The organism is Cytobacillus sp. Hm23 (genome assembly GCF_051842895.1).
In the GTDB taxonomy this organism is placed as follows: Bacteria; Bacillota; Bacilli; order Bacillales; family SM2101; genus Nanhaiella.
Genome location: NZ_JBPXRQ010000028.1, coordinates 1 through 57,671, shown reverse-complemented (window position 1 = coordinate 57,671; position 57,671 = coordinate 1). Strand labels below are relative to the sequence as shown.

Below are 57,671 nucleotides of genomic sequence, written 5' to 3'. Positions count from 1 at the left end.
TTTACCATTATTAATTGGCTTATTGACCTATTTTGTTGTTTCCCTTTTATGTGTTTTCAGTCCTTCTATTTGGACATTAATTGTTTTGCGCTTTATTCAAGGGTTGGCAGGTTCAGCGGGTATTGTTATATCAAGGGCAGTTGTTCGGGATTTGTATTCCGGCACAGAACTTACCAAGTTCTATGCATTGCTTGCATTAATCAATGGAATTGCTCCTATTATGGCTCCAGTATTAGGAGCACAGTTATTAAAAATAGTCCCATGGCAAGGTGTATTTATTTTATTAAGTATTATAGGTTTAGTGATGTTTTTTGTCGTCCTATTAGGTTTACCGGAAACCCTTCATGACGATAAGCGGTCAGTTGGGGGAATAAAAAATACCTTTATGACTTTCCGAAATCTTATTTTGGATCGAACCTTCATAGGATTTGCATTAGCTCAAGGGTTTGTCTTCGCTGCTATGTTTGCTTATATATCTGGTTCTCCCTTTGTCGTGCAGAATATTTATGGAGAATCACCACAAATGTTCAGTCTCATCTTTGCAATAAATGGATTGGGTATCATGATTGCTAGTCAGACCACAGGGAAGTTGGCAGGACGAATACATGAGTCAAAGCTTTTTCTTTTTGGGTTAGCTACATCACTATTTGGGGGGATATTGTTATTTGTGTTGATTCTCCTACATGCTAAGTTAATTTTCCTACTAATCCCACTATTTTTTGTTGTATCAAGTGTCGGGATTGTAAGTACATCTGGATTTTCACTAGCTATGCAAAAACAAGGAAAGAATGCAGGAAGTGCAGCAGCTCTATTAGGGGTGATGTCACTAGCTTTAGGTGCATTTGTAGCACCATTAGTTGGGATAGGAGGGGAACACACAGCTATACCAATGGGGATGGTTATCGTAGGTGCAGGTGCAAGCGCGGCACTTTCCTATTTATGTCTTGTCCCTCGAGAGGAAAGGTAATTAAATGCTGATCATGCTGGGTAATCTCCACAAACATGTGACTACGACCAAAATAATCTCTTTTATATGATATTCATTGTAAAAGCCAAATACCTTAAAGTACATGCATGGTTTATTAATAGATACAAAACGTTGATCAAGGTATACTTTGCTATATTCCTTGATCTCGCATCAAATCCTTCAAGTAAAATAAATGCTACATCTAGCAATTAAAAGAATAAAATGGAATTTTCCAGTAAGAGAAAATACTAACAATGCATTTGAATAACTACCAAGAAAAACAGCCCTACACCAATTTGTAGGGCTGTTAACTTATTTGAATATTGATGATACTTTCGAAATCAACTCCACAGATATCTTCTTATTTTTCCTTTATTCTAATATGTTTGTTCAGTGTATATTCTAGAAATGGCTTACTGGGCAATGTGAAAGTAAGTCATGGATACTTGGGGGGCTGGTTCTAACACTTCAACATTTGTGTTATTCGTTACCCCTAATTTCTGTTGATCCAAATCAATTTAACGATATTATCAAGGCTTTAAAAAAATCTTTTTAACTTCAAATATTTATTCTTTAATGATATAGATTTAGCTATCTCTTATTCTTTCAGTCCTATTTTTAGCTTGCAAATCAATCGATTTTTAATTTCTTTTATCTTAATCTAATATCTCTCCGATATTTTCCAATTCTAAAATTGCGTTTAGTCAATTAATCAATAACCTTAAACTCTTTTTTTAAAAAGAATAATAAAAATTGTTTAAAAATGTTAGTAATCTAATGTTAGCTCAAATTATTCATTCTATTCCTTCACAAATTCCTCTTGATTATGGACAAAGACCACCGATGCCTTATTCTTTTATTGATGTACCCTAACGTTTATGGAGGAAGTCAATCAGTTGGTCAAGTTCTTACTTGTGGTTTTATACATACCTCTACTAGACACCACCCAATAAAATAATTAAATGATTTATATAGAACCCTCTTGAAACTGTATTCTTTAATTCGGTTGCTTAATATAGTCATATATTTGGGTAAAACAAAATTCTCAACTTTTCTTTTGGAAAGGCTGAGTGTTTTGTTGTTAGTGAGTTTTCTGTGAGGGTTTATTGTTAGTATATATCAATAGTGCAGTAATAGGTTTGTATAATCAATAAAAGAGCGAAGGGTGAGGAAAAATGATTTCAACATTTATTAAGGTAATATCAATATTTTTGGCAGTTATATTACTTTATCAACCTTTTTTTTCAACATATGTATACGCTGATATACATAATGCAACAGCAAAAGTCGAAGAGCTAGAAAGTATAGTGGCTGAAGATTTAACAGATGAAGAAAAAATAGTGGCAGCAGAATTAGCCCTAGAGGAAGCTGAAATAGAGGTGTCGGCACTGGCTGATGGTATAGAAAAAGCTGACTTAGAACAAAGAGTTGGAGAGGCGCAAGAAACAATTGAAACAGCAAGAACAGCATTTGAAGAAGCTAATGCTGGGGAAGACGAATTATTAGATGCAACAGCAAAAGTCGAAGAGCTAGAAAGTATAGTGGCTGAAGATTTAACAGATGAAGAAAAAATAGTGGCAGCAGAATTAGCCCTAGAGGAAGCTGAAATAGAGGTGTCGGCACTGGCTGATGGTATAGAAAAAGCTGACTTAGAACAAAGAGTTGGAGAGGCGCAAGAAACAATTGAAACAGCAAGAACAGCATTTGAAGAAGCTAATGCTGGGGAAGACGAATTATCAGATGCAACAGCAAAAGTCGAAGAGCTAGAAAGTATAGTGGCTGAAGATTTAACAGATGAAGAAAAAATAGTGGCAGCAGAATTAGCCCTAGAGGAAGCTGAAATAGAGGTGTCGGCACTGGCTGATGGTATAGAAAAAGCTGACTTAGAACAAAGAGTTGGAGAGGCGCAAGAAACAATTGAAACAGCAAGAACAGTATTTGAAGAAGCAAATGCTGAGGGAGACGAATTATCAGATGCAACTGCCAAAGTCGAAGAGTTAGAAAGTGCAGTGGCTGAAGGTTTAACAAATGAAGAAAAAATAGCAGCAGCAGAATTAGCCTTAGAGGAAGCTGAAATAGAGGTGTCGGCACTGGCTGATGGTATAGAAAAAACTGACTTAGAACAAAGAGTTGGAGAGGCGCAAGAAACAATTGAAACAGCAAGAACAGCTTTTGGTGAAGCAACATTTGCCCCAATTATTAAAGATCCAAATTTAGAAAAAGCTATTAAGCGTGAACTAGAATTATCGGAAGATGATGTGTTAACAATTGATAACTTACAATCATTATATTATTTAGATGCCGAAGAGGAAGATATTAATAGTATTGAAGGTCTCGAACATGCTATTAATCTTTGGTATCTTGGATTATCTGAAAACAACATAGAAGATATAGCAGCCCTAGAAAATCTAACGAATCTAATGGAACTAGATTTAGAAAGCAATAACATAGAAGATATATCAGTCCTAGCAAATCTTATAAATCTAGAATACCTCTTATTAGAAAGCAATAACATAGAAGATATAACAGCTCTAGCAAATCTTATAAATCTAGAATACCTTGAATTACAAAACAATAACATAGAAGATATAACAGCCCTAGCAAATTTAACAAATCTATTTAGTCTTCGTTTATATAGCAATAACATAGAAGATATTTCTGCCTTAGCGAAATTGACAAATCTAACGTCCCTTCGTTTATTTAGTAACAACATAGAAGATATAACAGCTCTAACAAATCTAACGAATCTAAGGGTACTAAAATTAGAAAGCAATAACATAGAAGATATAACAGCTCTAACAAATCTAACGAATCTAATTGATCTAGATTTAGAAAGCAATAGCATAGAAGATATAACAGTCCTAGCAAACCTTATAAATCTAGAATACCTCTTATTAGAAAGCAATAACATAGAAGATATAACAGCCCTAGCAAATCTTATAAATCTAGAATACCTTGAATTAGATTACAATAAAGTAGAAGACATAACAGCTCTAACAAATCTAACGAATCTAAAAGAACTAGATTTAAATAACAATAACATAGGAGACATAACAGCTCTAACAAGTCTTATAAATCTAGAATACCTTGAATTAGATAATAATAACATAGAAGACATAACAGCTCTAACAAATCTAACGAATCTAAAAGAACTAGATTTAGATAGCAATAACATAGGAGACATAACAGCGCTATCAAATTTAGCGAATCTAACTTACCTTTGTATATATAGCAACAACATAAAAGACATATCATCCTTAGCGAATTTAACGAATCTAACGAAACTTCGTTTATTTAGTAACAACATAGAAAATATAACAGCCCTTTCGAATCTAATAAGTCTAAAACACCTTGAATTAGCTCAAAATAACATAGAAGACATAACAGCTATAACAAGCCTTATGAATCTAGAATATATTGATATAAGTAACAATTACTTCATCAGGGATAGAGAGGGTATTCTATATAATTTGAAAAATAATCCACCTCGTGAGATCTATGTCCAATATACACCAAATGCATATTTAGATGGTCTGGAAGTAAGTTCCGGTGATATTATTTTCGATTCTAAAACATATAATTACAACCTTATTGTAGATCATTTAGTTGAAACTATTGATTTGAAAACTACTCCTAGAATGAATAATTCATCAATAACTATAAATGAAGATGAAAGCACAACGAAGACGATTGAACTACCAGTAGGGGAAACAATAGTTTCTATCGTCGTCATAGCTGAAGGAGACATTATAAGAAAAGATTACAAACTTACTATCACGAGACAACAGGAATCGGGTACGACAACTCTAGGTCCAACACCAGAACCAACACCAGAACCAACACCAGAACCAACACCAGAACCAACACCAGAACCAACACCAGAACCAACACCAGAACCAACACTAGAACCAACACCAGAACCAACACCAGTCCAACATCCTAAGCCTAAACCAATATCACAAACTGAAAAAATGGTTGTGAATGTGGAAACAGGGGAAACGGGATATGGCGAGATTATTTCGACGACACCGATTATACGTACAACTGAAACGGACGGTACGGTGAAGGATGATGTCACATTAACTATAGAAAGCGCAAAAGTAACCGTAGAGCAGTTAGGTGATAAGGAAGATAAAACAGCACGTATTGTTATTCCAGATGAAAAAGATACTGTGTCAGAAGTGAATGTAGCCGTTCCAGTTGAGGCTGTATCAATCCTTCAAGAAGGAGAAACAAGCCTGGAAATTTATACGGATAATATTCGAATTCTCATTCCAAACCATTCGTTAATAAACTTTAAAAACGATTTATACTTCCATGTCATACCAATTAAAAAGGAAAATGAGCGTAAGAAAGTGGAAGAGCGCGCAAAAAAGGAAGAGGTTGTACAGGCTATTGCAAAGGGTGAATCTGTTAAAGTGCTAGGTAGACCGATGAAGATTGAAACGAATATGCAAAGCCGTCCAGTAACACTAACCCTTCCTCTTGAGGAGAACCTACCTACAAATGAGAGAGAACGTCAAGCTATATTAGACAACCTTGTCATATTTATTGAGCATAGTGACGGAACGAAAGAGCTTGTGCGAGGAGAGTTCGTAATCTATGAAAATGCCGATGAACTAGGTGTTCAATTCAATATTAATAAATTCAGTACATTTACGATGGTATATATGGAAGGCTGGAAAGAGCATATCGAAAATGGAGACCCTCAAAGTGGAACCCATACACCTTATATTTATGGATATGAAGATGGAACGTTCCGACCGAATGCATTTGTCACACGTGCGCAAATGGCAGTGATGCTATCAAGAAATCTAGGAATTGATTATAAAGAAGAACGTTCCCCATCTTATTCAGATGTTACAGAAACACATTGGGCTTTCAAAGAAATTGAAGTTGCAAAGCAAGAAGGTATTTTAATAGGTTATGATAATGGGCAATTTGGGGCAAACGACCATATTACACGAGCACAAATGGCAGCTGTTGTTGATCGTTGGTTACAAAAACAATGTCGAAATAATGCACAAGCATATGACTTCTGTGGAAAATCTGTTGAACGCACTGATTACACAGACGTAACTTTAAATCACTGGGCGTATGAAGAAATGAAACGTGTTAAATCATATGGTATCATGTCTGGATATGAAGATCATACTTTTAAGCCAGATGAAGAGCTTACCCGGGCCCAAGCAGTGAAAGTACTTAATCGACTATTTAAACGTGGTCCGTTAAGTGGTGTTGAGACACCAACATTTACAGATGTATCAGTTGATCATTGGGCATTCCATGAAATTGAAGAGGCAGCACAGGAGCATCGATGGATTTTGAGTGAAGAAGGAAACGAAGAATTACAAATATATAATTAATTGAAGATAAAGCACATCAGATATACTGATCCATCTATTGATAGATAATATTTTACAGTAGGCCCTCTTGGTTCAAGAGGGCCTCATGAAGGAGGGTATGAATTGTAAAAAATAGTTCGAATGTATTTACTACTTTTAATATTTTTTCTAAAAAATTAGAAGTAAAGGGAAGATCCGAATTGTTAGAAAACACATGTATTTTTGAGGTGAAGTATTTTGAAAATGAGCTTGAAGCAATTGAAAAGCTACGGGAATGGAAATTGATAAAAAAACACCATAGACGATGGATACGGTTCTATTATAAGGAAGGTACAGTTGAAGCATTATGTACAATTATTGGCCATACGAGAATTATAGGGGAAGAATTCATAATTATCCAATTAATGAATCTTGAAAAAAGATTTGTAGCGGTTAAAAATATGCAGGAAGACCAAATAATCTATAACAAGAAATTCATAAAAAAAATCTAGAATAGCTAGGAGAACAAAATGGTAATCTACTATTGAAATAAAGGGGTTATTGTATAAATGGCTAGTTGTAAATTCGCTTTACTTATTATGTAAGATCTTTTTCTTCAACTTAATAAAGGAAATAATTAAATGGTGTTTTTGTGAGAATATAGTGAGATCATTGTAGTATAGTGCAATATTGACGAAAAAATAATTGAAATAAATCGGGGACAAGGTGAACTAATTGGCAAATTTAACGAAGTCTAAATGGATTTTAATAGTATCTGGGATTATGACTATAGCCATAGTAGTCATGTATTATTCATCCCCTTTCATAGATAAATCTTCTCCACTGTCAGAGGATGGTGTGTTAAATTTATCCTTATGGGATTTTGAAAAAGATGGTTTGGTTAGGCTAAACGGAGAGTGGGAGCTTTACCCTAATCAATTGTTACTTCATGAGGATATCAATAATACTCTTGAATTTACATCTACACCTCAATACGTTCAAGTACCTGAAAACTGGATAAACTATGACTTGAACAACTATTCAATTGGTCCTTACGGAAAAGCTACTTTCCGATTAATTATTAATATTGACGGCGGAGATCACATCTTTGGAATTAAAACTGCTTCTATCCGTATGTCCAATCGCATTTTCATCAATGGAAAAGAAATTGGTTTTAGCGGAGATCCGAATAGAAAAAGTGAATATACACCAGCAAACACCCCATATGTTAAATATTTCACTTTAGAAAATGGTTTAAATGAAGTGATCGTCCATGTAGCAAATTACGATTTCTTATCGAGTGGGGGAATTGTTAATTCGATCTATTTTGGATACCAAGAAGATATTTCTAGCTTAAGAGACAAAGCATTAATGCATGATTGGGTTCAAAGTAGTTTATTTATTGTTGTTGGTCTTTTTTTTATTGGATTGTATTCTCAAAGGAAGAATGATTCATTTTTATTGTTCTTCTCAATCCATTGTTTATTTGCTGGATTATTTGTAGCTGTTCATGGCGAAAAGATTTGGTACCTACTGTTTCCAAACACTCCATACAATATCATATTAAGAATTCAGTTAATATCATTGCCTATTGCGAGCATTTTCTTATATTTATTTTTGTATAGTGCACTAAGAGAGGTAGTGTCAAAGAGAATCGTCTATGTTATGTGTACTTTTGGGGCTCTTGTTACTGTATATGTTATTCTTTTTCCTAATTACATATCTATAATATTTCATATATCATTAACCATTTTTTATATTTATACACAATTATATGCTACGTATGTTATGTTAAAAGCTGCTTTATTGAGTAAAGAGGGCGCAATCTATATGGTTTTTGCAGCGCTTGCGATGATTGTATACGTGGTTAAGTATTTGATGTCATTTTATTCAATCGGTTCTGAAAACAGTTGGTTATTTAAGTTTCCCGTGGACCCATTTGTTTTTCTGTTAATGTTTTCCTTATTAATATCCTTACAATTTTCAAATGCGTTCAAAAAAAATGAACAATTGTCAAAAGAGCTAATTAAAATGGATAAGGTAAAGGATGAGTTTTTAGCGAGAACCTCACATGAATTAAAAACACCGCTACATGGGATCATGAATATATCATCCTTTTTACTAGATACAAAAGAACCGAATCTTTCCACAAAACAACGTGAAAATCTTTCCTTAATTCATGACACAGCTATCAAACTATCTACTTTAGTAAATGATTTGGTTGATGTGACACGTTTGAAAAATGGAGAACTACATTTAATCATAAATAAATTAGATCTTCAAGTAACTACACAAATGGTTTTTAACGTACTGAATTTTGAAATCCAAGGTAAACAGTTACAATTAGTCAATAACATTCATAAATCAACATTTGTACACGCAGATGAAAACAGACTAAGGCAAGTTCTATATAATTTGATTCATAATGCCATCAAACACACTGAAAAAGGGAAAATTATCGTTTCTGCTAAATTAGTAGATCAAACTATATTTGTATATGTAGAAGATACAGGGGTTGGAATTCCAAAGGCAAAATATGAAGAAATCTTTGGTTATTTTGAACAGTTAGATAAGCTGTCTCTACAAGATGGTTATCAAAGTATGGGATTAGGTTTATATATTTGTAAACAACTCATCGAAAAAATGAGTGGTGATATATGGGTTGACTGGTCTGAAATTGGAATAGGGACGAGAATGGCTTTTACTTTGCCAGTAGCGCCTTGTACGGAGAAAGAGAAGGTGGAAAATTCTATTCAACAATCAAGCATACCTTCCAATTCTATCTTATTTTCACAAGGTGATTTTGATAGCGTAAAAGAACATGAAAATACAATTCTTATTGTAGATGATGAACGATCCAACATACAAATTTTATTTAATCTATTAACCAAACACAATTTTAATGTCATTAGTGCATTTTCTGCAAGGGATGCATTGAGAAAAATAGAGAAATATAAAACAATTGATTTAGCAATTATAGATGTGATGATGCCAGTCATGTCAGGTATTGAATTATGTAACAAAATTAGAAGAACGTATTCGTTACTGGAATTGCCTATTTTATTTGCAACAGTAAAGGATTTGCCAGAAGATATTGAATTAGGCTTTAAGGCTGGGGCAAATGATTATATAACGAAACCTTTTGATGGGAACACGATTTTGGCTAGAATACAGACGTTAATTTCGATGAAAAAATCAATGGAAGAAGCATTCAATAATGAACTAGCATTTTTACAAGCTCAGATTAAACCGCACTTCTTATATAATGCCATTAGTAATATCATCTCGTTTTGCTATACAGATGGACAAAAGGCAGCACATTTGTTAACGATGTTAAGTCAATATTTACGTATTATTTATAGTTCTGACCATAAAACAATGTTTGTTCCACTTCAACAGGAATTGGATTTAATAAATGCATATGTTGAGATTGAAAAAGCTAGATTTGAAAGGTTTGAATTCATTTGTGAAATTGACCGAGAATTAGACTCTTTTTACATTCCTTCATTATGTATTCAACCATTTGTGGAAAATGCGATACGACACGGACTTTTCGCAAAAGAAGGACAGGGTTATGTTTCATTAACCATAAAAGAAAACGGAAAATATATTTTAGTACAAATAGTAGATGATGGAGTTGGTATGACTAATGAAGTTCTTCAACAGTTTCATGCCGGAAAAATAAAGAGTGCAGGAATTGGCATGACTAACATTAAGAAGAGACTAGAAACAGTAAACGAAAGTAATCTTGAGGTTTATTCAAAAAAACATGAAGGAACAAGGATTAATTTTCAGTTGCCAAAATATTTAAGTGATGGGTTTAGGGCGGATGAAGTTTTCAGGAAAGAGGGGGACGATAATGCTTAAGGTTATGATAGTAGAGGATGAAAAACCTATTTTAGATTTGATGAATATAGTTATAAATCAAATTACTCATTTATCAATTGTTGGTAGTTTCACAAAACCTCATGAAGCTCTGAAACAGTTTCCTATTTTAAAGCCAGATGTTGTATTTCTTGATGTAGAGATGCCTAAAATGACAGGTATAGAGTTAGCTAAAAAAATGATCGACATAAATGAGGATATCCAAATAGTATGTACTACAGCACATGAACAATATGCCTTAGACGCTTTCAAAGTGTATGCAGTTGACTATTTGTTAAAACCAGTGACAGTACAAGATATTGAAAAAGTTATTTTTAGATTAAGAAAAATTAGGGGATACTTGACGAATCCTTCAAATAAAAAAATCTCAGGAAATGAAGAGCAGAAGCGATCAATGTTATGCTTAGGGACATTTGAAGTAAGAAATAATTCAGGAGATATAGTTAAATGGCCAACCAAAAAAACAGAAGAGCTGTTTGCTTACTTCCTTGTTAAACCAAATCAAATTATAGACAAATGGATTTTTACAGAGTTGTTATGGGGAGATATGGAGAATGACCGTGCAGTACACAATTTATATACAACGGTTTATCGACTAAAAAAAGTTCTCAAAGAAAAAAATATTTCCCTAAATGTTAAGCAAATGAATGAAGGCTACATGTTAAACATATCAACAGTTAACAGTGACTTAGATGATTTCCTTCATTATCATAGAGTTCATTCGCAAATTTCAGAACAAAATCTTATGGAAAGTGAACGAGCATTTAATCTATACAAAGGTCCTTTATTTGGAAGTAGAGATTATTTATGGAGCATTGGTCACCAAGAAGAATTGGTGCAGATGTATTGTTCTTTAACTTATCAATTGGCTGTTTATTATAATAATAATGGGAAGTTTAATGAAGCTGAGGAACGACTAAAAACATTTCTAGCCTTCCATCCTTTACATGAAAAAATAAATCTATTACTGTTAAATCTATATGCAAAGAATGACCACAATCGTTTGATTAAATATTTTGATCACTATGCTAGCTTATTAAAGCAGGAAATGGCAGTGGATCCACCATTAGAAGCTCAACTGATCATAGAAAAATTAAATAAAGATTATATAGCAAGATAATATCCATCATTATGTTACCTTTTTTGGTTTGTTAAATAACATTAAAAACTGTGAGTATTTTATTCAAATTTCAGTAATTACAAATACTAATTGTGATTACACACAAGTACTTACTATTATAATATTCTTCCAAATAGATCAAGAAGTATTTAAATGAAACATAATAGAAAGTAGGATGAATAAGAGCATGCCATTATTTGACATGCTCTAGTCCTATGTATAACTAAGGCTGAATACAAGGACCATTCGGACCAGCACAAATTGGTGGATTATGGTCAGCACTTGCAACTGATAAACCAGATCCAATTAAAGTTAAAGTTAATGCTGTACATACTAAAACTTTTTTAATTTTCATACCCAGAACACCTCCTGTTAATAATTACCTAAAATACATATTCTTCATAAAAAATGTAAATCCTTCTAGAATTTTGTATATTTTTCGGAAAAATTAAATTATTTTTATAGAACTCATTGATTATTGAGGTTACCATGACTGAAGAAATTCAGTCTTTTTTCGTTCTGATTAAAGGAGAAAAGGTCCACGAACTCTAGTTGTACATTCACATTAAACTTCGCCAATAAGGGGAACTATCGTATAATTGGAATTCAAAAGCAAATTTTAATTTGGAGCCTTAATAGTGATAATATAGTTCTGATATTCAGTAATACTTGTAAGTAGTAATTATCAATTTTTGATTATTCAAAAAATATAATCGTAAAAACAACTCTGACAAGTATATGTCAGAGTTCATTTGTTATGATCTATGTTAGTTAATCAATCCTTTTGAATTAACAAATTAGTCTTTTCGGGAAGTAATAGTCACCCGGTATTTAAAATGAAATTAATTTCATAAAATAGTTTATTGCTGTCCTAAATTAGTTTCAATAAGTGCTACAAACGTTAGCTACAATTAAATCAAAAACAGACTAGGTAAAAAACATTTATACTAATTTCTTATATATCATCATGATATTGAAGCACTTATAATTGAAAAACAGGGTGAAGAGGCTATGATTTTAGAATTAGTAAAGGTTGATTTTTCTAATTATAAATCGTTAGTTAAACAGGGACAGGCAGAGGCTTGACTGATGCAATATATTTTATATACGACTACAGTCATGCTGAAGCAAAAGGTCGAAATAGATAAAAACCTTTTGTGGGAGGATGGAAAAATTTTGATATAATTCTAAAAGCTATTGTCAAGATTAATGCTTAGAGCTTTGACAACACCAAAATAGATTAGGGGATATTATAATGAATATTAATGAAAAAACATATCTAAGTATAGAAGAGATTATTTCATTACCAACCTTATCAGGTATAAACTTAAGTGATGATGGTAAAAACGTAGCATTGGTTAAGAAGACAACTAACTGGAAAGACAATAATTATAGGAATCATATATGGATATATGAAAAAGATAAGGGGCAGTGTTATCCATTAACAACTAGTGATATAGATAGTACATCTCCATTGTGGTCTCCAGATTCTAGTTATATCGCATACCTTAGCCTCGTAGGAGAAGGGAATAATAAGAAAAACCAGATATTTGTTAAGTCAATAGATGGTAATAGTGAACTTCAAATTACTGATGAGAAAGAAGGGGTTAGTAAATTCAAATGGGAGCCTACTGGCGAGGGTTTTTATTACGTTGCACATTCAGAAGAATGTGATTCTATCAAGAAACGTAAGGAACTATATGGAGATTTCCATCATATAGGTAAGGAATACCAGAATAATTGTTTATATTACATTGAAATAGAAAAAGAGATTCAAAATGATAAAGATGAACTCAACAATCGTGTTGTTTATCAACTAACTGATGGTAAGGATTTTCATATCCATGAGTTTGATATTTCAAATGATGGGAAAAAGGCAGTTTTAATGACTACACCAAGCCCAAATTTGGGAGATTTTATAGATGGAGATCTATACATACTAGATATTAAACCTAGAGAGCTACAAAAGATGAATATAGATAAGTTATTGGGAGGGAGTGTTTGCTTTTCTCCTGATGGCAGCAAAATTTGTTACTCAGCAAGCATAAGAGAAAAGGATTACTATAAGACCCATATAAAAGATAGTACAATAGAGATATATGATATTAATAATGGGGAGCTAATTCAACCTTTAACTGATAATGATAGTACTGTTATTCCATTACGGTGGACTGCTAAAGGAATTTTAATTAGATGGCAAGATAGAACTAATTATCTTATTGGGTTGTTATCTGAGAATGGCACTGTGGAAATGTTAAGCGAAAAAATAGATAGTTTTATAATGGAAGCTTCTATAACAAGAGATGGAAATCATATATCCTATAATAAGGCTATTACAAATGAAAACTTTGAAATTTATTTAGACGATAAAAAAATAACGAATGAAAATAGCTTTTTCATAGGAAAGCTTAAAAGTAACAGGGAAATAATCTCATGGCAAAGTAGTGATGGTCTGGAGATAGAGGGAGTTTTATCAACCCCAGTAGAGTTTGACGTAAATAAAAAATATCCCTTGTTAGTGGTAATCCATGGAGGTCCGGCTTGGGCATCATTTCCAATATTTTCAGACTGTTTTAATGAGAAATATCCTATTGAACAGTTTATCGAAAAAGGTTTTATAGTTTTAGAACCGAACTACAGGGGAAGTTCTGGTTATGGTAATGAATTCTTAAAAGCAAACTATAGAAAATTGGGAATTGGTGACTACGATGATGTTATATCTGGGGTGGATACACTTATTGACAAAGGGATTGTAGATAAAGATAAAGTAGGAGTTATGGGATGGAGCAACGGGGGATATATATCAGCTTTCTGTTCCACATTTAGTAGTAGATTTAAAGCTATTTCAGTTGGAGGTGGAATTACTAACTGGAATACTCAATATGTAAATACAGATATACCTTATTTTTGTAGGATGTATTTAGGAAGTAATCCATGGAATGATCCAGAGATTTATACTAAAGCATCACCAATGACATATACTAAATCAGCCTGTACTCCCACTTTGATCCAACATGGAGAATTGGATGAAAGAGTTCCAACTCCAAATGCATATGAATTATATCAAGGGCTAAGGGAGATGGAAGTTGATACAGAGTTAATTATTTTTAAAGGAATGGCATATAGTTCTGACCAGCCAGGAATTCATATGGCTATTATGAAGCAAAATTTGATGTGGTTTTCCCACTATATTCTAGGAGAAAGTATGAAAGATTTTAGGATTTTATAATTAATAAATAGCTATCCTCACAGGATACATATAGATGAAACAGTCTTCATGAGGAGGCTGTTTTTTTAAGGTTCTATACGTAAACTGTTTGAAGATTCAACTTACCGTGTGAAAAGGGTGTTTTATTGTAGAAAGAAGTAGTAAAGTGATGATGGCTTAAGCTATTGATTTACACAAGAATGTTTGGTATAGTTTTCTTATTATGGAAAGGAGTGAGAGTTAACAATGACTAATTTAATGAGGATAACCTTGGGAATTAAATGTATTGCCTCTCACTCATGCGGATTTAGAAATTAAGCCTCCATGAAAAGGGGATGTTGTAAGCATGTTTTCGAAAAAGAACGTAATGTGAGTCACAAGGTTAAGTTATATAACCCTGTGGCTTTTTATTTTTGAATAATAAATTCTTATAATTTAATTTCCGGTTATTCCTCACAAAAGTTAGTCTAATAATTTATATTAGAATCGTTGGATGTGGACGTATTGTGAATATAAGATTGGATGAAAAGAATACCAAGATTTATGTGTAGGAGTTGATATAATGCTTACTATACAAAAAAGTACAGCCAAAGGAAGAGAATATATTACATAGCCTAATGCAGTTTTACAAATATGAGTTTAGTAAATATATTCCTACTATAATCTTAAAACAAGATGGTACTTATATACCATTTAGCGAAGTATTGGGCTAATCGTAACTTCCATGCTTACTTTATAAAATTAGAAGATAGCGTTTTGAAGATGGAAATTTAATACTAGTGGCGAATTCAAGACTTTTAATCTAGTCTAGAAAAATTATTGGACTGATTTGTCGGTCAATTTTTTTATGAAATAATATTAGGAAAGAAGGAATTTTAATGATTCATGAAGCAGATATCAATGTAAGAGAAAAGTTGTTTCCTATGTTTAAAGATATGGATAGTACCATGGTTCTTTCATGTCTTCAAGGTCATATGGGAACTGTTTGGGTTGATGACCTCGAAAATCCAACTACTGCACAAATTATGGTCGGTATTTTTGTATACTATGCTGGTAACCCATATTCAAAGGGGGCTGAGGAGCTACTTCACAATCTTCCTGAACATATCTATGTGATCGTAAATAATGAAGAATGGAAAAATCGTATAGAGACTGTTCATAAAGGAGTTTTGGATAAATTTCAACGATATAAATTCAACAAAAATCCTGAAGATCTAAATCGGAGTCACATACATGGTTATATATCAAAATTACCAGAAGGATATAGATTACAAAAAATAGATTCAACATTGGCAAAAGAACCATCCCTGCATGAAATTTCAGAGGATTTTACAAGTCAGTTTGATTCGATAGATGATTTTATAAATAGAGGTGTAGGGTATGCACTTTTATATGATGGACAAGTTGTATGTGGGGCATCATCATATAGTATTTACGATCATGGAATTGAAATTGAAGTTGCTACACATCCTTTGCATAGAAGAAAAGGTCTAGCATCAATAGCAGCATCTGCATTAATTTTAGATTGTCTTGACAACGGGGTTTACCCTAGTTGGGATGCAGCTAACATTGAATCTGCTAACTTAGCACAAAAACTTGGTTACATTTTGAAAGAGTCATATGATACGTATTATATTAATTATAAAAAATAAGCTTGTAGATCTCACTATGTAATTGTAGAACAACCAGACTAAATATTAGCCTGATTATAATCTTATTACATAATAAAAAGGCGCATTTCTGTAGTAAAATAGAAATGCGCTTTTTATCATAAACTTGTGTAATAGCTATTTATATTACTTAACAATAAAGATAATCACCATGGAATTTTAGTTAGTGTAATTATGTTAGTAAAGTACATAAGGGCTAGGTCATTTGAGTTTGACTAAAGTTACAAATATTGATGCTACATTAGTTAATATAATGGCTCAAGAAGTTTAAAACGGCTGTATTATTTGGAGACAATAAGGGCTTAAATTTATATGTTCCATTCATAAATAAACTATAAGTTGTTATTGTACTCTTAATTGTGTGTAGTTCCTGATATATCCATCAAAATAATTCCGAAAAACGTCATTCTCTCCATAGTAGATTCTTGAATCGAGTGTGAATTCTTTGAAGGAAAAAGAATCAGAAGTTTTTACTTTATGGTTAGTTCCACTTTGTACGCTAAGATAGTTAGTGTTCCATCCTACATCCTTTTCAAGAATTCCTTCTAAGCTGTGATAACTCTACCACTTCATATTTATCATTATGGAACATCCAATCATTTTTTAAATCTTGAGAAAGTAATACACCATCCGTATCCAGAATATAATGCTCAGAATCATAATCCATTGTATATTGTTTTAATAACGATTTAGTATCACCTACTGAGCTTTGCCCAATTACATGTTGATATCCATAAAGATAACCTATTTTATAAAAGTAATCATCCTGATCGTTATCGAATGAAAATGACATAAGATCATCTAATCTTTTTTTAGGGATTATTCTCCATTCCATATTTACAGTAATACGAAATTGATCAGAACTAATTTGCATAATTTCAGTTGTTAATACTTTATAGGTAGTTTCTACTTTCTTTTTTGCTGTTTTCTCTTTTTCTGCTTTAACTTCTTTTTCAAATTGGTCCTTAGTTAAATTTTCTTGTTGAATTCTTTTAATTATTGGTTTCTCTCGGGTTTCCTCATCGTTATCTGCATATTTCACTATTGTTTTTATGTATTGAATCATAGTTTCTTGTTTGCCGAGTCTAAAATTCTTTGATTCTTTAAAAAACCATCTGTTACATGATTGAGAATATAGCTATTACTAAAACCAATATTTTTGATCTTATTAAGTTCCTCGAGTGATATAAATACACCATTCTCATTCGTAAACCCTTCAGCGGTTAGCAGATTAGAAATATCCTTTTTCGCTTTGAAGCCGTTCATATTTTCCTTTTCTGCTGTTAATTTGTTTTCAATGTAGTCTTGATTATCTTTTATCTCTACGGTTATTAAACTCAAAATTAATAAAATAACCATTATTGTAGCAACAAACGATTTTGTTGGGAGCATAACTAATATTCCCTCCTTAGTTAAGTTCTTATCAGACCTCAGCTCATAATTGAAATGGATGCTTCCTAATAATTGGTTTTATAGGTTAATTATACCAAATTTTGAATTTAATCTAAGTGAGTTGTCACCTTTTGTCATTTGATATGCTAACTAATGTAGCTTAAGTTTAACCTACTACAAATTAGACACATTCGCTTTGGGTTTTTTCATAGAAATATTCCAAGGAATTCATATGTATATAAGGACTGGAATAGTAATAAAACAAACCTTTTAAAGGGGATGTTATCTTGTCCAACAATAAATTAATTTCTGTCGGAGTTATTTTCACATTCATTATATTGATAGCAGCAACTTATTTTAGTTATCATGAAAAATCTAAGGAAGTGGTTAATGATGTAGATATTAAAGATAATTTATTGGTAGATATTTTATCACTACATATTATAAGAGCAGTAAAAAATCAATATAAATTGGGAGATAGTAGTTCAATTGGTTTCAGTGTAAGCAAATTAGAGGTCTTTAAGAGGGAAGAAAAAGCTAATATACAATATGATGTGCTAACTAATGTTGAAGTTTATAAAAAACGTGATAATGGGCTTACAAGTTGGCATAAAGATACTTTAAAATATAGCATTAGTTTTGATCCGGAGTTAAAAATTGAATTAATAGATTATCAACAAGATGGCTGGGATGAATAATCAACGAATATGTATGGTAATGAATATGGTGGCTCGATTATAAATAGAACAATAGTAATAACGATAAATTACATGAACTAAGGTGGACGAGTCACAAGTAGTCTTTTCGTTATGCAAGCATTCAGGTTGAGAGACTTTTCTTGGACTTACCGTTAATAATAGATTGTTAGTTAATACAACTTTTAGTTATCTTTGTTGAGGTAATTGAAACGGTTTATATGGGCTATGTTTTGGTGGAAATAGAAAAACTGCTTAAACAATAAAGTAAATCCAAGCAAACAAAGAAATGATTAACGATATTATCATTTCGAACAAAAGAGATGAGAATGTTAAGACGTTTAAAGAATAACAAAATATAAGAACAAATGAAGTACTTATGAAGATAAATTTAACAGAAGATGCTTGAATAAACTTGAGGAATAATAAAGAAGGGACTACAAAAAAGAATATAAAATAGCCGAATAGAAATATTGGTATGGTTAAGTCTGTGAACAGAGGGTGCTCATTCACTTTATAATTTGGCCAAAATTTATGTAACAGTAAATATGATAATAAAGATGAAAAGAACATCCAAATATAGAATTTCATACAACTCCTCCTTAACTAATAATTATTGTTTTAACACATAAGGAAAATAATATAGGATTAAAAAGTTAAATCACAGCCTTTATGAATCAACAACAAGCATTCGAATCACCTAAAATTAATCACGATAAAATAGATCATGTCATACATAAGTAAGCAGTTGTACCAACTATATGGATGAAAAAGAGAGTAAAAATAATACAACCCCAAAATAAACAATTTTGGGGTTACTTAAACGTTTGCGGAGAAACGTATCCAGTATAAGTAAAAGTTCTTCATATTTTGAATGTCCTTATTATATAAACTATCTAGAAGCATGTAAAGCTTCATTTTAATGCTTAATTAAGTAATTTTTTTAATTATTTTCACTATACATATGCTTTGCTGATTTTATCATAAACATCCATAGAAGGTTACTACTAGCTAAAGGTTCTAGATTTTATATATAATATATCCACATCATGGAAATGAAAAAATGGATCTAAGTCAATATTTTGGACACAAAAAAGTTAAGTTTTGTGTTGTTTAGTTTATTAGGCTTTGATCTATAAATCATACTATTTTGACTTAGAACGAACCTTAATATTATGTACTAATTCTAAGCGACTACTCTTGCCATATCTTCTACAGATTGGGGTGTTCGGTAACCTAAACTACTGTGAATTCTTTTTCGGTTATACCAACCTTCAATAAACTTGAAGATAGCTAGATTGGCAGAATTAAAATCTAAATATTTCACATGGTTGACTTCTTCTTTTTTCAAAATTGCATGAAAAGACTCGATACAGGCGTTGTCATAAGGACAACCTTTTTTACTAAAGGATAGTGTCATGTGATTAGATTGAGCATAGGTTGTGAATTCTTCACTTGTGTACTGAGACCCCAGGTCTGTATGTAGAATAAGTCCTTCACCTGGATCTTGGGTAGTAATCGCATGTTCTAAAGCTTTGATCACTAAATTGGTTGTCATTGAACGTGAAAATGAATAGCCAACAATTTTTCTAGAGTGCAAATCCATGACAGAAGCTAAGTAACACCATCCATCTTTTAGGGTATGGATATAGGTTATATCTCCAACCCACTTTTCATTGATTGTTGTTGTAGAGAAGTCTTGGTTCAGAACGTTTTCTCTTTCAATCACCTGTTTATTACTTGAATATGGGCGAAACTTCTTCTTAATAATTGAACGAATATCAGCAGCTTTCATAAGCCTTTGAACACGTTTAATACTAACGTTATATCCCTCTTGTTTTAAGAGATACTGGATTTTAGGTGCACCATAACGTTCCTTGCTTTCTGAATGTATTTCTTTGATTCTTTTTGTCAGCTCTCTGTTTTCATATTCACGGTTTGATTCAATCGTTTGAAGAGATTGATAATACGTACTTCTAGAGATTCCTAAGGCATCACACATTGTTTGAACCGAATATTGACCTTTGTGTTCTTCTATTAAAATTGTAAGCTCAGATTGATCTACTTTTTTGCGAATATGGCCATAGCCTTTTTTAAGATCTCGTTTTCCTCTTGGAGACGTTGCATTTGCTTCTTCATTTTAATGAGATCATCAGGTGTAAAACTCTCACCATTATCTGTTTCTATAGGAGAAAATTTTTTAATCCATTTATAAATTGTTACTTCAGATACGCCATATTCTTCACTTAAATCTTTTACTGAGCTACCAGAACAATAAAGGTCTACAACCATTTTCTTGAAGTCATCATTGTATTTTTTGCCTGTATTTTTGTTTCCCATCCGGACACAACCTTTCTAAATACATTTTAAGTACTTAACGTTTTTGTGTCCATAAAACTATACTAACTCCAAAATCTTATAAGCTTGAAGGGAGAGTCGTGATTTTAGAACCATAAAACAAGTAGTGATTTTAATTTGGTGTTTATTTTACGTATTTACAAAGTTAACTAAATAATAGGAGGAAGTTAACAATATGAAAAAGTATTACATTGAATTGCCGTACATTGCTGTTTTAAAGGTTGAAGTTAACGCAGAATCAGAGGAAGAAGCACTTGAGAAATTAGCTGAGGCAGATAAAGTGAATATTTTCAGAGGCAAAATTGATGATATTTCTTTTATTGATGAAGATTGGAATTATCATGAGCAAGTCACACAAAGAAGCATGTCAAATTCAACCCAGTATAATATGTTTATTGAAGAAGTAGAAAAAGATGATCATGATAAGTTAGTCTGAAAAGAAAAGTAACATATGGGAACTACTACCTTTAGTGCAAAAGGTAACTATTTCTGTTGAGAAAAGACTAGTAGATGTTGTTCCTTGGATGACCTATACATCAAGGAACAATTATTAAATCAGAGAGAGTGGTTAGAATAAGCTTCAAAAATGAAGAAGGTATTCCATTAATCTTGCGCTATTGATAATAAACTTGAAAGGCTCTTATCGTAAACTTTATTGCTTTTTGTTACATAAATTTGAGTCACTAATATGTATAGTATGATTTTTTATAATCTTTCGAGAAGAAAAGATACCCTGAAAGCTAGTTTTATACGTGTTCATTATTTGTACAAAAACAATATTCTATACGTAAACAGCCGCATGAAAAGTGTTCTTTTCTATACTTTGTGTCATAATTAGTTTTATATATTAACTAGAAATTTGTATAGAAAAGTTTTAAGTAGAATGGAGGTATTGTGAATGAAAAGTACTTTTGGGTTTGTAAATGATCTGAGAACCTTATGCAAAGCCTAGTGTCTGAAGGCGATACTTTGCATAAGGTGATATATCAAATCGTCTTAGTTAGAGGATGCCATTTCTGACATGATTGGTTTTGCACCTTATCATATTTGATAAATAAGGGGCGGCAGAAATGAGTAAATCTACAATAAGAGAAAAAATTCCTAATGAATTACTTAGAGAACTTCAAAAATATGTACAAGGTGAAACGATATATGTTCCAAAACCCAAAAAAAATTATCAAAAATGGGGAGCATGTTCTGGTGGAAGAAAGGCAATTAATGATAGGAACACTTTACTTAAAAGTGAATTTAACAATGGGAAGTCCATTGATCAATTAGCAGATGAATTTTTTCTTTCACAAGCAACAATCAAAAAAATAGTATATTCAAATAAATAGTAATGACAGCACTGATTGTATTTTATATAAATACGGTCAGTGTTTTTTTATGGTGACAATACTGCTAGATCATTTTTGGTATATATATAACGATTTTAAAAGATTATCATTAATGTTAATAAATGTCTCTCGTTGCTATATAAACATATTGATGTAGTTTAATTGAACTTTCACCGTTTTAAAGATGAATGGACACCATAAATTGTAATTATAAATATTAATCTGGTGGTACGAAAAGCAACAATCAATATGAAAACAGTCAATGAAAAATATACATATGCATTTATGTAGTATGTGAATGTAAGGTGAAACAATTAGATGAATTTATAGAAAGGTATGGTTTGCATGATGTTTCCTGTAACTTATTCTACACTTTGTGAAAATGAATTAAAAAAGTATATTTCTGAGATGTACGAAGTAACTCCGGTGAAAGTAAACTTTTTTTTAAGGGGTATGAATGATACTTATGTCGTACATACAGAAGATTCTAAGTATGTATTCCGAGTGTACAGAAATGATTGGAGGACTACAAAAGAAGAGATTGTCTTTGAATTAGATCTAGTAATTCATTTAAAAAGTGAAGGAATACCTGTTTCTTATCCAATTACTAGAAGAGATGGAGAATTCATTAATAGACTAAACGCTCCAGAAGGAAATCGTTTCGGAGTATTGTTTAGCTTTGCTGAGGGTGAGGAAAAACCTATTGACAATGAAAAAATAAGTTCCTTATTTGGACAATCAGTAGCGGAACTACATATGAAATCTGAAAAATTTACTACAACAGAGAAACGCTTCCAACTAAATTTAACCTATCTTATTGATAACCCATTGAAAATAATAAAGAATTTCATGTTACACCGAATAGAGGATTATACTTTTATTGAGGAGATTGCTAGTAAATTAAAAGCTAGAATTCAGGAGCTTGAAGGTTATGGACTTGATTGGGGTATTTGTCACGGTGATTTACATGGGAACACAAACATTAGCTTTAAAGAAGATTTTTCTTATACACACTATGATTTTGACCTTTGTGGATATGGATGGAGATCATACGATATAGCAGAATTTAGACTTGCACGTCAGATTCATACAAAAGGTGACAATAAATTGTTAAATAATTTGTGGGATGCTTTTATTCAAGGATACACTTCTGTAAGACCGCTAAGCCAGAATGATTTGGATGCAATTCCAGTGTTTGTTGGAATTAGACAACTATGGTTAATGGGCTTATGCCTACATGATCCTCATATTGTGGGAAGTATTGATACAGGTGATGGTTACATTAATAAAAAGTTGGAGTATTTCAGGGATTTGTCTATTTAATAGTTTAAACTTTTTAATTAGCAGTACATACTTTGCTGGGCCTTTGTATTATTGCAACACTATCAACTAAAAAACAGATAAAACCTTCCACGATCTAGCGCTTTCAGCGATTGAAATGCGCTATATGTGTTTTTACATCTTATATTGTTACCTTACTACAATTACAATGAAAAAAATATTTATATTTGAGTGTTGTGAATAGATTCTAGCTATTTAACTCTTTATCACAGCCAAATAAAATAACTCTAATTATTTTAAGAATAATCTGAAAAATGTAGGCTAGATTACATTTTAATTCTTTAAATACAGGTATGCTATTTAAAGAATTACTTATTATTGCAGTTGTAGTTTTAATAATGATTATGTAAAAAAAATTTAAGGAGGGATTGATATGAAGTTGCCTTTACAAAAAGCTTTAATTGCAGGAAGCATTGGCGGTATCACCGGAGGGATTGCATTCGGGATCGTAATGCAACTGATGGGAAAAATGTCAATGATTGCATCAATGGCAAGTAGTGACAGTCTAGCTGTAGGCTGGGTTATTCATTTGCTTATAAGTGTAATTTTTGGTGTATCATTTGGGGGGTTAGCTATAATTGTAAAAAATATTTGGCTACTTACTGTGATCTTTACAATTAGTATCTGGATTTTAGGTCCATTAGTCGTTATGCCATTATTGATGGGAATGGGAACAAATATAGTAAATGCAGTTACTCCCGATCAACTTATGAACCTTATGACACATCTATTCTTCTCAGTAGTGGTAGCTATTGTTTATAAATTTACTGTCTCAGAATCGAAGGAAAAGACAGTATCAGCGTAAACATTATATAAAACTTAAACATTCACTTCTCTAACCAGTATAGAGGGGTGAATGTTTTTTATAATGAATTTATTATGTAATATAGAATGGATAGGTCATTTGACGGAAATTAAGGGGTAGGGAGGAAGTGTTTGAGAGATGATAGCTATGTTTATAGATCATGGTGGTACTATTAGATATGAACATAAAATTTAATTTATGTTATAATTCCAATGAATACTCCAAACATAGCTACTAAATGGAGTGATACATTGTTGAGTTATTTAAAAGTATACAAAAGTGCTATACAGGGGACGAATGCCTAAGTCAGTGATCTAAGTAGAACACCTACTAATGGAAGGTGGAGATGTCCGTCTTACAGTGGTTGATACAAATAAACAAAATCAATCGTGGTCCGGATATTTAGATGAAATATGCTAAATTGAAGTTGGAACTAGAAGTAATCGCTGAATAGAGTTTGGCGGTGAATTGGTTAAGTCGCTTAGAAAGCCTGAAGCTACATCAGTAGTAAAAACAAAACGGAACCCTGCCTCCAAAGATTAAATAAATTAATCTTGGAGGTAGAGCACTTGAGTAGAAAATCAGAAAATACAGCGTTTCAGTGTGAAAAATGTAGAGAACAAGTTACACCATTAACTAATGGTAGTTTTAGAAATCATTGTCCTTATTGTTTGTATTCAAGACATCTAGATATCCAACCAGGTGATCGGGCAAGTGATTGCTATGGACTAATGGTACCGATTGGGCTTGATTATTCTAACAAGAAAGGCTATCAAATTGTTCATGAATGTACAAAATGTGGTAAGGTTGGTAAGAACAAAGTTGCCACAGATACACTGCAAGAAGATCAAATAATTAATTTTATGAAATCAATAGTTTAATAACATTCTACCTGCTATGTTTGGAGTGTGAATTTTAGTTTGTCATAATACCTTTTCTTCGTTGTTAAGGCTACTTTCACGCAAGTTGTTGATTTTCGTACTAAGATAGAATCAGGGTTACATCTAGTGTTGGTGGTAGAATACTCTTGAGTGTGTGTAAAACCACATCTACCTGTTCGTATAAAAAAGTAATGGCATCTTCACAAAATGACGTGATGATAAAACAATGTTTTTTGAACCAAAAAAACAACATGACAAGGAAGCACAAAAAATAGGCCACTAGAATGGCAGCCTATTCTTAAGAATATTAATCATTGTTGAATGAAGGATTCGAGTATATTGACTTCTCTTCACCTCTATTACCGAAGTTTAAAATTACCAGATGTTATATCTACAATTATTTCATGATCGCCAGACCCAATGGTTCCGATAATTCGGTCATTAGATTTTTCCTCATAGGTAACGCCATCTATTTCAACTTTACCATTACCTGAAGTAGCTTTAAAATTTATATAAAGTGATGATGGGGCTTTTTCGTATTCAATACTTACATTACCACTTGAAGCATTAGCCGAAATATTACCAGAAGATTCCTCATTGTGTAAAGTAATATTCCCAGACGAACTATGTGCAGTTACATTCCCTACTACATTTGTTAAATACATGTTACCAGATGCTACTTCAAACGATGAAGTAATTGCTTGCTGATGATCTACTGTTATATTACCTGATGCTGTTGATGTGTATACTTTATCGGCTTGCATGTCTTTCATTTTAATATTTCCTGATGCTGCTGACACATTCAATTTATTAGCGTTTAATTGTTCAGCTTCAATATTTCCTGACGCTGTATTTATTGTTACTGATTCATATACTTTTGTAGGTAAGTACACTGAAACAGTAGTATCCACGATAGATACCCCAATATTAAAAAACGTATTCGGATCTTGAAATTCTATTTTTAACAAATCACCTTGTTCTTCTACATTAAGTTTAAAATTTTCTTTCAGTTTTTCACTAACTCTACCATTCACCTCAATGATAAAGCGATCATCATCAGAAGGCTGAACCTCAATATCAGTTGATGTGAAGGCAATGTCTATTTTCTTGATCTCTTCATTTTTAACTTCTTTTCTATCATGTAAATCTACAGTATTAAAGGATAAGCCACCTGTGGCATTTATTGAAACAACTGAACCGATTATTCCAATAAATAATACAACAAGTAATCCTACCAACAGCTTCTTCATGCTGTTTTCCCTCCTTATATAATATGAATATTAAATGTACACAAAACTTATGTGAGTAAACTACACCTGATGGAATAGCAATAACTTCAATCCTATTTCTATTATCTAATATTTGTTTAGTTCGTCACTGTTCCTTTAGGATTAAAAGTATCGTCAGAGTGTGTGGCATACAAACTTCTCTTTTTAACGAAATAAATGAATTCTCATAACTTGATCAAAATATAAATCTCTATGTTTTCTATAACGATACTTAATTATTTATATCATCACCATTAACAATTTTTGTTAAGCTGTTTGTTAAACCATTGATACTAAGACCTCCTAAATATTCATTATTGCTTAAGGTAATAATGACAAGTTCAGAATTAATGTCACGATAAATATGCGTTAAATATCCAGGTAAATACCCTCCATGTTCAACTTTATTACCTTTTGTAAACCACCCATAACCATATTCAAACCCAGTTCCATAGTAAGACTTAGAAGGAATTTTAGTATAAGGAGCATACATCTTAGCAATTGTCTCTTTTTTAAATAATACTTCAGAATATAACGCCCTATCCCATTTCACTAAATCATTAATAGATGTATACAACCCCCCTGAAGCGTGAAAGAGGAAAGACTCATTTTGCATAGTGTGAACTTCATCAGACATGCTTATTTTATGCCCAAGAGCTTTATTTTCTTGAATATCCCAGTCAATACTATAACCCGAATTTAACATCGCTAAAGGTTCAAAAATATTTCTTGCTAAAAAGGTTTCGTATGAATCTCCCGAGATTTGTTCTATTATCCAACCTAATACTAAATAATTCGAGTTACTGTATTCATAATTTTCACCAGGTTTAAAGTTAAGAGGAATGTCTTTATATATAGCAATGGCTTCTTCATGTGTTGGCAACGAGGTAATATTTGACCCGAGAATTTTTTCAAAACTCTCAGCAAATATTTGAGTATCTGTGTTTACAATTCCAGATGACATTGATAATAAATGATGAATGGTAATCTCATTCCATTGAGTAGCATTGGGAAAATAATCTGTCACTTGGTCATCAAGCTCAAGCAATCCACGTTCTTCGAGTAATAATATCGCTGCTGCTGTAAATTGTTTAGTCATAGAAGCCATGATGAATTTCGTATCTAATGTATTTGCAATATTTTGCTGAAAGTCAGCCTTACCAAACGTACTAGAGTATATTTCTTCACCTCCCATACCTACATATACAGCCCCTGAAAAATTATAGTTTTCTTCATAGTGAGTCATCGCATTATCCAATTTCGTATATACATCTAAGTCGTTTGAATCTTGACTTACTTCTTGTACTTGAGCTGATGTAATATTTTCTTCTGTTGACTTCTCAATAAGGTCTGTGTTTTCTGTTGTTTCACTTTCTTTTCTGGGAGGATTTTCAGCAGAACATGCACTTATAACAAGTAAAAGACTAATGAACATAACAAACAAGCTTTTTTTCATTTGAATCTCCCCTTGTGTTTTTTTATGTCAGGTGATTAATTAAATCTACGAAGTTATAATTTTGAATACGGATTTGTATCCTAAAGGTTTCAATTTATTTCTTGGGACATATTGTGGAATAAAGTATTGGAAGGATAGTATGGTGATGATATTAATGTAACCGTGTATAGAAAAATAAAAGGGTAATCAAGTATGAGGTACAAATATTGTTATCTTACCTATCATCAATGATTAACAATTCCTCATTACTACACCTCCATTTTATATAATACGTTTTAATTGTATTATTGTTATAGTGTTCTATGTGAATAGTACACTAATGTAATTTTATTGTCAATTTATTACTTTATTTACTTTTTTAATACATAGTTAATAACAACGGCGGTGAGTAGATGTAGGCAAGATGATACATCTTATCATACTTAATCTGTAATAAATCGGGCATTGCGTAATTTTTTATTCGTTAGGAAGATTGTGGAGCAACGAAAAAGCAATAATATGCTAAAATCAGGATAAGATCGTGAAGAAATGAACGTAAGCCAATGTAGCAGGTTCTAAAAAACTTTAATTATTTTATTTTAAAAAGTCCATATGATTAAGGCGTCCTAATTCGTTATATAGAGGAGGTGATTATGATGACAAATTTACAAACTATAGGTGAAGAGACTAAGGACGTATGGGGTATGTATTGGAAGGTTGTTCAGCCCTATCGCAATCAATTATGGAAATATTGTTTAAGGTTAACAGGAACTCCTTGGGATGCAGAGGATTTGCTTCAAGATACACTATTGAAGTCATTTGCATCACTTTCTGCCTTATCTCATCGACAGCAGAATTTAAAAACAAAATCATATCTTTTTCGTGTTGCTACCAACCATTGGCTTGACCAATGTAGGAGAAATCGACGATTATCAAATGAAGACATTGATGAGAACCATTTAAGTGAAGAATTCAATGATTCTCTGGAAGTAAATGAAGCAATTTTATCGTTAATACATAATCTAACGCCGAGGCAGACTGTTGTGTTTATATTAATAGAATCTTTTCGTTTCACAGCAAATGAAGTAGCTGAATTATTATCTAGTTCTGAAGGAGCAATTAATGGACTACTCAATCGTGCAAGAAAAAAATTGTATGACATAAGAGAGAGTAACGGTGGAATTATTAAGGAAGAATCCAATATTAATATTCATTCAGATGCTGTCAAAGAATTTATAGAGGCATATAATCGTAAAGATTTCAACGGAATTGCCAACATGCTAATTGATCATTCTACATTTAGTTTTGTAGAGATGAACAGCAAAGAATATGGAAAAGAAACTATCCTTAAATATTCACTTAATCCAAATAAAGGAACTAAACTCCAAACTATTTTTGCAACTAGCACTTACTTGTTTGGCAAACAAACGATTATATTTACTAAGCAAACTGCTCAAGGAACAATGTTATTTGATGTGAATACGGTTGAATGGGAAAACGGCAAAGTGGCAAGATGGAACTGTTATTATTTTTGTAGAGAATTTATGCAGTATATTGCAGATCATTTAGAGTTGCCTCTTGCTCCCATCGAGATGTAGTTGTACACGAAAGCAACTGTTATTTAAAGTATGAACGGAGGGATTGCAATGATTGATAAGGACATCTTCGGTTAAATAGGAGATACTGAAAAAATATCTTCTATAAGTGGTGTACATTTGAATTTGTATAAATAGAGCACTTTACGGAGGGTATTTCATGAAATCGAAATTAATTATGCTAGAAGGTATCCCTGGATCGGGGAAAACGACAACATCCAAGTACATTAGCAACCTTTTAAATGCAAAAGAAATTAACAATGATTTATATATAGAAGGACATCTAGATCACCCAGCTGATTATGAAGGAATAGCATGTGTGACGGAAAAACAATATAGAGATATTGCAAGTAAATATAAAGAACATGCAACTGTAATAGATTCAATTGTTGATAGAGGAGTAAATAATATATATTTAATTCCTTATTTGAAATATAAGAAATTAATTCCTAAAGCACTTTTAAAAGCCGTAGAACAATATGATGTGTATAATCTTCCAAATGAACTATATTGTCAGCTATTGCTTTACCGTTGGAAAAGTTTTGCACATAATGCGAAGAAAGAAAGTAAGATATCTATTTTTGATTGTGCATTTTTACAAAACCCTATTAATACACTACTTGCACGTGACGACTTACCAATATCAGAAATAAAGAGATTCATTGTTGAACTTGCCGATACAATTATAGATCTTAACCCAGTTATTATTTATTATTACCAAGATAATATCGAAGAAAGTGTAAAAAATATTAAGGCAAAAAGATCTACTGAATGGTTTGAACATGCTATTTGGTATTATACAAAACAACAATTCGGTCAAAGTAGAAATTTGAACGGATTAGAAGGCGTAATTCATTATTTAGAGGAGAGGAAACAGGTTGAATTAGAAATAGTTAATAACTTAACTATAGCTAAATTACGATTAAATAACTCTTTATTTAATTGGGAATCAAGCTATAAACAAATTAGAACATTTATTGAAACAAAGCTTTAAATTTCTGTACAATGAGGACTAACAATAATAATCCACTTTTTATAGTACTAAATTGATAAAAAAGCAACAATGTTTACGAAAAGAGCCTTCATTTAAAAGGCAGTAGGTTTGCTAACTTCTGCCTTTTTCTAATAGCTCATGTTAGTCGATTGCTTGAAGAATGGTATTTTTGAAATAAAAAAATTCAGTGTAATCCGATAATTGATAATCGGCTGTAACTGGTTGAATTTGGAATATGCACGTTGCAATTCCAAATTCCTTACCGAGTAACATTAATAATTTTTGTCATTAATTTCTGTACTACTTAGTAGTTTCGGACTATCTTAAGGTGTATTAACTTGTGTTAACAAGCTATATTGGAAAAGCTAGTTCGTTTTATGCTCTAATTTCCGATAAGCAAACGCAAGCAAGATGGCTGGTATGGTACAAAGTAGCATTCCAACAAATGCGTATGTTGATTCTATTTCGTATAAGTAACCTCCTAAAATTGTAAACACTGCAGTTCCCCAGCTAAGTGCGAATCCCGAGTAAATACCTTGCGCTATTGGAATCTGTTCATAAGGAATATTTTTATTTAAAAATTTCATAAAGGCATAATGCGCCATTCCGAACGAGAATGCATGTAATATTTGTGAAATACTAAAAATAATGACATTCGGAAAAGCAAATACTATGATCCAGCGTATCGATGAACCAAGTGCTGCTAGTGTAAGTAAAGTAGCTACTGATATTTTGTAAAATCTTCTATCTGCAATTGCAAAGAAAATAATTTCAGCGATTACCGCAATGTTAATAATAAAACCGATTAAATAGTTTGGTGCATGTATTTCTTGTAAAAAGATATACCCGTAATTGTAATACGAAGCGTGTGAAGCTTGCAGTAATATCACTATGGCGAGTACTACAACAAAGTGGCTGTTCCGAAATAACTTTAGCATACCTCCTTTTATTGTTTGATCACGGTGTGATTTTTTTGATAAAACGTTGGGTGTTTGCATAAAGCCGAGGATCATGAAAACAATTACACCTAATAACATTGCCCATAAAATCACGTTATCCCCCATAAGATCGATAAAGATAGCTACGATTATACCAGCCAATACAAACCCAACAGATCCCCATAATCTACTTTTTCCGTAATTTTTCAATTCATTATTTTTCATAAGGACGCCAGCTGCACTGTCTAATGCAGGCATCAAAGTTGGATAAAAAACATGTAAGAGTATTGATACCACTAATAAGGTAGTAAAAGAACTAGCTGGAATACAGAAGAAAAGAACAATTAGTGAGCCGATTGAAGCACCATTTAATATTGTTTTACTACTAAATTTTCCTGATAATAATGGGAAAACAATTAACGATGAAATACCTCTTGCAATCAAACTTAAGCTCATTATTAAGCCAGTTTGAGAAATCGTCATCCCTTTTATATGAATCATCCACCCTGTCCAGTAAGGGAGGAAAACACCCCATGTCACAAAAAAACTAAAGAACTGTCTGCTCATCCACCGTTGTGTATTCATTTATATCTCTCCTTTGTTTGAATGATATAATGAATATGAATGTAATAATATGAGATATCTCATATTTTGAGGTGGATAATGAGAATTTATAAAGATGAGAAAAGACAACATTATTTAAAAGAAAGCTCTATTGAGGCTTTGTTTTCTTTTCCGATTGACGAATTAATCGAGGTTCATGAATATAAAAGGGATGAATGGATTATTCAAGAAGGCAGCGTGCCGAATTTTTTATTTTATCTCATCGAAGGTAAAGCAAAAATTTATGTAACCCATCAAAACGGAAAAGTCTCTTTATTAAATTTCGTTAGCCCTAAGGAATATATTGGAGAAATGGAATTATTAAATGAGGTTTATTATACAAAAGGAATGCAAGCATCTACCAAGTCTATTTGTCTTGCACTACCTCTTCATCGATATCGTAAACAATTACTAGAAGATGTGGTATTTCTACGTGAACTAAGCAAATTATTAAGTTTGAAATCAACAATAATGGCTGCAAAATATTCACAAAGTTTATCATTCCCGCTTGAAAACCGTCTTGCGGAATTTATCTTAAATACCTCTGATAATGGCATCTATATGGAGAAACACGTAACTGTTTGTGAATTTTTAGGTGTTTCCTATCGACACTTAATGCATGTACTTGCACAATTTTGCGATAAGGGGTTATTAGTGAAAGAAGGACGTCAATATCGTATAAAACAGCATAGCTCACTATATAATCTTGCTGAAATGTTGTGGAATAAGTGATGGTCTCAATTTTTAGCTTCATCACGATATGATAAAGACAATAACATATTAAATCCTAGTATTTATACTGCTACCAAAAAAATAATAGAGTGTAGGTTTTACATTAAATAATCTCTTAAATGTATATGAATTAATATTTTAGTATGAAAAGCAACAATGAGAAAACAAATGTTTGACATAAGAATTCTTACTATGATTTTTCGTTAGCATAAAGGTTGTTGATTTACTGTATGTGTAGGATAATATATGGTAGTTTATTCATTCAATGTAAAGATTTTCATAAGAGGTGAAAGAATGGTTTCATGGAAAAAACCTATACTTTTATTATCAGGGATAGGAATATCGTATTTAGGGAATTGGATATACTTAATTGCACTTAATATTTCTATATTAGATTTAACAGGATCAGCAGCAGCAGTTGCTGGTTTATATGTTATTCGACCTATCGCGATGTTAATAACTAATACTTGGGCGGGGAGTGTGATTGATAGAATAAACAAAAGAAGGCTGATGATTTTCATTGATATAGTGAGAGGTGCTTTAGTATTCTTAATTCCTTTTATTGAATCACTTTGGGTTATTTATTTTATTCTGTTGTTGATAAATATGGTTGGTGCATTTTTTGGTCCAAGCTCAGCTGTATACATAACTAAATTGGTTCCACCTGAAAATCGAAAAAGATTTAACTCGATGATGAGTATGACAAACTCAAGTGCATTTTTGTTAGGCCCAGCAATTGCAGGAGTACTAATCATGTACGTAGGTACAGATTTATGTATTTTCATAAACTCGATTACCTTTATTATTTGTTCGTTATTCATTTATCTTCTTCCTAATGTCGATGAGGACTTGTCAAAAATTCAAGAACCGATTCGATTGAAAACGCTAGTGCGTGATTGGAAGGAAGTTAGAGAGTTTGTGATAACAGCGAAGTTTGTTTTTATTGTTTATTTGTTGTTTCAATTTGCAATGTTAATAGGGTTTGCTTTGGATTCTCAAGAAGTTACATTTATTAAACAAAACTTAATGTTATCGGATCGAGATTACGGATTAATTGTAAGTATTACGGGTATTGGTGTATTAGCAGGGTCGTTAATAGCTGCAATTGTAACTAAAAAGGTACCACTAAAATTTTATTTAGGGGGAGGGATGCTGTTAACGTCTATAGGGTACCTGTTGTTTTATTCATCCGATAATTTTATAACTGCAACAGCTGCATTCGTCTTTTTAGGGTTTTTTATGGCGTTTGCAAATGCAGGATACGCAACCTTTTTTCAAAATAGTATTCCAGTTCATATAATGGGGAGATTTGGAAGCATAGCGGAAATGGTACAAGGAATAATTCAAATTGGTTTTACACTCATTTTAGGGGCTCTTGCAGAATGGTTTTCGCTACAATTGGTTAGTGTTTTATTTTCAATAGTTGCCATATTATTTGCTGTCACTCTTTGGATTATCGTATCAATGCCATCCAAATCTACTTATTTTAAAGATAACATGAATGAAATAGCAGGTTAACTATTCAATCATATGCATGTGAAAAGAATCTTAAAGTTGGAATAATGAAGAGGGAATTGGTGTTATCACTTAATACGGGATAATAAATAATCTCATGAGTATCGAGCCTGTAAAATAGTCTATTTGTTATTTCATTATCATTCTTAAGTGGAACGTATAAAAGTACTATTTGATAGTCTGTCGCGAATATTGATTAATAGTGAACATATTATATAAAGGCTGTTTTCGAATTAAGTGTAGCTTTTTGTTCTTACATATAGGTACGTATTCATCTAACGTCGTGGCATCTTTTCTGCTGTACAACAATGACTAACGATGTAAAGCTACTTTTTTTCACTACTACCTGGATAACAATGGAAAAAATCCCGAAAAGAGCCTATAAAAATACTGAGTAACCTAGAGGAGGAACGTTTGGTGGATAAGAGATACCCAATTGGACATTTTGAATTTAATGGTGAAATTACTGCTGATGTGACTAATGATTGGATAAATGACATTGAAAAGCTACCTCAATTATTACGAGACTCTGTAAGCGGTCTAGATAATTATCAACTTGATACACCTTATCGAACAGGTGGATGGACCGTTAGGCAAGTAGTCCATCATCTTGCTGATAGCCATATGAATGCTTATATTCGTTTTAAGTTGGCTCTTACGGAAGATACTCCAGAAATCAGACCATATGAGGAAGGGAAATGGGCGGAGCTTCCTGATTCCAAATTGCCGATAGATATGTCATTATCACTGCTCGAAGCATTACATATACGCTGGACTAAACTACTTAGAAGTCTACATGCTGCTGATATGGAAAGGACATTTATCCATCCGGATTCAGGGGAAGTTACAGTCGGTAAGAATATAGGCATCTACGCTTGGCACGGTCGACATCATCTAGCACACATCACTTCGATATCAAGCCGAAAAGGATCATGAACGAATACTTGTGAATACGAATGTATGGTAAGGGGAGATGCTAGCTATTTATATGTTCACATAGTCATAATATGTGCAAATAATTTTATGGTGTTGAAGAGACAAAAGATGCTAAATTACGTAAAATAGAAGCAGTGTTGTTTATATTCAGTAAAGTTAAAATAAAAAGGAGTAACAAATTATAAGTTATTTGTTACTCCTTTTTTATCATTTAATTAATGCCCAGAGGAAGAAGATAATCCTACTTGATTCACAATTGTTTGGCTATCTTCATTTAGACCTGTAATTGTTATTTTTTTGTTTATGTTTTCATATTTTTGCTTTACCTTTGATATGGCAGTAACAGCTGAATGATCCCACACATGTGATGAACTAAAATCAATGACAATTTCATCAGGGTCAGCATGATAATCGAATAACTCTACGAAGTGAGCCATTGTACCAAAAAACATTTGTCCTTTAATATGGTATGTTTTTATACCGTCTTTAACGACTTCGTTTGATTTGATCTTTGCCATCTTCCAACCAAAGAATAAAGCACTTAATAATACGCCTGAAAATACACCCATTGCAAGGTCATGAGTCGTTACAACGATAGAGACAGTTGCTATTAAGACAACAGCATCAGGACGCGGGATTTTGGCAATCTCACGTAAGGATGTCCAATCAAATGTACCGATAGAAACCATGATCATAACACCTACAAGTGCACCCATTGGGATTTGTGTAACGATGTCGCCTAATACAATAATTAAAAATAGTAAAAACACACCTGCGACTAAAGAGGATAAGCGTCCACGACCACCTGAACGAACGTTAATGACTGATTGCCCTATCATAGCGCAGCCTGCCATTCCTCCAAAAAAGCCAGTTACAAAGTTTGCAAATCCCTGACCTTTTACTTCTCTATTTTTGTCACTTTTTGTTTCTGTCATCTCATCGACAATTGTTGCTGTTAATAATGATTCAATAATACCAACAAATGCTAATGGTAAAGAATAAGGTAAGATAATTAATAATGTTTCGAGTGTTAATGGGATATTTGGTAAATGGAACATAGGTAAAGATCTCGTAATTGCCCCCATATCACCAACTGTACGAACATCAAGGCTCAAAGTAATTGCCAAAATCGTCATGACGATAATCGCTACAAGTGGGGATGGGATTGCTTTTGTAAATCTCGGTAAAATATAGATAATTGCTAAAGATCCAGCAACCATCGCATACATCATCCACGTTTCTCCAACGAAGTGGGGTAGCTGAGCCATAAATATTAATATCGCTAATGCATTAACAAAGCCAATGATAACGGCCTGTGGAATAAATGTAATAAACCTGCCTATTTTCAAAATACCTAATATGAACTGTATAATTCCTGTTAATATCGTTGCAGCAAGTAAATATTCTAGGCCATGGTCTTTAACTAAATCGACCATCAATAAAGCCATTGCTCCTGTTGCCGCTGAAATCATTCCTGGTCGACCACCAAAAATAGAAATAAGCACAGCGATGCAGAAAGAGGCATATAAACCAACCATTGGATCAACACCAGCTATAATGGCAAAAGCAATCGCCTCAGGGATTAGGGCTAATGCTACTGTAATTCCAGCTAATATGTCACCTCTTACATTTGAAAACCATTGATTCTTTAAAGTTGCAGTATACAAATAATCACCTCTTTGTTTATATGAAATGGTTCGAAAAATCTAGAAAAAATGACTTGTGAAACAACTTAATAAAATGTACAAATCCCATGTTTATAATTGAAAATTAATGTTTTAGTAGGATTATTGTACACATGTATGTGCAAGTGTCATTTAAAGTCAACTTTTTTGCAGAGAATTAAGTCCACGATACAATGCAGCAAAGGTGTTTTTCGAAGGAGCTTCACTACGATGCTACATTTCGAGGCATGTCCTTATTGTTGAACTACTATAATTAAAAAAATTAAAGTAATGATGAGTTCTATATTAATAGGCCCTTTTCGAAATTTAATCTTGAAAATTTACTGTAAGATTAGTTTTTCCAAGCCTTATAAGATGAAAATAGCAAAGATACAGGATGCTAGTTTGTATCCGTGGTTATACTGTTTGCACAAAAAATATCAATTATCAGTTTAATAAAAACAATTAATTATGTGTACACTATAAATTTGACATTAATACACAAATAAACATTATACACATATTTATCAAAAACTCCAATATAGTTTTTATGTAGTGAAAACGCCTACATTAAATGATTGCTCTTAAATGCTTAGCTATATGTAGAAAACCACCAAATTACATTGCTATAAACAATATACTTTTCTGACTAAGATTTAAACACCTAACGACTACAGATTTTGGCATGTATTCACGTTAGTTTTTTGGTGAAATGGAAATAATAATTTATAAAATGTCCACCAAAAAAATAACAAAAAGGTCCCAAGATTATCTTGAGACCTTAGCCATGTTATTTAGTTTTGTTTGCTATTACGGTTGTTGGTGACCACCAAGTTGTGATTCAGCCATAGAAACTAATCTCTTGGTAATTTCTCCTCCAACTGATCCATTTGCTCTAGAAGTAGTGTCAGGACCTAAGTTTACACCGAATTCATTTGCAATTTCATATTTCATTTGATCTATTGCTTGTTGAGCACCGGCTACGACAAGTTGGTTTGACGACGAATTGTTTGCTTGTGGTTGATTTTGCATAATTTGTTTCATCTCCTCATCATAATTCTAATTTTGGTTGGGTAGGCTGGATTTGCACCAGCTGTATGGTCTTTAATCATATTCAGCGTCTATTGCTGAACATCATACATCCACATGCCTAACTTGGCTTTACCCAATAAATTAAATGTTTATCTAGTATTATGACGTATTTGAAAGATGATATTCATGAATTAGATTGGTAATGGTTGTTAGTAAACAATCATTACTTTTTCATGAAATGATACATTTATCCACCTTGTTATTAACAAACTAATTTTATGCGTATGTAAATGAGGTGGTTTAATGTTTATGTGCCCGCTTTGTAATGGGCTAGGAAATTTCTCGGTTAATTGTCCTGTATGTGGAGAAGGATCTGAAGATAGGGGAAAGGTAATGGACTATTATGATGATTACAGTCCTTACATGGAAATTGACCATTTAAAGAGAAATGACGGATATGGGACTACGTTAAGTAACCATGAATGTCCACACATTTTATTTTGTGCAACTTGCCAACATGAGTTTGTGAGCTTAATTAAAGAACAAGAAAATAATATCATTTGAATGTTACCTAATTTGAACAAATAGATGATAAGTTAAAGCAATTGGGAAGGCTATTGAAACGTGATTAGGTGTTAGTACAAAAAATACTGATTTTCCGAAAACAGCCATATAAAAAGAGCCTAACACTACAGTCATATTTGTCTTAAGGGCTAATCGCCATTATACAAATATTGTGTAGTGCTAGACCCTTTTCTATTGTGAGTACTTATCGAATACGTTCTTCTGTTTCATTGTCAAAGAAATGAGATTTGTTCATATCGAACGCAAATTCCACTACATCTCCGTGAGAGATTTTTGAGCGAGCATCAACACGTGCGATAAAGCTTTGGTTACCAAGCTGTGAATAGAGCATTGTTTCTGCACCCATAAGCTCAGCTACCTCGATTGTAGCTCTGAATTTTGTATTTGGTGATGATTCAAGGAATACGGGCTCATCATGAATATTTTCAGGACGAACACCTAAAGTTAACTCCTTGTTCACATACTTTTTATCACGTAATGTTTTCATCTTTCCTTCAGGTACTGAAATAGTATTGTTACCAATTTTGAAGTTACCATCTTCCTGTAATGTACCTTTAAAGAAGTTCATAGCAGGAGAACCAATGAATCCACCAACAAACATATTTTCAGGGTTTTCATATACTTCTGTAGGAGTACCAATTTGTTGAATAATACCATCTTTCATAACAACTAAGCGTGTAGCCATTGTCATTGCTTCTGTTTGGTCATGTGTTACGTAAATAGTTGTTGTTTGTAAGCGTTGGTGTAATTTTGTAATTTCTGAACGCATAGCAACACGTAACTTAGCATCTAAGTTTGAAAGTGGTTCGTCCATTAAGAAAACTTTTGCGTCTCGAACAATTGCACGTCCAAGTGCAACACGCTGACGTTGCCCCCCAGATAATGCTTTTGGCTTACGCTTTAAATATTCTTCTAATCCTAAAATTCTTGCAGCATCATTAACACGCTTTTCGATTTCAGCCTTAGGTGTTTTTCTAAGCTTAAGTCCAAATGCCATGTTGTCATAGACGTTCATATGTGGGTATAATGCATAGTTTTGGAACACCATCGCAATGTCTCGATCTTTTGGTGCTACATCATTCATTTTTTTATCACCAATATAAAAGTCACCAGAAGAGATTTCCTCAAGTCCAGCAATCATACGTAGTGTAGTTGACTTACCACATCCTGATGGTCCTACAAATACGATAAACTCTTTGTCCTTAATATGAAGGTTAAAGTCTTTAACTGCTGTTACTTCATTATCGTATTTTTTATAAATATGTTCTAATTTTAATTCAGCCATTGTTGTTGCCTCCTAGTAGGATTATTGTGAACGCTTTCTTAATATAGTAATAGTCTACATAATAATATATCTAATAGTAAATGTAAGGGTTGCACAAAAAAAGATAGTACGATTGTGCATGTTTCACAAAATGGTACATAAAACACCAAAAATCCTATGCTATCGTCACTTTATTGTAACAAGTTTCTAACATTGTTCTGTAAAATGATTAAGAGTTTGAATTGATCTTACTGTAATAGAGGATATAAGAAATTATTTAACATGAAAGCATAAATAGGTAACAAATACAGAGCTCAATAGCTTAACAACAAATAACCAACAAAATAGGGACAGTAAGTTGTAAATCCAACTTATATCGTCCCCATTAAACATTAGCATTATTACTTTAAAAATTAACATGTTTATAAACAATTGCTACATACGTCGTAAAAGCACCTTTGAAGCTTTTAATATCAATCCCTGTTTTTTCTATAAAACGATCTATTCTATATTGTAAGCTATTGCGGTGAATGAACAGTTTTTTTGATGCGAGGGAAATATTTAAGTTGCATTCAATAAACAACCTTATTGTTTGAAGTAATTCATCATCTTTTCCAATATTTGAAAATAAATTTTCTGCTACATGAGGCAAAATATTCTTTGATGGCTCATGTAAAAAGAGGATTGGAAAAACGTCTTCAAGCTTATATAACTTTTTATGTGAAAGTTTAGCTTTAGCCTGTTGAAAAAATACTTTTTCCTCGTGAAAATATTGTTTGATCTTCTCGGAGAATAGATGTACATGACCTACAAATAATTGGATGTTTATAAACAGATCACTAGCAATAATTTCAATAAATTCATGAAACTGAATTCTATCTTGCTTCGGCTCATAATATTCAATGATCGTACCCATTTGATTGCTTTCCCAAAGAATGAAAATTTTAGAGTAAAAAAGCTCTTTCATAGTATCTAGAAAGTCATCTTTATCGTATAAAGCTGTAGGGATGTAAAAGTGAATAAATCGTACTTGTGAATGCTGAATGTCTGATTCATTATGTACCTTATCGTTAAACAATACATTTCTCCAAAATACTTCTTCCTTTGATAAGGCTTCTTTATAGTTATGCACAGGTGTTAGCAGCAGTGCTAGTAGTTCTTTCTCTTTCTCTGTTACTGCGTTTTTAGCTATATAGATATCTGTTCCGTCTTTCGTTTCAAAACAATCATAATTATGTATGTTTGTTGTTGGTTTTTCTAGCATGACTGCTTCACCATATAATTGTTGCAATTTTTCAATCATCGTAACTCACCTTAATATGTATTTTTAGTTCAACATGATTTAGTAAAGTATATCACGCTATGAACGTGCATATCATCTATCATTATAACAGTAAACGACAGGTACGCTATGTACCTGTCGAGCATCTTTTTAGAGGTTTATTCAGTGACAATTATGTTATTTCATGTGGAGGTTCCTCTTCAATAACATCTCTCGCTTCTTCAATATTAGTACAATTGTAGCATGAATGAACTGAACCACCAGCCATTCCTTCGTTAATCATCCGATCAATATCGAAGTAAGCCTTGTCTCGTCCTTCATTTAGAAGGTCTTTTTTGTCAGTTCTTTCATCAGTCATCAATGAACACCTCCTATAGAAGTTACATTCATAGTTTGTGTAGAATTTAAAAAATTATTTTTAAGGGGGGGTTGATAAAATATTTCATGTAGGTGTTTTAAAGTCGGTGACTTCTTGAAATAGTTGGACGAGGTTGTTTATGCCATTTTTTTGTATAGGCTTTTCATCAAATACCATCGGTTTTGAATTGATTTCATAAATATACAACATACCTTCTTTCGATCTACCTATATCAATTGAAAATTCTCCAATAAACCCCATCTTTTTATTTAACGCTTGCCCACATTCATCAACTAAAGTAAATAGTTCATTTTTATTTATACGGTCTTGAATAGTTTCAAATGGAAGGAGCTTCCCTCCATTTGGTACGTGGGTAGTAACATCTTGTGTAATAGACTGTCTAACACCGATACCACTAATAATAAATTGTTTTGCTTGCTTATGGGCAAAAATACGCAAATCATACCGCTTTTGATCTATCTCATCTGAATCAATTGCTTGCTGAATAAGATAACTGCCGTTGAAAAGTATGGGGTAGGCATGTAAAAACATATTAATGCTCGAGAACTGTTCTGTTGTTTTTACATCTTCTACTTGGACCGTATCATTGTGCAGTATCGTAACCCTTTTAATACCTTCCCCTTTACAACCACGATTTGGCTTTATATAAACAACACCATAAGTGGATAACATGTCTAAGCACTGCTGGGGATTTTCTAGCTGTGAAGTTTCAGGTAAATATTTTTTAGTTATGTTATTTTCAGCTAGTGAGGAAAATACATCTTGTTTTAAGAAAAAGGAAGGGTTTACGATCGGTATTTTACGATCCTGAAAAAATTTTATTGCTTTAACATTTGCTCCTAATTGTTCATCCTCTTGAGAAGGTATACGGTTATATATGATATGTGGCAATGGAGCATGAATTTGTAACCACCCTTTTTTCTTCTTATAATATACGTAGCCTGTTATGCCATTACTACGTATACCTTCATAAGAGAAAACTACACATACTCCTCCAAGTGACTGTAACGCTTCTTGAATTTGTCGAAATATATGATGATTCCCAGAAAAAGCTTTTCCTTTTTTTGATGCACTGGTCATAATACCAATTAATGGTCCAATCATTGACCCTTTACATAGAACGGGGAAATGGATAAGGTGAGGTGATATTGCTTCTAAATAAGTAGTGAGCTGTTTGTTCTGACCGAAAAAGAAGGGGGTGTCCTTTGCAAAAGATTGATGCCACTCTTGAGAGCTTGGGTCATAATATAACTGTTTCATTGAAAGATAACCTCGGGCTCTAATATTGATTTTTCTGTTAAATAGATGGCAAATAACATAGACAGCTTCCTGCTTAACAAATCGTACTCATGTAGTTTAGGATGATTAAAAATTGCTCTTCCTGGCTTAGAATTTGCTTCAAATAACCAGATATTTAGCTCTTTATCAATCCCAATATCAAATCCAATTTCTCCAATTAAGCCTACTGTTCGAATTTCAATACTTTTACTAAGTGAGATAACAGCATCTGTTAAGCGGTCAATTATATCAGCTCTTTGTTCGTCATTTGGAAAAACTTCCTCAATTGTTTTGACCATTCCTCCATTTTTTAAATGGGTAGTAGCGCTCCCTTTCCCAGCAATTTTTGCAGCTATAACACTGACTTGCCAATTGCCTTCTCGATTTTTATTCGTATGGATACGAAAATCAACAGTTCTACCGTTAATTCTTAACAATGATATACCTTGTTGAACAATATATTGTTGAAGCTGGTTTTGTTTAAATAAGTGATTAATCATTGATTCTAGATTTGGAAATTTTTGAAGCCGATTTTTCGTAAATTTGTCTCTATATCGACAATAGTAACACTTCTCATCTTCAACATAAAAAAGTTGAAAGACACCATAACCAAGACTACCATTAATAGGCTTTAAATAAACATGTCGATATTTTTTTAGCAAATCATTTAATTGTGATAAGTCAGCATATCGTTCTGTTTCAGGAAGAAAATGTGAAATGGAATGATCGGTAATTAACTGCTCGTGAATACTCCATTTATTAAAGAATCCTGGATTATACCAAGGAATAGAATATTCTCTTTGTAGTCGTTCTTTAATATGTTTAAAGTAATGTTGATTTTCTGTTTTTCGATTTGGTAAACGATCGTATACAACGTTTGGGAGAGGGACCTCAAGTTGTTTCCATCCAGCATCTGTGTAAAAATATCCTGTTACCAATCCTTTCTCCCAGCATATATGATGAGCACCAAATACATAAGCGTAAGCTCCGATTGCTTCTTCTACAGCTAATAGCTTTGCAAAAAACAATGATCTATTCCCTATCGGGCGCAAATTTGACTCTGTAAAACCAGCTGTAAATATACCTATAAGCGGACCTACATATATTCTTTCCTCATCTGTGAAAAGATGAACTTTACTACATCGAGGTATATGCAATTGTTCATAGACATCTTTAGACATAATAACATCATGATCATTGTATGAATGTGATTGTATCGAGCATGCGCATGATATCGTTCCGAAGAAAATTTGTTCCATTGAAGGTTTGAATATCTCTTTAGGAATATATACAGTTTGACTGTGTTCATTTGTAACTGTTAAGGAATACTTCATGCTTATTCAGCTCCTACTAAATCGTCTTAATGATTGTTTCTTAATAAAAACGCTCTTTTCCTAAACTATGTTGCTTGTTTTCCTCTTAAAGTTGAGAATCTGATGAGTATGAAATGATTGTTCTAGTATTTATAGAAGAAAAGAAGCCCCGAACGTAAGTTAACTTCGTGTTTAGCTCTTTTTACGCAAAGTAACAAGTAATGCGAAAACAGCCTTTTGCAAGGCTCATTTCGTAAACTATGTTTTTTATTTACTCATATTTCAGAAATATTATCTAGGGAAGAAAAGATGCCAGGAAACTGTATTGTATATACGTGTTTATGTCTTAAATCAACAAAGGCCTAATAATTAGATAAAGGTGTAAAACGAAATAAATTTCTTTATACACTAGTATTCAAGTAACTAATACATCATGTAATTATTAATATAGGGTTTCCTGACTCTTTTCTTTTATGAAGTAGTCATATTCTTGGTAAGGTGTTTGCTATATAGGAGGGGGGCGGTAAAGAGCTCCAACTCTTTATTCGAATTAAGTTGAAAAATAACGCTTCTCCCAGGTTTAGAGTTCGTGTCAATTAGCCAAATTTTATTATCTTGATCAAGTCCAATATCAATTCCAAGCTCAAATAGTTCAGAAAATTGCCCCTCTAATATTTGTGGTACCCTATCGATAATCGTTTCTAATTCATCTTTAATAATGTTATTTGTTTTCGTAGAGAGAGCATCTAACCAATCTTCAAATGGAATGTACATACCCCCACCATGGATATTGGAAATTAAATCGTTTTGATGCCCCCTTCGAATACCACGTCCTCTTTCGATCCAATGACCTGTTTCATTTTTTTGTAGGAGAATGCGAATATCAAATGGGCGATGTTTTTCATCGTGAAGCGATAACAAAGGTTGCATAAGGTAGGATTGGACTGTTAGCAGTTTTGTTAACCATGACATAAATTCTGGCTTATGTTGAAATTGTTTTGTAATAACTTTTTCCTTACGATGGGTTTTTGCTTCAATATATTGATCTTTAACTGAAAGGCTTATAACGCCTCTTCCTTGTGAACCACTTTCAGGTTTTAGTAGTACTTGTTTTGTTTTTCTAAGGGATTGGATCACTTTATGCCGAGATGTAACCTTTTCAGTTTTTGGAATATAGTGAGAAAGGATAGGGTCATTGTTTAGAATTTTATAGATTTCCCATTTATTCGGTAAGCCATAGCCGAGGAAAATAGTGTTTGGCCTTGTCTTTAGCCAATTAACGATAGGTTTACTTTTCATTGAAATTTCATTTTGACTGTAAAAGCAACGGTCGTAAAGGACAGTCGGAATAGGAAATGTATCCTGCACCCACGTATTTGTTGTCAGATCAAATTTTTCTCCATGTACTAATTCAGTATTTGGATCAATTGATAATGGTGTAAGTCGATAAACTGTGATATTAAATGCTTCAGCATGCTTTGCAATTTCGGTTGCATAACCTCGTTCTTGATTTGGAAGAAGGGTTAAAAAACCAAATTGTTTCATGTTAATTCACTCCTTCGTTAAAAAAATTGGCTAAATTAAGACTATGATTGACAATTGCCTTCGCTGAAGGTCTAATTATATCTTTTTTTCGTTTTGGGTCATGATTTTTTGAAGGCTTAGTATTTATTTCGATAATCCATGGCTGCCCCATGTTATCTACTGCTAAATCAATACCTAACTCACCGTACAGGCCATCTGTTGCTTTACTTATGACAGAAGCGATTTCAATTGCTAACTCTTTCAGTAATTTATGAATATGTTTAGCAGTTGTTTGATCAAAGCTCTGTTGTAAACAGTCTGCAACACGTATGAATTCTCCTCCTTGATAAATATTCGATACGAATTGACCAACAGCAGAAACGCGTGCTACAGCGGACGTGATAGTCCATTCTGTAGGGTTTCTACAGTGACATAGAATGCGGAAATCAACTGGACGATTGTCAACAGTTAATAAATCTAACCCTTGCTGACCGACATATGCTTCTTTGATTAGCCGTGGTCTAAGTGATTTAAATAATGTAATAAATGAATCATATTTATGTTCTATTTCAGCAGTAAAGGTTGTGTAATCAAGTATAAATTCATGATCTTTTCTTTTTATTTGAAAAATTCTTTTGCCTTGACTGCCGTGAATAGGTTTTATGAAAACTGTATCAAATTTTGTTATTAAGTCTTGAATGTCTTGCTTATTTTGCAATAAAAGTGTCTCTGGAAGGTATGGTTGTAGATAATCTTCATTCGAAAGTATAGTATAAGCATCCCATTTATTAATATATCGGTCGTTAAAAAATGGTATATTTAATTCATCAAGTGCCTCTTTTACGTTTGAAAAAGTTGTTGATTGCTCGCTTTTTCGTGAATGTATTCGATTGTGCACAACATGAGGCAGCGGTACAGATGATTCAATCCAGTTGTTGTCTAAAGTGTTATATATCAAACCTTTCATTTGTTGTTTGCGGAAGGTTTTGGGTGACAAAGTGTAAAATAGTACACCTACTTTATGACAATATTGAGCAATCTCTTCGCAATATAATTGGAGTGAACCAAAAGTAAATTGATCATCATTCTTTTTAATTTCAGTTAATATTGCTATGAAGGGGCCAATCTCTAATTCATTCGATTGATGTATATGCTTTATTGAAGCAGTAAAAGGAATTGTAGGTAAATTAAGCTTATTTAGCAGTTGTGTGCTAAAATATAAATTTGGGTCTTTTTCCTCAATACGAACGATTTCTGCGGTATTGGTAAGCTTGTGACAAGTAATATTCATTGTCTCTTGACATTTTAATAGAGCAAAAATTCTTTTAGGCATTTGAATAATATCTGATTCTGTGGGTGTTTCAGTAATTATTGGAGAAATTTGAATTCTTAATGGCTTTGTCATCATAAGAAACCCCATTATTTCATTATTTTATATAGGCATACGCTGATATCGTATCGTATGATAATGTTATATATTTTGTGACGATGAAAGGTTGATGGATGTTGGAAAGTGTTTTAGTAATATTTATTATGATTTTGATCGGAGCAGCTATTGGTGGGATAACGAACTCCTTAGCAATTAGAATGTTGTTTCGTCCTTATCATCCGGTATATCTATTTGGAAAGCAGTTACCGTTTACTCCAGGCTTAATTCCAAAGCGAAGGGAAGAGTTAGCAAACCAGCTTGGAAGAATGGTAGTTGATCATCTGCTTACTCCAGAAAGCTTACGAAGGAAGTTATTAGATAACAACTTTCAAGAAGATGCAGTGAAGTGGGTTAAGGAAGAAGGAGACCGTTTATTTTCCTCAACTATAACAATAGAAGAATTAATTACAAAAATGGGTGTGGAAAACCCTTCATTAGTTGTTGAACATAAATTGTCTATGCTTGTAGAGAATAAATATATACAAATGATGAATGACAACGGAGAAAAGTCTATTCGAGAAGTCATACCGGCTGACTTACTAGCCAAGGCAAATGATAAGCTTCCTTTATTGACAGAATATATTATTTCGAAGGGTGTTGTTTTTTTCGAAAGCAGTGAAGGTAAAGACAGACTATCACGTATGATTGATGATTTTTTGGCTAGTCGAAGTGGTATGCTAGGAGGCATGCTACAGATGTTTCTTGGTAACGCAAGCTTAGTAGACAAGGTTCAACCAGAAATAATAAAATTTTTAAAGAATGACGGCACAACACAATTAGTTGTCAATATGTTAGAAAATGAATGGCTTAAGCTTCAAGAACGAAAAATAGGAGAGCTAGAAAAAGATATTCCTCGAGAAAAAATAATATCATTCTTAAAGCAAACTATTCATAAGCGCATAGCTGTGAACGTGTATATGGAGAAAGAGATCAATGAAGTATTAATGCCGTACAAAGATCGGATCCTCAATGACATGGTTCCAAAAATAGTTGAACTAGCTACCGGTTTTATAGCGAATCGAACAGAGAGAATGATGGAGCGATTGCATTTAGCAGATATAGTACGTACACAAGTAGAATCATTTCCTGTAGAGCGGTTAGAAGAAATGGTATTATCCATTTCACGAAGAGAATTTAAAATGATCACGTATTTAGGGGCATTACTTGGTGGTATGATTGGTTTAATTCAAGCTTTTATTGTATTATTTATTAAGTAATTATACAAAATGGATATAAGGAATACTTAATTCAAGTTTATATTGGATAATTGCAAGCACTGATGCATAACATCTAGTATGGATTTTGCATATTCATAGTTAAGAAGGAATGTGTTCATCATACTTTGAATGTTTGTTATAGTGTAAGAATTCGCATCGTAAAAAAAACTAGGAGGCTATTTAATGTCAAATAATTTATATGATGTTGCTTACGAATTAGAGAAAGCAATTCGCAATAGTGAGGATTTTAAGCAATTACAACAGCTCTATAATGAAGTAAACAATGATGCTTCAGCTAAGCGTATGTTTGATAACTTCCGTGAAGTTCAGCTAATGCTACAACAAAAGCAAATGATGGGTGAAGATATTTCTGACGAAGAGGTAGAGAAGGCTCAACAGTCAGCTGCTTTAATCCAACAACATACGACCATCTCAAAGCTCATGGAAGCTGAACAAAGAATGAGCATGGTTATTAGCGAGCTTTCCAAAATAATGATGAACCCACTAGAAGAGTTATACGGTAATATGGAGCAATAAAATCATTAACAGTGAAACAGGGATGCATAAGCTGCATCTCTGTTTTTGATTGTTATAAAATGGGGTGTAGTTACGGTATGGGGACTTGCTAATTGAAATATTGAGTTACAATTCAATTCCTAAAAAAAAGCTGTTTTCGCATTGATTGTTGTTTTCGTATTCAGAATTAAACACGTACACAAATAGAGTTCGAGGCATCTTTTCTTCTGTACAACAATGACTAACAAAAAAATCACTTTTTATAGTACTAATTTGATAACAATAGCAACAATGTTTACGAAAAAAGCAATAAAAAACAGCCCACAATAGGCTGTTTACGTAATAATTGTTATTCAATGAAATAAACTCGGTATAACTAAAGGTTCATGGCATTTTCTTCTTTAAAAGGCCGTTTTTTAGCTAAGAATAAATACTTACACTACTAGAACGCGTGGCATCTTTCCTTCTGTAAACCGATGACAAACGTATAAAACCATGTTTTACGCTCCTAATTTGATACAAATAGCAACAAAATTTCGGTAAGAGATTTTGAACAACTTTATTAAATAATCAAATAACGTTTAGGGGAAGCACTATCCTTCATCAACACTTCTTGCTTTCTTTCTTCAATTTTCTTATATATATCTATATTAATTTTATTTTTTCGTTGGCGTCTAACGATTCCTTTTAACACTGTCATCACCCTTTACTTTTGATACTTTAAGTATAAGCCGATGCGATATTTTTTAAACCGACCGTTAGATTGTTTTTCTCTCATCCTTAAGACTGAAGGGTCATCATCCCAATGCTCCATAAGTATAAGTTATTTTATGTATCAGAACTGTTGATAAACACAAATAAATTAAGTCTATATACTCAATCATAGAAATGAAATCATGCTGAAAATATTTTATTGAAGCTATCCTTTATTAGAGGTCGGTAAACATGAGTAGTACTTTAAGAAGGTGAGTCCATGTTGTCCGGATATACAACTACAGTAAAAGATGAGAATTTGTATAGTTTGTGACTGCCCAGTTGTCACTGATAAATTTTACGGGCTGGTGGTATAGCGGCGGGGCAAACATGTGTTATTTATAGTGGATAAAGCGTTGGGTTCACTGAAGCTGTTAATGTAGTAAGTGAGTATTGGAATCAAAGAAAATTTCTATTTTAAGCAACAATAGATCAATTAAAGCTCTACAACAATTAACTACTAGACTATCTCCAAAAGTGAGAGGTGCATAAATGTGCACCTCGCTGTTTACTCATTTCACATAGATGACATGTGTTGATAGGTAATGAAAAATTATATTTTACAAGAGTTAGTTATCCGTTTCCTTTTGAAGAATATCATTAACAACATCTTCGATCGTTACACTTCCTAAAGCTTTTTCTAAAGCTAATTGGGCGACTGAAAAAAGGGGAGCAATAGTATCCTGAATGTTTCTTCCCACTGGACAAGCTGGATTTGGATTTTCATGAACACTAAATAATTCTTTTTCTTGAACGACATTAACGGCCTTATAAACGTCTAGTAAAGTAATATGAGATAAATCTCTAGCAAGGTCAGCTCCCGCTATACCTGGTTGAACTTTGACCAAATCTGCTTTTTTTAGCATCCCCATAATCTTTCGGATGACTGCAGGATTAGTGTTTACACTTCCTGCTATATATTCTGAAGTGCTAACACCCTCTTTGTTTATTTCGATGAGAGCTAGTATATGAATTCCAACAGCAAAACGACTGCTTATGGACATTGTAGTCACCTTCCTCATAAATATATTATTTTCAGAATAAAGTTGTAACTAATTATATTACAAGTACTTATTATAACTTAAAAATTTAAAAAGTGTTGACAAATATACTAATTGTAATTAATATAGTTACATGTAATCAATATAGTTACAATTAACTTTAGGAGGCTTTATAATGACAACGAATAAAGAAAAAGTAATTCAAGTCTTAACTAGTCTTGAAAATGGAGATTCAACTGCTATTCAAGAATTTATAAATCCACATAAATACATCCAACATAATTTAACTTTTCCAAATGGTAGAGAAGTCATGTTAGGGGCATTAAGTGACCTTAAAGCAGCTGGCACAAAGGTTAATATACAGAGAGTCCTTGTGGACGGTGACTTTGTTGTCACTCATACAGATTATGACTTCTTCGGGCCGAAAGTAGGATTTGATATTTTCCGTTTTGAAAACGGTCAGATCGTTGAACATTGGGATAACTTACAGCAAAAGGTAGATAAAACACCAAGTGGACATACAATGCTAGATGGTCCGATTGACATTCAGGATGAGGATAAAACAGCAGAAAACAAAGAATTAGTTAAAAGCTTTGTTTCGGATATATTAATGGGTAATAATTTGGAAAAACTGACCTCCTACTTTGAGGGTGATCACTATATTCAACATAATCCAGCAATTGCTGATGGCCTTTCTGGCTTGGCTATTGCACTTGAAGATATGGCAAAACAAGGTATTGAAATGATCTATGATAAAATTCATATGGTTATTGGACAAGGTAATTTTGTATTAACAGTTAGTGAAGGAACATTTGCAGGTGCTCACACCTCTTTCTATGATTTATTCAGAGTAGAAAATGGTAAGGTTGCTGAGCATTGGGATGTAATGGAGACAATTATTCCTGAAGAGGAGCGTAAAAACAATAACGACAAGTTCTAAATGAACATCATTCCCAGTTCATAAATTGTTATTCATAACCATTAACTTTATTTGAAAAACAGTAAAGGAAATCTGTTGAACATTCAATATAAATGAATATATATAAATATCTATTTATTGTTTAACAATTCATTAATTTGGGCAACAATATAAACCGAATAAGAAGCAATTATAAAAGGAGAGATTTTTTTGAAGCACTTAGTTATTTATGCACACCCAAATCCACAAAGCTTTAATCATGCTATACTCGAAACAGTCGTAGGTAGACTAGAAGATCAAGGAAATGAAGTCGTTGTTCGCGATTTATACGCTTTAAATTTTGAACCAGTGTTAAGTGGGAATGATTTTGCTGCTTTTCAATCTGGTAATACACCAAATGATATTCAGACTGAGCAGGAACATGTAAAGTGGGCGGATGTTATTACATTGATTTACCCAATTTGGTGGACTGGACTTCCAGCTATTCTAAAAGGATATATAGATCGAGTTTTTGCCTACGGTTTTGCTTATGCTGTGAATGAACAAGGAGGATACGAAAAACTGCTAGCAGGGAAAAAAGCAGTAGTATTAAACACGATTGGTCATCCAGAGGATTATTATGAACAAATTGGTATGATTGGAGCAATGAAGCAAACAACAGATAATGGTATTTTTGATTTTGTTGGTATTGAAACACTTGAGCATAAGTTTTTTGGTTCTGTTCCATCAGTTGATGATAATACTAGAAAGCAAATGCTCGTAGATGTAGAACACATTATTGCTAGATTATTCGGATAAAATACGATTTAAATATAAATGGTCTTACTATAGATGTGAAACTTATCTATAGTAAGACTTTTTGTTTATCATTTTTTGATCAGAAGCCTCCCGTTTCTGTCAAGGTCGTGAGGTTTTTTGAGTATTGGATAGTTCAATTCTTAAGCCATGATAGTACTTAATGATAGTAATCATAAGCTTAGATCATATGTGACGAATATGTAGGTCGAGCAATCTAAGGTTATTGGCTGCTAATCAAGGGCAACATTTTTATACTTTACTGGATAATTTGTCCCTTAATATGGAAAGGATAACGATAGTAAGGGATGTGAGGTGAGTATATTGTGGAAGTTTGGGAGGATTCTTTAAAAGTAATTATACGTATTATTACGATTCTTCCGTTAATGCTTGCTCTAGGACTTTTTATGGGGAAGCGATCAATAGGTGAGTTGCCAGTGTTTGATTTTCTTGTAGTAATCGTTTTTGGAGCTGTAGTTGGGGCAGATATTGCAGATCCAGAGATTGATCATATCCATACAGTGGTTGCGATGATTACAATCGCGATTCTTCAAAAAGCTATCGTGCTTGTTAAGTTGAAAAATAGAAAGATTGGCAAGCTGTTGACCTTTGAACCGACTATTGTTATATACAATGGTGAATTTCTCATGAAAAATATGAAAAAGATCCAATACTCAATCGATAACATATTACAAATGCTACGTGGAAAAGATGTATTTCATGTTGAAGATGTTGAAATTGCCATTGTTGAAGCAGATGGTAATTTATCTGTTAAAAAGATTCCGATGAAGGAATTAATTACGAACGAGGATTTCGGTCTACATAAAAATGGACAAAATTATGAAATACCTGTTATTTTAGACGGTGAAATTCAATTAGATTTATTGAAATGGCTAAAAAAAGATGAAGCATGGTTAAGGACAAAATTATTAGCTGAGAATATTACGGATCTAAATACTATATTTTATTGTTCATTATCTCAAAATGATAAGCTCCAATTTTCCCTTAAAGTTGATGAACAAACAAATATCCCTCCAATTGACCATTAATAAAAGTTAACCTTTTCTTCTTATTATAGAAAAATGAAGGATTACATGTTATAAAAATTATATGAATACTTAATGTGGTCAAATATGAGAGGAGTTACATAGTAAATTGTCTAATCAAAAGCAACTAGTTCTTGATATTGGAGGGGTTCTTGCTACAAATTTATCACCGTTTTTTTGGGAAGAGCTATCTACAACATCAAAGATACATTATGACAAACTAATAGAATATAAAAATAGTGTACGTACTGGGCTTTGGACTGGGAAAATAACAGAGGACCAATTTTGGTCAGGTCTGTCCATGAAACACCCTTCAATTGAAAAAGGAGTAGCAAAGCCTATGCTGTTATCTCATTTGAAATTACTCCCTGCTGTACACCATGTTGCTAAATGGAGTCAGTTTGCTGACATTCATATACTAAGTAATCATCGTATGGAGTGGATTGAGCCAATTTTAAAGGAAATACAAAATGATGTTAAAAGCATTACAGTATCTAGTGAAGTCGGTTATTGTAAGCCTCATAAAGCCATATATACAACCATTCAGACAAAGCTAGACAGTGAAAAAGAAACGTTGTTTGTAGACGATCAAGAGCAAAACTTTGTAGAGGCTCGTACACTTGGATGGAGAACTTTGCTTGCAGACGAACAAGGAAGTTGGATAAATCAAATAATGCCACTATTATTGTCAGCAAAATTTAGTTTAGGGACGTAATTGTACAGCAATCCTTAATGATTCATTTAACAATTATAAAGGCTAACATAGTAGCTCCATCATCTTATCTTGCCACTATTTTAATTTGATGGAGCAGTTTTCTTAAAACCTCGTAACACATCTCCTCAATTTTAGCTCACTTAACAGTCATTCAAAAGTTGTAGAGACATATCATTCTTACTCCTCATGAGATATTGTAGAACCCTTTTGTACAATGGAATTAAGCTAAATGAATGAGAAGTTAATACTGAACATAGTATTATTGAGTCATAAAAGGTGTTTCATTCATATTTTTAACCTGAGTCACTTAGTATGCAAAAATCAATTTAGGAGCTGTTATGAATGAATCAACAACAACTACCAAACTGGGCATGTAGATATTTGGAACGATTAAATTTGACACCACCTAGCACAGCTTCATATGAATTTTTAGAGCTGTTTTCAAAAAGGCATCTTTCTTTTTTACCTTTTGAAAATGTTAGTAAATTAATTTATTCTACTAGGAATAATTCAAATGGTTATTTTATTCCTTCTGTTGAACAATATGTTGATAATCTATTTAAATATGATTTTGGTGGAACGTGTTTTGTACTTAATCCGTACGCTTTACAACTGTTAACACTATTAGGGTATGACTGTTATCATGTAAGGTTAGGAGAGAGTCATATAGCGATTTTAGTACAATTACCAGACTTTCCTGATGAAAGACTATATTTGGATTTTGGATCAGCAGCACCTATTATGAAGCCAGTCCGATTTGAAAACATGCAAAATTCTTCATCATTTGGTGCAGATGACATTCAACTCATACCAGATGATGAACAACAAGGTTATTACAGATTTACACGTTTTCGTCATGGGAAATTTGTCAATAACCACTGGTCATTTAATCCTAACATACGTAGTAAAGTAGGAGATTTTGATGAAGCGATTCACAAATCATATTCCAAAGATGCTATTTTTATGACTCGACTTCGAGTAAATCTGTTTCAATTTGACAAAGGACGTACACTTTCATTAATCAACAATAAATTAACAATTACAACGCTGGATGATAAAGAAATAGTACGGAAGCTAAAGGATATTGAGGAAGTTGAGAGCATAATTTCTGAAGAGTTTATGTTACCAAAATTGCCAGTTAGGAAGGCTATCAATTTATTAAGAGATTTAGGTACAGATATATTTCACGTAGAAAACAGTTAAGAGCTACTAAATAATATTTAAAGTAGCTAGAATTGATGTTACTTAATGTTCGTTTAGATGCCAAGATCGATATTTACACAGTCAGTTTGGACAATCAACTGTGTAAATTCGCAAGTAAATGTGCCAGTATGGACAGTAAACCGTAAAATTTGGCAAGTAAATGTAGGAGTTTGGACAGTAAACCGTGTAAATGGGCAAGTAAATGTAGGAGTTTGGACAGAAACCGTGTAAATCAGTCAGTAAAAACCTAAGAGTTAGAAATATTAATAGTAAGTTGCTTTAATGTAATATTTAAATAGGAAATATTTCGATATGATTATGCATGTTTGCAAACATATTTATTAACTTTATCCAAAGAGTTGACAAACTCTATTACAATCCTTAGGAATTACGCATTAAGTGATTTTTAAAATAGCATTCACATAGGCTTTTTTCGTAAAATTTGTTGCTATTTTTACTAAAAATATACATTATGAAGAGTTTTATGAAACCTCAATAATTGTAAAAGTAGAAAAGACGAGGCTTTATACGTGCTAAACTACAGAATGAAAAGCAACAATCAATGAGAAAACAGTCTTCATTTAAGATAGTTCGCTTAACATATAGCGAACTATTTTTGTAAGTAAATAGAAAAATAATATTTTTAGTGAGGGTCACTAGTGTTAGTTTTAAGTAAAGGCTCTTTTTTATATGCAAAATTAGAACTGCATAGGCATGAATTTCTTTGTTCTATAATTGATATAAGTTACTGTCTAATCTTGGTTTGCTATAAATGAATGTGCTAAAAGCCTTGATGAACTTTTAATTTTATTGGTGTATGATGGATCTATATTCCAATTTTTAAAGATGTGATTGAATGAGTAAAAAATATCAAGAGATTATTTCTACAAGAGAAGAATTCGAATCTTTTCAACAGTTCGTAGGCAAGCCAAGCCCAAGAGCTGCTAATAAAGTTATTTCATTTATCGACAGCCATTGTAGAGACTTTATTGATAAATCCCCATTTTTATCAATGGCAACTTCTAATTCAGAAGGACAATGTGACGTTTCACCAAGAGGAGATTCCCCAGGTTTTGTATCTGTTCTGGATGATCATCACTTGTTTATTCCTGAACGACCAGGAAATCGAAGAATGGACTCTGCTAATAATATAATCACAAATCCAAATATAGGACTCTTATTTTTTATACCTGGATTAGGGGAGACGTTAAGAATAAACGGAAAAGCGTATATTTGTCGTGATCCTGAACTATTAGAAAATAGTAAAGTAAATGGACGTGCTCCGTTATTTGGAATTTTAGTAGAAGTGCAGGAGTGCTATGCGCATTGTGCAAAAGCCTTTATTCGATCAAATTTATGGAATCCCGAATCATGGTATGCTAAAGAGACACTTCCATCGGTTCCACAAATGTTGGTAGCTCACTCGAAGATACCAAATGCAACTTCTGAACAAGTAGCAAAAGAGTTACAAGAGGGCTATAAAAGTAGGCTCTATTGAATATATCTTGCTAAATAAACAATATGGCACATTTCTTAGATAAGGATCGGAGATAGGTAAGGTGATTAAATATTTTGATTAGTAATAGTTTGAAATGTCATTTAGAAGAAAAATACGGTGCATTTACACCTATTCCTTTAACTGGTGGATATACGAATGAAGTTTTTTTATTAAAAGGTACTAACCCTCCCATAGTTATTAAAATGGGTAAGATATTAAATAAAGATTTTTTTAATGAAGTGAAGTGTTTGGAATTAACTAGAGAAACAGACTTAACTCCGAGGTTATATGAATTGTTGGAAACAGATGAAACTACATATACAGTAATGGAATATCGACAAGGTGACAATGCGCAATCAATTCTCGATCAAAGTAATGTAACGATATCTGAGAATATTTATATTGAATTAGGAAAAACACTCGCAAAACATATACATTCCTTCAAATACGATTTTAATTCTTATGGAATAAGAGAAAGCACTGCTAATGAACTTAATCTAAATCTAGCATTTGTACCTGAAAGTCTTATTAACAAATCTAAAGAACTATTAAATAACATGAATGACTCAAAGGATGAGTGGGTATTGACTCATGGAGATTATGGAATACATAACGTATTATACGATTCAGGCAAAGTACATACTGTTTTAGATTGGGAGTGGTCAGAATGGGGAAACCCTTTATCTGACTTAGCATGGGTATGTTGGTTCACTAAGCTACATTATCCTAAGCATGCGAATGTATTAAACAATCATTTTATTAAGGAATATTTAAGATTCAATCCTATTCACTTATCCTCTAACACATTACAAAGTTATTGTGTTAATAAAGTATGGAAAGTCTTAAATAGGGTACGTCATGAACCATTAGTAGTCCAAGAAGAGTGGTGTAAACGTCTAGCATGGACCTTGGATACAGATATTTTTGATTTTATGGACGGCATATAATAATGCACACTAATCTATATTCTGAAATTGAGTTGATCTCACGCTCACATAGTAAATGGCAACGCATTCCCCTTCAAAATCTATTTGATTTAGTGGGGGTTAGTCGCTAAAGTCTTCATTCACCTTGTTCTTCAATGTATTTTTTTATTATGTCAATGGTAGCTCCTCCTGTAGTTAAAACCATATAACTTCAGTTCCAAAAATAAGGTTTCCAATAGTATTTCGAAAGTTCCTTTTGGAACTCTTTTCTTATATATCTTGATGTTACAGTTTTATAGCTATTTATCGTATTAGCCAAGTTTATTTGTGGTG

48 protein-coding genes (1 of these 48 running past the window's edge) are annotated in these 57,671 nt (G+C 32.6%); 29 read left to right on the top strand and 19 right to left on the bottom strand.

Translation table 11 applies throughout. The annotated features are described in order from the left end of the window. The 5 genes from ACSVDA_RS16820 to ACSVDA_RS16800 all read left to right on the top strand — a co-directional run. On the top strand, positions 1-967 hold the 3' portion of the coding sequence (locus ACSVDA_RS16820; RefSeq protein WP_485884566.1) for a multidrug effflux MFS transporter. 260 nt of this gene lie to the left of the window's left edge; only the last 967 of its 1,227 coding nucleotides appear in the window; its start codon lies off the left edge, out of view; its stop codon occupies positions 965-967. A 1,175-nt stretch (positions 968-2,142) separates the two neighbouring features. Beyond that, complete coding sequence (locus tag ACSVDA_RS16815; protein ID WP_485884565.1) at positions 2,143-6,333, top strand: leucine-rich repeat domain-containing protein; 4,191 nt, start codon at positions 2,143-2,145, stop codon at positions 6,331-6,333. Between the two features lie 179 nt (positions 6,334-6,512). After that, on the top strand, positions 6,513-6,803 hold the full coding sequence (locus ACSVDA_RS16810; RefSeq protein ID WP_485884564.1) for a hypothetical protein: 291 nt from the start codon (positions 6,513-6,515) through the stop codon (positions 6,801-6,803). Between the two features lie 223 nt (positions 6,804-7,026). Continuing rightward, positions 7,027-10,158: an ATP-binding protein gene (locus ACSVDA_RS16805; RefSeq protein ID WP_485884563.1), complete on the top strand. Its 3,132-nt coding sequence runs from the start codon at positions 7,027-7,029 to the stop codon at positions 10,156-10,158. Continuing rightward, complete coding sequence (locus ACSVDA_RS16800) at positions 10,151-11,296, top strand: response regulator (RefSeq protein WP_485884562.1); 1,146 nt, start codon at positions 10,151-10,153, stop codon at positions 11,294-11,296. Before ACSVDA_RS16805 ends, ACSVDA_RS16800 begins: the two co-directional genes overlap by 8 nt. 223 nt (positions 11,297-11,519) lie before the next feature. Here ACSVDA_RS16800 and ACSVDA_RS16795 read toward each other — a convergent pair whose 3' ends face one another. Beyond that, entirely contained in the window at positions 11,520-11,651 is a 132-nt protein-coding gene (locus ACSVDA_RS16795; protein ID WP_485884561.1) for a hypothetical protein, read from the bottom strand. Between the two features lie 900 nt (positions 11,652-12,551). On the opposite strand from ACSVDA_RS16795, the gene ACSVDA_RS16790 reads away from it, so the two are divergent. Next, a complete protein-coding gene (locus ACSVDA_RS16790; RefSeq protein WP_485884560.1) occupies positions 12,552-14,525 on the top strand; it encodes a S9 family peptidase in 1,974 nt (657 codons plus the stop codon). Between the two features lie 857 nt (positions 14,526-15,382). Then, on the top strand, positions 15,383-16,156 hold the full coding sequence (locus ACSVDA_RS16785; protein WP_485884559.1) for a GNAT family N-acetyltransferase: 774 nt from the start codon (positions 15,383-15,385) through the stop codon (positions 16,154-16,156). A 550-nt stretch (positions 16,157-16,706) separates the two neighbouring features. On the opposite strand, the gene ACSVDA_RS16780 is transcribed toward ACSVDA_RS16785, so the two are convergent. Both ACSVDA_RS16780 and ACSVDA_RS16775 read right to left on the bottom strand, forming a co-directional pair. Further along, entirely contained in the window at positions 16,707-17,240 is a 534-nt protein-coding gene (locus tag ACSVDA_RS16780) for a hypothetical protein (protein WP_485884558.1), read from the bottom strand. After that, on the bottom strand, positions 17,237-17,566 hold the full coding sequence (locus ACSVDA_RS16775; protein ID WP_485884557.1) for a hypothetical protein: 330 nt from the start codon (positions 17,564-17,566) through the stop codon (positions 17,237-17,239). The genes ACSVDA_RS16780 and ACSVDA_RS16775 overlap by 4 nt, the downstream gene beginning before the upstream one ends. Positions 17,567-17,853: 287 nt before the next feature. Here ACSVDA_RS16775 and ACSVDA_RS16770 point away from each other — a divergent pair, with 287 nt between their 5' ends. Beyond that, the gene (locus ACSVDA_RS16770) at positions 17,854-18,264 is read left to right on the top strand and encodes a DUF3888 domain-containing protein (RefSeq protein ID WP_485884556.1); all 411 of its coding nucleotides are present in this window, start codon (positions 17,854-17,856) and stop codon (positions 18,262-18,264) included. Positions 18,265-19,447: 1,183 nt separating this feature from the next. Here the strand turns inward: ACSVDA_RS16770 and ACSVDA_RS16765 are convergent. Further along, positions 19,448-20,601 (bottom strand): IS3 family transposase gene (locus tag ACSVDA_RS16765; RefSeq protein ID WP_485884555.1). Its coding sequence is split into 2 segments (ribosomal slippage): positions 19,448-20,361 and positions 20,361-20,601, totalling 1,155 coding nucleotides; the frame shifts between segments, so codons are not numbered across the junction. Positions 20,602-20,794: 193 nt separating this feature from the next. Between ACSVDA_RS16765 and ACSVDA_RS16760 the strand changes: the two genes are divergently transcribed. From ACSVDA_RS16760 to ACSVDA_RS16740, 5 genes are all read left to right on the top strand, one after another. After that, positions 20,795-21,055, top strand: coding sequence for a hypothetical protein (locus ACSVDA_RS16760; RefSeq protein WP_485884554.1), 261 nt, complete (start codon positions 20,795-20,797; stop codon positions 21,053-21,055). A gap of 634 nt (positions 21,056-21,689) precedes the next feature. Further along, on the top strand, positions 21,690-21,956 hold the full coding sequence (locus ACSVDA_RS16755) for a CD3324 family protein (protein ID WP_485884553.1): 267 nt from the start codon (positions 21,690-21,692) through the stop codon (positions 21,954-21,956). Positions 21,957-22,409: 453 nt separating this feature from the next. Beyond that, positions 22,410-23,279: a phosphotransferase gene (locus tag ACSVDA_RS16750; RefSeq protein WP_485884552.1), complete on the top strand. Its 870-nt coding sequence runs from the start codon at positions 22,410-22,412 to the stop codon at positions 23,277-23,279. Positions 23,280-23,670: 391 nt separating this feature from the next. Further along, a complete protein-coding gene (locus ACSVDA_RS16745; RefSeq protein ID WP_485884551.1) occupies positions 23,671-24,102 on the top strand; it encodes a hypothetical protein in 432 nt (143 codons plus the stop codon). Between the two features lie 569 nt (positions 24,103-24,671). Beyond that, positions 24,672-24,983: an RNHCP domain-containing protein gene (locus tag ACSVDA_RS16740; protein WP_485884550.1), complete on the top strand. Its 312-nt coding sequence runs from the start codon at positions 24,672-24,674 to the stop codon at positions 24,981-24,983. Positions 24,984-25,342: 359 nt separating this feature from the next. On the opposite strand, the gene ACSVDA_RS16735 is transcribed toward ACSVDA_RS16740, so the two are convergent. Both ACSVDA_RS16735 and ACSVDA_RS16730 read right to left on the bottom strand, forming a co-directional pair. Beyond that, positions 25,343-26,233, bottom strand: a complete 891-nt coding sequence (locus ACSVDA_RS16735; protein ID WP_485884549.1) for a DUF4097 family beta strand repeat-containing protein — start codon at positions 26,231-26,233, stop codon at positions 25,343-25,345. A 250-nt stretch (positions 26,234-26,483) separates the two neighbouring features. Continuing rightward, positions 26,484-27,707 carry a serine hydrolase domain-containing protein gene (locus tag ACSVDA_RS16730; RefSeq protein ID WP_485884548.1) on the bottom strand — a complete coding sequence of 408 codons (1,224 nt, stop codon included), beginning with the start codon at positions 27,705-27,707 and terminating at the stop codon, positions 26,484-26,486. 635 nt (positions 27,708-28,342) lie between these two features. Between ACSVDA_RS16730 and ACSVDA_RS16725 the strand changes: the two genes are divergently transcribed. Next, complete coding sequence (locus ACSVDA_RS16725) at positions 28,343-29,284, top strand: RNA polymerase sigma factor (RefSeq protein ID WP_485884547.1); 942 nt, start codon at positions 28,343-28,345, stop codon at positions 29,282-29,284. Between the two features lie 157 nt (positions 29,285-29,441). After that, positions 29,442-30,275 carry a P-loop NTPase family protein gene (locus ACSVDA_RS16720; protein ID WP_485884546.1) on the top strand — a complete coding sequence of 278 codons (834 nt, stop codon included), beginning with the start codon at positions 29,442-29,444 and terminating at the stop codon, positions 30,273-30,275. Positions 30,276-30,640: 365 nt separating this feature from the next. Here ACSVDA_RS16720 and ACSVDA_RS16715 read toward each other — a convergent pair whose 3' ends face one another. Beyond that, positions 30,641-31,798, bottom strand: a complete 1,158-nt coding sequence (locus tag ACSVDA_RS16715) for an MFS transporter (protein ID WP_485884545.1) — start codon at positions 31,796-31,798, stop codon at positions 30,641-30,643. Between the two features lie 78 nt (positions 31,799-31,876). Here ACSVDA_RS16715 and yeiL point away from each other — a divergent pair, with 78 nt between their 5' ends. From yeiL to ACSVDA_RS16700, 3 genes are all read left to right on the top strand, one after another. After that, the gene (gene yeiL / locus ACSVDA_RS16710; RefSeq protein ID WP_485884544.1) at positions 31,877-32,548 is read left to right on the top strand and encodes a transcriptional regulator YeiL; all 672 of its coding nucleotides are present in this window, start codon (positions 31,877-31,879) and stop codon (positions 32,546-32,548) included. Positions 32,549-32,842: 294 nt separating this feature from the next. Then, a complete protein-coding gene (locus ACSVDA_RS16705) occupies positions 32,843-34,066 on the top strand; it encodes an MFS transporter (protein WP_485884543.1) in 1,224 nt (407 codons plus the stop codon). A gap of 411 nt (positions 34,067-34,477) precedes the next feature. Further along, complete coding sequence (locus ACSVDA_RS16700; RefSeq protein WP_485884542.1) at positions 34,478-34,999, top strand: YfiT family bacillithiol transferase; 522 nt, start codon at positions 34,478-34,480, stop codon at positions 34,997-34,999. A gap of 215 nt (positions 35,000-35,214) precedes the next feature. Here ACSVDA_RS16700 and ACSVDA_RS16695 read toward each other — a convergent pair whose 3' ends face one another. Continuing rightward, positions 35,215-36,666: a SulP family inorganic anion transporter gene (locus tag ACSVDA_RS16695; protein WP_485884541.1), complete on the bottom strand. Its 1,452-nt coding sequence runs from the start codon at positions 36,664-36,666 to the stop codon at positions 35,215-35,217. Between the two features lie 807 nt (positions 36,667-37,473). Beyond that, positions 37,474-37,695 carry an alpha/beta-type small acid-soluble spore protein gene (locus ACSVDA_RS16690; protein ID WP_214483391.1) on the bottom strand — a complete coding sequence of 74 codons (222 nt, stop codon included), beginning with the start codon at positions 37,693-37,695 and terminating at the stop codon, positions 37,474-37,476. Positions 37,696-37,998: 303 nt separating this feature from the next. Between ACSVDA_RS16690 and ACSVDA_RS16685 the strand changes: the two genes are divergently transcribed. Continuing rightward, positions 37,999-38,259 carry a hypothetical protein gene (locus ACSVDA_RS16685; RefSeq protein ID WP_485884540.1) on the top strand — a complete coding sequence of 87 codons (261 nt, stop codon included), beginning with the start codon at positions 37,999-38,001 and terminating at the stop codon, positions 38,257-38,259. A gap of 205 nt (positions 38,260-38,464) precedes the next feature. On the opposite strand, the gene ACSVDA_RS16680 is transcribed toward ACSVDA_RS16685, so the two are convergent. The 7 genes from ACSVDA_RS16680 to ACSVDA_RS16650 all read right to left on the bottom strand — a co-directional run bounded on the left by ACSVDA_RS16680 (position 38,465) and on the right by ACSVDA_RS16650 (position 46,725). Further along, entirely contained in the window at positions 38,465-39,565 is a 1,101-nt protein-coding gene (locus ACSVDA_RS16680) for an ABC transporter ATP-binding protein (RefSeq protein ID WP_485884539.1), read from the bottom strand. A 385-nt stretch (positions 39,566-39,950) separates the two neighbouring features. Continuing rightward, positions 39,951-40,847: a PucR family transcriptional regulator gene (locus ACSVDA_RS16675; RefSeq protein ID WP_485884538.1), complete on the bottom strand. Its 897-nt coding sequence runs from the start codon at positions 40,845-40,847 to the stop codon at positions 39,951-39,953. A 151-nt stretch (positions 40,848-40,998) separates the two neighbouring features. Next, complete coding sequence (locus ACSVDA_RS16670) at positions 40,999-41,184, bottom strand: hypothetical protein (protein ID WP_214483395.1); 186 nt, start codon at positions 41,182-41,184, stop codon at positions 40,999-41,001. Positions 41,185-41,268: 84 nt separating this feature from the next. Then, positions 41,269-42,465 carry a YheC/YheD family endospore coat-associated protein gene (locus ACSVDA_RS16665; RefSeq protein ID WP_485884537.1) on the bottom strand — a complete coding sequence of 399 codons (1,197 nt, stop codon included), beginning with the start codon at positions 42,463-42,465 and terminating at the stop codon, positions 41,269-41,271. Continuing rightward, on the bottom strand, positions 42,462-43,817 hold the full coding sequence (locus ACSVDA_RS16660) for a YheC/YheD family endospore coat-associated protein (RefSeq protein ID WP_485884536.1): 1,356 nt from the start codon (positions 43,815-43,817) through the stop codon (positions 42,462-42,464). Before ACSVDA_RS16660 ends, ACSVDA_RS16665 begins: the two co-directional genes overlap by 4 nt. Before the next feature lie 450 nt (positions 43,818-44,267). Continuing rightward, on the bottom strand, positions 44,268-45,341 hold the full coding sequence (locus ACSVDA_RS16655; RefSeq protein ID WP_485884535.1) for a YheC/YheD family endospore coat-associated protein: 1,074 nt from the start codon (positions 45,339-45,341) through the stop codon (positions 44,268-44,270). 1 nt (position 45,342) lies between these two features. Beyond that, positions 45,343-46,725: a YheC/YheD family endospore coat-associated protein gene (locus tag ACSVDA_RS16650; protein ID WP_485884534.1), complete on the bottom strand. Its 1,383-nt coding sequence runs from the start codon at positions 46,723-46,725 to the stop codon at positions 45,343-45,345. Between the two features lie 128 nt (positions 46,726-46,853). Here ACSVDA_RS16650 and ACSVDA_RS16645 point away from each other — a divergent pair, with 128 nt between their 5' ends. Both ACSVDA_RS16645 and ACSVDA_RS16640 read left to right on the top strand, forming a co-directional pair. Next, the gene (locus tag ACSVDA_RS16645) at positions 46,854-47,966 is read left to right on the top strand and encodes a DUF445 domain-containing protein (RefSeq protein ID WP_485884533.1); all 1,113 of its coding nucleotides are present in this window, start codon (positions 46,854-46,856) and stop codon (positions 47,964-47,966) included. 183 nt (positions 47,967-48,149) lie between these two features. Then, positions 48,150-48,503, top strand: coding sequence for a YlbF/YmcA family competence regulator (locus ACSVDA_RS16640; RefSeq protein WP_214483400.1), 354 nt, complete (start codon positions 48,150-48,152; stop codon positions 48,501-48,503). 541 nt (positions 48,504-49,044) lie between these two features. Here ACSVDA_RS16640 and ACSVDA_RS16635 read toward each other — a convergent pair. Beyond that, complete coding sequence (locus tag ACSVDA_RS16635) at positions 49,045-49,182, bottom strand: hypothetical protein (RefSeq protein WP_485884532.1); 138 nt, start codon at positions 49,180-49,182, stop codon at positions 49,045-49,047. A 622-nt stretch (positions 49,183-49,804) separates the two neighbouring features. Beyond that, positions 49,805-50,239 (bottom strand): Rrf2 family transcriptional regulator, encoded by a 435-nt coding sequence (locus ACSVDA_RS16630; RefSeq protein WP_485884531.1) that lies wholly within the window; start codon positions 50,237-50,239, stop codon positions 49,805-49,807. A 172-nt stretch (positions 50,240-50,411) separates the two neighbouring features. On the opposite strand from ACSVDA_RS16630, the gene ACSVDA_RS16625 reads away from it, so the two are divergent. From ACSVDA_RS16625 to ACSVDA_RS16590, 8 genes are all read left to right on the top strand, one after another. Beyond that, the gene (locus ACSVDA_RS16625; RefSeq protein WP_485884530.1) at positions 50,412-51,176 is read left to right on the top strand and encodes a nuclear transport factor 2 family protein; all 765 of its coding nucleotides are present in this window, start codon (positions 50,412-50,414) and stop codon (positions 51,174-51,176) included. Between the two features lie 189 nt (positions 51,177-51,365). After that, positions 51,366-51,953: an NAD(P)H-dependent oxidoreductase gene (locus ACSVDA_RS16620; RefSeq protein WP_320208327.1), complete on the top strand. Its 588-nt coding sequence runs from the start codon at positions 51,366-51,368 to the stop codon at positions 51,951-51,953. Between the two features lie 323 nt (positions 51,954-52,276). Continuing rightward, a complete protein-coding gene (locus tag ACSVDA_RS16615; RefSeq protein WP_485884529.1) occupies positions 52,277-52,999 on the top strand; it encodes a DUF421 domain-containing protein in 723 nt (240 codons plus the stop codon). Positions 53,000-53,105: 106 nt separating this feature from the next. After that, a complete protein-coding gene (locus ACSVDA_RS16610) occupies positions 53,106-53,711 on the top strand; it encodes an HAD family hydrolase (protein WP_485884528.1) in 606 nt (201 codons plus the stop codon). Positions 53,712-54,053: 342 nt separating this feature from the next. Next, positions 54,054-54,914 carry an arylamine N-acetyltransferase gene (locus ACSVDA_RS16605; RefSeq protein WP_485884527.1) on the top strand — a complete coding sequence of 287 codons (861 nt, stop codon included), beginning with the start codon at positions 54,054-54,056 and terminating at the stop codon, positions 54,912-54,914. Positions 54,915-54,971: 57 nt separating this feature from the next. Next, complete coding sequence (locus ACSVDA_RS16600; RefSeq protein WP_485884526.1) at positions 54,972-55,145, top strand: hypothetical protein; 174 nt, start codon at positions 54,972-54,974, stop codon at positions 55,143-55,145. Between the two features lie 625 nt (positions 55,146-55,770). Continuing rightward, complete coding sequence (locus ACSVDA_RS16595; protein ID WP_485884525.1) at positions 55,771-56,412, top strand: pyridoxamine 5'-phosphate oxidase family protein; 642 nt, start codon at positions 55,771-55,773, stop codon at positions 56,410-56,412. Between the two features lie 74 nt (positions 56,413-56,486). Further along, positions 56,487-57,359: a phosphotransferase family protein gene (locus tag ACSVDA_RS16590; protein WP_485884524.1), complete on the top strand. Its 873-nt coding sequence runs from the start codon at positions 56,487-56,489 to the stop codon at positions 57,357-57,359. A gap of 190 nt (positions 57,360-57,549) precedes the next feature. On the opposite strand, the gene ACSVDA_RS16585 is transcribed toward ACSVDA_RS16590, so the two are convergent. Continuing rightward, complete coding sequence (locus ACSVDA_RS16585) at positions 57,550-57,657, bottom strand: transposase (RefSeq protein WP_485884576.1); 108 nt, start codon at positions 57,655-57,657, stop codon at positions 57,550-57,552. Positions 57,658-57,671 lie beyond the last annotated feature (14 nt).

Bases quoted from the DNA above. Each gene is read 5' to 3' on its own strand.
- ACSVDA_RS16705 (WP_485884543.1), top strand. From the start codon at position 32,843: ATGGTTTCATGGAAAAAACCTATACTTTTATTATCAGGGATAGGAATA.
- ACSVDA_RS16640 (WP_214483400.1), top strand. From the start codon at position 48,150: ATGTCAAATAATTTATATGATGTTGCTTACGAATTAGAGAAAGCAATT.
- ACSVDA_RS16725 (WP_485884547.1), top strand. From the start codon at position 28,343: ATGACAAATTTACAAACTATAGGTGAAGAGACTAAGGACGTATGGGGT.
- ACSVDA_RS16625 (WP_485884530.1), top strand. From the start codon at position 50,412: ATGACAACGAATAAAGAAAAAGTAATTCAAGTCTTAACTAGTCTTGAA.
- ACSVDA_RS16745 (WP_485884551.1), top strand. From the start codon at position 23,671: ATGAAGTTGCCTTTACAAAAAGCTTTAATTGCAGGAAGCATTGGCGGT.
- ACSVDA_RS16630 (WP_485884531.1), bottom strand. From the start codon at position 50,239: ATGTCCATAAGCAGTCGTTTTGCTGTTGGAATTCATATACTAGCTCTC.
- ACSVDA_RS16665 (WP_485884537.1), bottom strand. From the start codon at position 42,465: ATGAAACAGTTATATTATGACCCAAGCTCTCAAGAGTGGCATCAATCT.
- ACSVDA_RS16655 (WP_485884535.1), bottom strand. From the start codon at position 45,341: ATGAAACAATTTGGTTTTTTAACCCTTCTTCCAAATCAAGAACGAGGT.
- ACSVDA_RS16670 (WP_214483395.1), bottom strand. From the start codon at position 41,184: ATGACTGATGAAAGAACTGACAAAAAAGACCTTCTAAATGAAGGACGA.
- ACSVDA_RS16800 (WP_485884562.1), top strand. From the start codon at position 10,151: ATGCTTAAGGTTATGATAGTAGAGGATGAAAAACCTATTTTAGATTTG.
- ACSVDA_RS16660 (WP_485884536.1), bottom strand. From the start codon at position 43,817: ATGAAGTATTCCTTAACAGTTACAAATGAACACAGTCAAACTGTATAT.
- ACSVDA_RS16600 (WP_485884526.1), top strand. From the start codon at position 54,972: ATGCCAAGATCGATATTTACACAGTCAGTTTGGACAATCAACTGTGTA.
- ACSVDA_RS16780 (WP_485884558.1), bottom strand. From the start codon at position 17,240: ATGATTCAATACATAAAAACAATAGTGAAATATGCAGATAACGATGAG.
- yeiL (WP_485884544.1), top strand. From the start codon at position 31,877: ATGAGAATTTATAAAGATGAGAAAAGACAACATTATTTAAAAGAAAGC.
- ACSVDA_RS16715 (WP_485884545.1), bottom strand. From the start codon at position 31,798: ATGAATACACAACGGTGGATGAGCAGACAGTTCTTTAGTTTTTTTGTG.
- ACSVDA_RS16735 (WP_485884549.1), bottom strand. From the start codon at position 26,233: ATGAAGAAGCTGTTGGTAGGATTACTTGTTGTATTATTTATTGGAATA.
- ACSVDA_RS16750 (WP_485884552.1), top strand. From the start codon at position 22,410: ATGAATGATACTTATGTCGTACATACAGAAGATTCTAAGTATGTATTC.
- ACSVDA_RS16690 (WP_214483391.1), bottom strand. From the start codon at position 37,695: ATGCAAAATCAACCACAAGCAAACAATTCGTCGTCAAACCAACTTGTC.
- ACSVDA_RS16720 (WP_485884546.1), top strand. From the start codon at position 29,442: ATGAAATCGAAATTAATTATGCTAGAAGGTATCCCTGGATCGGGGAAA.
- ACSVDA_RS16645 (WP_485884533.1), top strand. From the start codon at position 46,854: ATGATTTTGATCGGAGCAGCTATTGGTGGGATAACGAACTCCTTAGCA.
- ACSVDA_RS16775 (WP_485884557.1), bottom strand. From the start codon at position 17,566: ATGCTCCCAACAAAATCGTTTGTTGCTACAATAATGGTTATTTTATTA.
- ACSVDA_RS16595 (WP_485884525.1), top strand. From the start codon at position 55,771: ATGAGTAAAAAATATCAAGAGATTATTTCTACAAGAGAAGAATTCGAA.
- ACSVDA_RS16605 (WP_485884527.1), top strand. From the start codon at position 54,054: ATGAATCAACAACAACTACCAAACTGGGCATGTAGATATTTGGAACGA.
- ACSVDA_RS16650 (WP_485884534.1), bottom strand. From the start codon at position 46,725: ATGACAAAGCCATTAAGAATTCAAATTTCTCCAATAATTACTGAAACA.
- ACSVDA_RS16730 (WP_485884548.1), bottom strand. From the start codon at position 27,707: ATGAAAAAAAGCTTGTTTGTTATGTTCATTAGTCTTTTACTTGTTATA.
- ACSVDA_RS16680 (WP_485884539.1), bottom strand. From the start codon at position 39,565: ATGGCTGAATTAAAATTAGAACATATTTATAAAAAATACGATAATGAA.
- ACSVDA_RS16785 (WP_485884559.1), top strand. From the start codon at position 15,383: ATGATTCATGAAGCAGATATCAATGTAAGAGAAAAGTTGTTTCCTATG.
- ACSVDA_RS16795 (WP_485884561.1), bottom strand. From the start codon at position 11,651: ATGAAAATTAAAAAAGTTTTAGTATGTACAGCATTAACTTTAACTTTA.
- ACSVDA_RS16760 (WP_485884554.1), top strand. From the start codon at position 20,795: ATGAAAAAGTATTACATTGAATTGCCGTACATTGCTGTTTTAAAGGTT.
- ACSVDA_RS16790 (WP_485884560.1), top strand. From the start codon at position 12,552: ATGAATATTAATGAAAAAACATATCTAAGTATAGAAGAGATTATTTCA.
- ACSVDA_RS16815 (WP_485884565.1), top strand. From the start codon at position 2,143: ATGATTTCAACATTTATTAAGGTAATATCAATATTTTTGGCAGTTATA.
- ACSVDA_RS16675 (WP_485884538.1), bottom strand. From the start codon at position 40,847: ATGATTGAAAAATTGCAACAATTATATGGTGAAGCAGTCATGCTAGAA.
- ACSVDA_RS16685 (WP_485884540.1), top strand. From the start codon at position 37,999: ATGTTTATGTGCCCGCTTTGTAATGGGCTAGGAAATTTCTCGGTTAAT.
- ACSVDA_RS16755 (WP_485884553.1), top strand. From the start codon at position 21,690: ATGAGTAAATCTACAATAAGAGAAAAAATTCCTAATGAATTACTTAGA.
- ACSVDA_RS16635 (WP_485884532.1), bottom strand. From the start codon at position 49,182: ATGACAGTGTTAAAAGGAATCGTTAGACGCCAACGAAAAAATAAAATT.